The 57,671-nt window shown below is 41.9% G+C and carries 54 protein-coding genes and 1 pseudogene (2 of these 55 running past the window's edge); 25 read left to right on the top strand and 30 right to left on the bottom strand.

Going from position 1 to position 57,671, the window contains the following annotated elements; all coding sequences use genetic code 11:
• Together U3A58_RS01510 and rfbC are read right to left on the bottom strand one after the other, a co-directional pair.
• Positions 1-33, bottom strand: the 5' portion of a protein-coding gene (locus tag U3A58_RS01510) for a tyrosine-protein phosphatase (RefSeq protein WP_323821601.1). It extends 714 nt beyond the left edge of the window; the window shows 33 of its 747 coding nt (coding positions 1-33); it begins with the start codon at positions 31-33; the stop codon falls past the left edge of the window.
• Complete coding sequence (gene rfbC / locus U3A58_RS01505) at positions 33-584, bottom strand: dTDP-4-dehydrorhamnose 3,5-epimerase (RefSeq protein ID WP_323821600.1); 552 nt, start codon at positions 582-584, stop codon at positions 33-35. Before rfbC ends, U3A58_RS01510 begins: the two co-directional genes overlap by 1 nt.
• Before the next feature lie 201 nt (positions 585-785).
• Between rfbC and hflX the strand changes: the two genes are divergently transcribed.
• The 3 genes from hflX (at position 786) to U3A58_RS01490 (ending at position 5,012) form a co-directional block, all read left to right on the top strand.
• Complete coding sequence (gene hflX, locus U3A58_RS01500) at positions 786-2,036, top strand: GTPase HflX (protein WP_323821599.1); 1,251 nt, start codon at positions 786-788, stop codon at positions 2,034-2,036.
• 130 nt (positions 2,037-2,166) lie between these two features.
• A complete protein-coding gene (locus tag U3A58_RS01495) occupies positions 2,167-3,234 on the top strand; it encodes a PAS domain-containing sensor histidine kinase (RefSeq protein ID WP_323821598.1) in 1,068 nt (355 codons plus the stop codon).
• 110 nt (positions 3,235-3,344) lie between these two features.
• Positions 3,345-5,012 (top strand): PQQ-dependent sugar dehydrogenase, encoded by a 1,668-nt coding sequence (locus U3A58_RS01490; RefSeq protein WP_323821597.1) that lies wholly within the window; start codon positions 3,345-3,347, stop codon positions 5,010-5,012.
• Between the two features lie 67 nt (positions 5,013-5,079).
• On the opposite strand, the gene U3A58_RS01485 is transcribed toward U3A58_RS01490, so the two are convergent.
• Entirely contained in the window at positions 5,080-6,735 is a 1,656-nt protein-coding gene (locus U3A58_RS01485) for a M1 family metallopeptidase (RefSeq protein ID WP_416377271.1), read from the bottom strand.
• A 232-nt stretch (positions 6,736-6,967) separates the two neighbouring features.
• Here U3A58_RS01485 and U3A58_RS01480 point away from each other — a divergent pair, with 232 nt between their 5' ends.
• Entirely contained in the window at positions 6,968-7,312 is a 345-nt protein-coding gene (locus tag U3A58_RS01480) for an avidin-fold protein (protein ID WP_323821596.1), read from the top strand.
• 2 nt (positions 7,313-7,314) lie between these two features.
• On the opposite strand, the gene U3A58_RS01475 is transcribed toward U3A58_RS01480, so the two are convergent.
• Complete coding sequence (locus U3A58_RS01475; protein ID WP_323821595.1) at positions 7,315-8,691, bottom strand: methyltransferase RsmF C-terminal domain-like protein; 1,377 nt, start codon at positions 8,689-8,691, stop codon at positions 7,315-7,317.
• 159 nt (positions 8,692-8,850) lie between these two features.
• Between U3A58_RS01475 and U3A58_RS01470 the strand changes: the two genes are divergently transcribed.
• Positions 8,851-9,213, top strand: coding sequence for a DUF1304 domain-containing protein (locus U3A58_RS01470; protein ID WP_323821594.1), 363 nt, complete (start codon positions 8,851-8,853; stop codon positions 9,211-9,213).
• Between the two features lie 35 nt (positions 9,214-9,248).
• On the opposite strand, the gene U3A58_RS01465 is transcribed toward U3A58_RS01470, so the two are convergent.
• The 6 genes from U3A58_RS01465 to U3A58_RS01440 form a co-directional block, all read right to left on the bottom strand.
• A complete protein-coding gene (locus U3A58_RS01465) occupies positions 9,249-9,566 on the bottom strand; it encodes a nucleotidyltransferase domain-containing protein (protein WP_323821593.1) in 318 nt (105 codons plus the stop codon).
• Between the two features lie 97 nt (positions 9,567-9,663).
• Complete coding sequence (locus U3A58_RS01460; protein WP_323821592.1) at positions 9,664-9,927, bottom strand: HEPN domain-containing protein; 264 nt, start codon at positions 9,925-9,927, stop codon at positions 9,664-9,666.
• Positions 9,928-10,292: 365 nt separating this feature from the next.
• Positions 10,293-11,816, bottom strand: a complete 1,524-nt coding sequence (locus U3A58_RS01455) for a P-loop NTPase family protein (RefSeq protein WP_323821591.1) — start codon at positions 11,814-11,816, stop codon at positions 10,293-10,295.
• A gap of 5 nt (positions 11,817-11,821) precedes the next feature.
• Positions 11,822-12,922 carry a vWA domain-containing protein gene (locus U3A58_RS01450; RefSeq protein ID WP_323821590.1) on the bottom strand — a complete coding sequence of 367 codons (1,101 nt, stop codon included), beginning with the start codon at positions 12,920-12,922 and terminating at the stop codon, positions 11,822-11,824.
• A 360-nt stretch (positions 12,923-13,282) separates the two neighbouring features.
• Entirely contained in the window at positions 13,283-13,693 is a 411-nt protein-coding gene (locus tag U3A58_RS01445; protein ID WP_323821589.1) for a type II toxin-antitoxin system VapC family toxin, read from the bottom strand.
• The gene (locus U3A58_RS01440; protein WP_323821588.1) at positions 13,686-13,943 is read right to left on the bottom strand and encodes a DUF6364 family protein; all 258 of its coding nucleotides are present in this window, start codon (positions 13,941-13,943) and stop codon (positions 13,686-13,688) included. The genes U3A58_RS01445 and U3A58_RS01440 overlap by 8 nt, the downstream gene beginning before the upstream one ends.
• Positions 13,944-14,162: 219 nt before the next feature.
• Here U3A58_RS01440 and queG point away from each other — a divergent pair, with 219 nt between their 5' ends.
• Positions 14,163-15,098: a tRNA epoxyqueuosine(34) reductase QueG gene (queG, locus tag U3A58_RS01435; RefSeq protein WP_323821587.1), complete on the top strand. Its 936-nt coding sequence runs from the start codon at positions 14,163-14,165 to the stop codon at positions 15,096-15,098.
• Between the two features lie 17 nt (positions 15,099-15,115).
• Positions 15,116-16,228: a magnesium/cobalt transporter CorA gene (gene corA, locus U3A58_RS01430; RefSeq protein ID WP_323821586.1), complete on the top strand. Its 1,113-nt coding sequence runs from the start codon at positions 15,116-15,118 to the stop codon at positions 16,226-16,228.
• 2 nt (positions 16,229-16,230) lie between these two features.
• Here the strand turns inward: corA and U3A58_RS01425 are convergent, their stop codons facing one another.
• The 3 genes from U3A58_RS01425 to U3A58_RS01415 form a co-directional block, all read right to left on the bottom strand.
• On the bottom strand, positions 16,231-16,635 hold the full coding sequence (locus U3A58_RS01425) for an META domain-containing protein (protein WP_323821585.1): 405 nt from the start codon (positions 16,633-16,635) through the stop codon (positions 16,231-16,233).
• An 87-nt stretch (positions 16,636-16,722) separates the two neighbouring features.
• Positions 16,723-17,583: a carboxylating nicotinate-nucleotide diphosphorylase gene (gene nadC, locus U3A58_RS01420; protein WP_323821584.1), complete on the bottom strand. Its 861-nt coding sequence runs from the start codon at positions 17,581-17,583 to the stop codon at positions 16,723-16,725.
• 191 nt (positions 17,584-17,774) lie between these two features.
• Positions 17,775-18,173: a DUF4783 domain-containing protein gene (locus U3A58_RS01415; RefSeq protein ID WP_323821583.1), complete on the bottom strand. Its 399-nt coding sequence runs from the start codon at positions 18,171-18,173 to the stop codon at positions 17,775-17,777.
• Positions 18,174-18,310: 137 nt separating this feature from the next.
• On the opposite strand from U3A58_RS01415, the gene gpmI reads away from it, so the two are divergent.
• Together gpmI and U3A58_RS01405 are read left to right on the top strand one after the other, a co-directional pair.
• Positions 18,311-19,834, top strand: a complete 1,524-nt coding sequence (gpmI, locus tag U3A58_RS01410) for a 2,3-bisphosphoglycerate-independent phosphoglycerate mutase (protein ID WP_323821582.1) — start codon at positions 18,311-18,313, stop codon at positions 19,832-19,834.
• Positions 19,834-20,406, top strand: a complete 573-nt coding sequence (locus U3A58_RS01405) for a hypothetical protein (protein ID WP_323821581.1) — start codon at positions 19,834-19,836, stop codon at positions 20,404-20,406. Before gpmI ends, U3A58_RS01405 begins: the two co-directional genes overlap by 1 nt.
• A gap of 66 nt (positions 20,407-20,472) precedes the next feature.
• Here U3A58_RS01405 and U3A58_RS01400 read toward each other — a convergent pair whose 3' ends face one another.
• A complete protein-coding gene (locus tag U3A58_RS01400; protein ID WP_323821580.1) occupies positions 20,473-22,152 on the bottom strand; it encodes an amidase in 1,680 nt (559 codons plus the stop codon).
• Positions 22,153-22,221: 69 nt separating this feature from the next.
• Between U3A58_RS01400 and U3A58_RS01395 the strand changes: the two genes are divergently transcribed.
• Positions 22,222-22,659 (top strand): hypothetical protein, encoded by a 438-nt coding sequence (locus tag U3A58_RS01395; protein WP_323821579.1) that lies wholly within the window; start codon positions 22,222-22,224, stop codon positions 22,657-22,659.
• 102 nt (positions 22,660-22,761) lie between these two features.
• Here the strand turns inward: U3A58_RS01395 and U3A58_RS01390 are convergent, their stop codons facing one another.
• Positions 22,762-23,076: a hypothetical protein gene (locus tag U3A58_RS01390; protein ID WP_323821578.1), complete on the bottom strand. Its 315-nt coding sequence runs from the start codon at positions 23,074-23,076 to the stop codon at positions 22,762-22,764.
• A gap of 160 nt (positions 23,077-23,236) precedes the next feature.
• Between U3A58_RS01390 and polA the strand changes: the two genes are divergently transcribed.
• From polA to radA, 4 genes are all read left to right on the top strand, one after another.
• Positions 23,237-26,065: a DNA polymerase I gene (polA, locus tag U3A58_RS01385; protein WP_323821577.1), complete on the top strand. Its 2,829-nt coding sequence runs from the start codon at positions 23,237-23,239 to the stop codon at positions 26,063-26,065.
• 176 nt (positions 26,066-26,241) lie between these two features.
• Positions 26,242-26,766 (top strand): DUF1016 N-terminal domain-containing protein, encoded by a 525-nt coding sequence (locus U3A58_RS01380; protein ID WP_323821576.1) that lies wholly within the window; start codon positions 26,242-26,244, stop codon positions 26,764-26,766.
• Between the two features lie 34 nt (positions 26,767-26,800).
• The gene (locus U3A58_RS21750; RefSeq protein WP_416377270.1) at positions 26,801-26,944 is read left to right on the top strand and encodes a hypothetical protein; all 144 of its coding nucleotides are present in this window, start codon (positions 26,801-26,803) and stop codon (positions 26,942-26,944) included.
• Positions 26,945-26,952: 8 nt separating this feature from the next.
• Positions 26,953-28,326 carry a DNA repair protein RadA gene (radA, locus tag U3A58_RS01375; RefSeq protein ID WP_323821575.1) on the top strand — a complete coding sequence of 458 codons (1,374 nt, stop codon included), beginning with the start codon at positions 26,953-26,955 and terminating at the stop codon, positions 28,324-28,326.
• 170 nt (positions 28,327-28,496) lie between these two features.
• Here radA and U3A58_RS01370 read toward each other — a convergent pair whose 3' ends face one another.
• The 8 genes from U3A58_RS01370 to U3A58_RS01335 form a co-directional block, all read right to left on the bottom strand.
• A complete protein-coding gene (locus tag U3A58_RS01370) occupies positions 28,497-29,357 on the bottom strand; it encodes a phosphoenolpyruvate hydrolase family protein (RefSeq protein ID WP_323821574.1) in 861 nt (286 codons plus the stop codon).
• Positions 29,358-29,456: 99 nt separating this feature from the next.
• On the bottom strand, positions 29,457-30,677 hold the full coding sequence (locus tag U3A58_RS01365; protein WP_323821573.1) for a Tm-1-like ATP-binding domain-containing protein: 1,221 nt from the start codon (positions 30,675-30,677) through the stop codon (positions 29,457-29,459).
• Positions 30,678-30,864: 187 nt separating this feature from the next.
• The gene (locus tag U3A58_RS01360; protein ID WP_323821572.1) at positions 30,865-31,824 is read right to left on the bottom strand and encodes a glycoside hydrolase family 43 protein; all 960 of its coding nucleotides are present in this window, start codon (positions 31,822-31,824) and stop codon (positions 30,865-30,867) included.
• 202 nt (positions 31,825-32,026) lie between these two features.
• On the bottom strand, positions 32,027-32,878 hold the full coding sequence (locus U3A58_RS01355; RefSeq protein WP_323821571.1) for a sugar phosphate isomerase/epimerase family protein: 852 nt from the start codon (positions 32,876-32,878) through the stop codon (positions 32,027-32,029).
• A 6-nt stretch (positions 32,879-32,884) separates the two neighbouring features.
• Complete coding sequence (locus tag U3A58_RS01350) at positions 32,885-34,000, bottom strand: Gfo/Idh/MocA family protein (RefSeq protein WP_323821570.1); 1,116 nt, start codon at positions 33,998-34,000, stop codon at positions 32,885-32,887.
• 50 nt (positions 34,001-34,050) lie between these two features.
• Positions 34,051-34,776 (bottom strand): ThuA domain-containing protein, encoded by a 726-nt coding sequence (locus U3A58_RS01345; RefSeq protein ID WP_323821569.1) that lies wholly within the window; start codon positions 34,774-34,776, stop codon positions 34,051-34,053.
• 130 nt (positions 34,777-34,906) lie between these two features.
• Complete coding sequence (locus U3A58_RS01340; protein WP_323821568.1) at positions 34,907-35,461, bottom strand: plastocyanin/azurin family copper-binding protein; 555 nt, start codon at positions 35,459-35,461, stop codon at positions 34,907-34,909.
• 7 nt (positions 35,462-35,468) lie between these two features.
• Positions 35,469-38,543, bottom strand: coding sequence for a PVC-type heme-binding CxxCH protein (locus U3A58_RS01335; protein WP_416377272.1), 3,075 nt, complete (start codon positions 38,541-38,543; stop codon positions 35,469-35,471).
• Positions 38,544-38,700: 157 nt separating this feature from the next.
• Between U3A58_RS01335 and U3A58_RS21745 the strand changes: the two are divergent.
• The 5 genes and pseudogenes from U3A58_RS21745 to U3A58_RS01315 form a co-directional block, all read left to right on the top strand.
• A pseudogene (locus tag U3A58_RS21745) lies at positions 38,701-38,778 on the top strand (DUF3823 domain-containing protein); the annotation flags it as partial.
• 91 nt (positions 38,779-38,869) lie between these two features.
• A complete protein-coding gene (locus U3A58_RS01330; RefSeq protein WP_323821566.1) occupies positions 38,870-39,916 on the top strand; it encodes a family 43 glycosylhydrolase in 1,047 nt (348 codons plus the stop codon).
• A gap of 257 nt (positions 39,917-40,173) precedes the next feature.
• Positions 40,174-42,324: a beta-L-arabinofuranosidase domain-containing protein gene (locus tag U3A58_RS01325; RefSeq protein WP_323821565.1), complete on the top strand. Its 2,151-nt coding sequence runs from the start codon at positions 40,174-40,176 to the stop codon at positions 42,322-42,324.
• Positions 42,317-43,867, top strand: a complete 1,551-nt coding sequence (locus U3A58_RS01320; RefSeq protein ID WP_323821564.1) for a glycoside hydrolase family 43 protein — start codon at positions 42,317-42,319, stop codon at positions 43,865-43,867. The genes U3A58_RS01325 and U3A58_RS01320 overlap by 8 nt, the downstream gene beginning before the upstream one ends.
• A gap of 146 nt (positions 43,868-44,013) precedes the next feature.
• Entirely contained in the window at positions 44,014-44,553 is a 540-nt protein-coding gene (locus U3A58_RS01315; protein ID WP_323821563.1) for a dihydrofolate reductase family protein, read from the top strand.
• A gap of 122 nt (positions 44,554-44,675) precedes the next feature.
• Here U3A58_RS01315 and U3A58_RS01310 read toward each other — a convergent pair whose 3' ends face one another.
• The gene (locus tag U3A58_RS01310) at positions 44,676-45,149 is read right to left on the bottom strand and encodes a YcxB family protein (RefSeq protein WP_323821562.1); all 474 of its coding nucleotides are present in this window, start codon (positions 45,147-45,149) and stop codon (positions 44,676-44,678) included.
• Positions 45,150-45,300: 151 nt separating this feature from the next.
• Between U3A58_RS01310 and U3A58_RS01305 the strand changes: the two genes are divergently transcribed.
• The gene (locus tag U3A58_RS01305; protein ID WP_323821561.1) at positions 45,301-45,528 is read left to right on the top strand and encodes a hypothetical protein; all 228 of its coding nucleotides are present in this window, start codon (positions 45,301-45,303) and stop codon (positions 45,526-45,528) included.
• Here U3A58_RS01305 and U3A58_RS01300 read toward each other — a convergent pair.
• Both U3A58_RS01300 and U3A58_RS01295 read right to left on the bottom strand, forming a co-directional pair.
• Complete coding sequence (locus U3A58_RS01300; protein WP_323821560.1) at positions 45,525-45,932, bottom strand: Fur family transcriptional regulator; 408 nt, start codon at positions 45,930-45,932, stop codon at positions 45,525-45,527. The two genes, U3A58_RS01305 and U3A58_RS01300, sit on opposite strands and share 4 nt — an antisense overlap.
• Before the next feature lie 235 nt (positions 45,933-46,167).
• Positions 46,168-48,693, bottom strand: coding sequence for a zinc-dependent metalloprotease (locus U3A58_RS01295; protein ID WP_323821559.1), 2,526 nt, complete (start codon positions 48,691-48,693; stop codon positions 46,168-46,170).
• A 107-nt stretch (positions 48,694-48,800) separates the two neighbouring features.
• Here U3A58_RS01295 and U3A58_RS01290 point away from each other — a divergent pair, with 107 nt between their 5' ends.
• Complete coding sequence (locus U3A58_RS01290; RefSeq protein ID WP_323821558.1) at positions 48,801-49,916, top strand: NAD(P)/FAD-dependent oxidoreductase; 1,116 nt, start codon at positions 48,801-48,803, stop codon at positions 49,914-49,916.
• Here U3A58_RS01290 and U3A58_RS01285 read toward each other — a convergent pair.
• Positions 49,913-50,809, bottom strand: coding sequence for a UbiA family prenyltransferase (locus U3A58_RS01285; RefSeq protein ID WP_323821557.1), 897 nt, complete (start codon positions 50,807-50,809; stop codon positions 49,913-49,915). The genes U3A58_RS01290 and U3A58_RS01285 overlap by 4 nt on opposite strands.
• A gap of 201 nt (positions 50,810-51,010) precedes the next feature.
• Between U3A58_RS01285 and U3A58_RS01280 the strand changes: the two genes are divergently transcribed.
• From U3A58_RS01280 to U3A58_RS01265, 4 genes are all read left to right on the top strand, one after another.
• Positions 51,011-52,087, top strand: coding sequence for a type III polyketide synthase (locus U3A58_RS01280; protein WP_323821556.1), 1,077 nt, complete (start codon positions 51,011-51,013; stop codon positions 52,085-52,087).
• Entirely contained in the window at positions 52,087-52,791 is a 705-nt protein-coding gene (locus U3A58_RS01275; protein ID WP_323821555.1) for a methyltransferase domain-containing protein, read from the top strand. The genes U3A58_RS01280 and U3A58_RS01275 overlap by 1 nt, the downstream gene beginning before the upstream one ends.
• Positions 52,792-52,816: 25 nt before the next feature.
• Complete coding sequence (locus U3A58_RS01270; RefSeq protein WP_323821554.1) at positions 52,817-53,671, top strand: mechanosensitive ion channel family protein; 855 nt, start codon at positions 52,817-52,819, stop codon at positions 53,669-53,671.
• 274 nt (positions 53,672-53,945) lie between these two features.
• The gene (locus tag U3A58_RS01265; protein WP_323821553.1) at positions 53,946-55,031 is read left to right on the top strand and encodes a serine hydrolase domain-containing protein; all 1,086 of its coding nucleotides are present in this window, start codon (positions 53,946-53,948) and stop codon (positions 55,029-55,031) included.
• A 45-nt stretch (positions 55,032-55,076) separates the two neighbouring features.
• Here U3A58_RS01265 and U3A58_RS01260 read toward each other — a convergent pair whose 3' ends face one another.
• From U3A58_RS01260 to U3A58_RS01250, 3 genes are all read right to left on the bottom strand, one after another.
• The gene (locus U3A58_RS01260) at positions 55,077-55,598 is read right to left on the bottom strand and encodes an ATP-binding protein (RefSeq protein ID WP_323821552.1); all 522 of its coding nucleotides are present in this window, start codon (positions 55,596-55,598) and stop codon (positions 55,077-55,079) included.
• Between the two features lie 103 nt (positions 55,599-55,701).
• Positions 55,702-56,313: a nicotinamide riboside transporter PnuC gene (pnuC, locus tag U3A58_RS01255; protein WP_323821551.1), complete on the bottom strand. Its 612-nt coding sequence runs from the start codon at positions 56,311-56,313 to the stop codon at positions 55,702-55,704.
• An 85-nt stretch (positions 56,314-56,398) separates the two neighbouring features.
• Positions 56,399-57,671, bottom strand: partial view of a hypothetical protein gene (locus U3A58_RS01250; RefSeq protein ID WP_323821550.1) — the 3' portion only. It continues 290 nt past the right edge of the window; 1,273 of the gene's 1,563 nt are visible here — the last part of the coding sequence; the start codon falls outside the window, past its right edge; the stop codon is at positions 56,399-56,401.

Here is a 57,671-nt window from a genome sequence, read left to right as displayed (position 1 = left end):
TGGATTTCTTTTGAATAAATCTAAAAACCCCATTACAAACCTCCTTCACTAATTTTAAATTCTTCTAAACTGGGCCAAGTAGCATCTTTGTCAGAAGTGATCGGATCTGCTATCTGCCAGTCAATCCCTAAAACCGGGTCATTCCAAAGAATTCCACCTTCACTTTCCTTATTATAATAATTGGAACACTTGTATGCGAAAATCGAATCTTCCAATACGGAAAATCCATGTGCAAAGCCTGCAGGCACGTACATCAGATTATTTCTAGTAGCATCTAGTATAGTAGCATACTTTTCTCCGAATGTAGGAGAGCCTGTTCTCAAATCCACTATTACATCCAGTACTTTCCCCTGTATGACTCTTACCAATTTTGCCTGAGCAAACTCACCTCGCTGAAAATGTAACCCACGAATGGTGCCTTGTTGTGAATAACTCTGATTGTCTTGCACCCATTCGTGTGCTACACCTTCGGATTGTAACCAATCGGCTCGGTAGGATTCAAAGAAATAACCTCTTTGATCTTCAAAAATTCTCGGAAATATCTCTAATACACCTGCTAAAGGTGTTTTTATTACTTGAGCCATCGGGTAAATATTGATTCTGGCATTGAAAGGCAAAATAACCAACAGACAGAACACTATCCTAATCAATTCTAAGGAAATATGTCGAACTTTACGCTATCTCTTACAACAATTCGAAAAAACGAGGTTTCTCCTGACCCCTTTTAACCTAATCAGGAAACTATATTTCACCTTTTCGCATTGTTTTGATATAGCATTTAACTTATGAGTAAACATTCCCGCAAACTTCAAAAACTTCACGAAACAGCCCCTAAAGAAGAAACAGCTATTTTAGTTAGTGTAGTCCGACAGTATCAAATCGAGCAACAAACGGAGGAATACTTGGATGAATTGGCATTTTTGACAGAGACTTTAGGCGCAAAGACTGTGTGTCGCTTTACCCAGAAAATGGAAAAGCCAGACATCAAAACTTTCGTGGGTACAGGTAAACTTGAAGAGATAGCCGCATATATCAAGCATTTTGAAGTGGATATGGTCATCTTCGATGATGATCTTTCTCCTTCTCAGATGAGAAACTTAGAGAATGAACTGAAGGTAACGATATACGATAGATCTTTGCTGATCTTAGACATTTTCCTAAAAAGAGCGCAAACTGCCCAAGCTAAAACGCAGGTTGAACTTGCACGCTTCCAATATTTACTGCCTCGTCTGACCAATCTATGGACTCACTTAGAAAGGCAGCGAGGAGGTACTACCACTCGTGGAGGATCTGGTGAAAAGGAAATTGAAACGGATAAGCGTGATATTCGGAAACGAATCACACTGCTCAAAGAGAAACTTAGGGAAATAGAAAAGCAAGGTGAAACCCAGCGTAAAGGTAGAACTGGAATTGTGCGTGTGGCAGTGGTCGGCTATACCAACGTGGGTAAAAGCACCCTGATGAATTTGATCACCAAAACAAATATTCTGGCTGAGAACAAGCTTTTCGCCACGGTGGATTCCACAGTGCGTAAAATGGTACTTGAAAATGTCCCTTTCCTACTTTCGGATACTGTTGGATTCATCAGAAAACTTCCTACTCACCTAATCGCTGCTTTTAAATCTACCCTGGATGAGATTCGTGAGGCGGATTTACTCGTACATGTAGTAGACATTTCACATCCACATTTCGAAGATCACATTGCTGTAGTGACACAGACATTGAGTGAGATCAAAGCCGGAGATAAGCCTGTTTTACTGGTTTTTAACAAGATTGATCTAGTGGAAACTATGCCGAGCGAGGAAGAAAGTATGAAAATGACGGAAATAGAATTAGAAGATGCCAACTTTCTGGATTTCGGTGCTTTGGCAGAGGCTTACGAAAAGAAAACGGGAATCCCACCAGTATTTATGGCTGCAGCAAGTGGGCAGAATGTGGATGGTTTTCGTCAAGCTTTGATCGCAGAGGTGAAAAAACAGCATCGTAAAATATATCCACATTACTTAGAGGATGAGACCTTCACCATGGAAGGTTGACCTATTTTCATTGGCCATCAATGCCATTGATGGCCAATCTGTATATTGATAAAATATCTTTTTTTGGTTTATATTTTTTTTCTATCCTAGCTTAAGTTTTTAAGCTTAAAGCTCCTCTAATCTTAGTAGAATGTATTCGGAATTTTCACAGTATGACATTTTTTTTGAAGTAACTCCAGACTTAATCTGTATCGCAGGATTTGACGGATATTTCAAAAAAGTAAACCCAGCCGTCAAGGAGCTTTTAGGCTATTCGTATGAGGAGTTGTATGCAAACCCAATTAGTCATTTCATTTATAAAGAAGATAAAGAAACGACAGCAAGTGTAAGAAAATCATTGATAAAATCTGTTCCTCTGGTTGATTTTGAAAACAGGTACCTAACCAAATCTGGAGAGATCGTCTGGCTTTCTTGGACTTCCCAGCCAATTGACAAAGCCAAAGTAGTCTTTGCGATAGCCAAGAATATCACTCAAAAAAAAGAGCTCGAGGCAGATAGAAATGCGCTTTTGTCTAACCTGACAGAGATCAACAAAGATCTGCGGCATATCGGTCATATGACCTCTCATGACCTCAGGTCTCCTGTGAATAATCTACTTTCTATTTATGAATTATTAGATTATTCTAAAATCACTGATAAAGAGACTTTGGATCTTTTGGATGTGTTCAAACTTTGCTGTGTAGATTTACGGGAAAAACTCAACGTCTATTCCAGAGAGCTTCGGGATAAACAATCCCTGTACATTCCGTTTCAAGAAATTGAGCTCAAAAAAGTGACCAAGAAGGTGACCAAATCCATCGGATCTCTTATCAAAAATGCTGACGCAAGTATAGTAGATGACTTTGCAGAAATCCCAATAATAACCTCTAATGTGACCTATCTAGAAAGTATTTTTCTTAATTTAATCACCAATTCCATAAAGTATAAGAAGCCTGAAATAGCTCCTATTATCACCATTTCTACCAAATATATTGAAGATCAAATCCAACTTATCTTTACTGACAATGGCCTTGGTTTTGATCTGGATAAATTCGGAGATAAAATTTTTGGATTCAAGCAAACCTTCCATAAACACAAAGATAGTAGTGGAATCGGCCTTTATTTGGTTTACAATCATGTACAAAGTATAGGGGGAACCATTGAAGTTGAGAGCAAACCTGGAGTAGGCTCCACCTTTCGAATTACCCTGAGTGCCTAGAAGCATCCTCATTTTGAAAAGCAGGCAGCTACCCAAGACATTACAGGACAGCTCGTCGATTTATAATATATTGTTTGGTGTAATTAAGTAAAACCTACAACTTAGCACCAATGAACAAATCGGTATTTATTATTTTTATTGTCACGCTTACCCTTTTTTCCTGCTCGCAGAAAAATGAATTTGGAAGTAATATCAGCACTGAAAAAGAACAAATTCAGGCAGGAAAGGTGCTTTTTGAGAACAATTGCAGCACCTGTCATAGTTTTGATCAAAACGGAATCGGGCCCAATTTAAGTGGCATTACCCGTTCTGTAGAGTCTTCATGGATTAAGAAATTTATTAAAGACGCATCGTCTATAATTGAAGCAAGAGATCCAAGGGCTATAAAACTTTTTGAAAAATATAAATCTTACATGCCTCCTTTTCCAGGATTAGAAGAAAAGGAATTGGATGCGTTATTAGCCTATCTACACACCTACGAGCATCTACCGGACACTTTACCACTATTAGGACTGAAAGATCCTATTCCTGACACTGTTCCCGACTCCGGAATTCGAATTGAACTGGAATTATTCAGCCAGTTACCAGCTTCTGATACAGCTCATTCTCTGGCAAAAATGACCAAAATGCAAGCTGCTCCAAGATCAGAGCGCCTATTTGTCAATGATCAGCGGGTAGGGCTATATGAGCTCGTAGATAAGAAGCCAAACTTATATCTGCCCATTAATAAATTGAAACCTGCTTTAGTGAGTAGCCCAGGTTGGGCTACAGGTATGGCCAGCTTTACTTTTCACCCGGAATTCAGTGACAACGGGTTATTCTATACTGCTCATACAGAACCAGGCGGCACTCAGCAATCTGATTATGGTTATTCAGATAGTATTCGGGTATTTATGCAGTGGATAGTCACAGAGTGGAAAGCTGAAAATCCATCTGCCCCTACTTTTATTGGATCTTCCAGAGAATTAGTTAGAATAGATATTCCATCCCAGGCTCATGGAATGCAAGAGCTAACTTTTAATCCCAATGCCATGCCCGGAGATGAGGATTATGGATTGCTATTTATCGGTTTTGGAGATGGTGGATTGACGGAGCAAAGATTTGCCTATGTATCAGACAATAAGGCTACTCGGGTTTACAGCAGTATTCTGCGCATTGATCCTTTAGGAAATGATAGTCCTAATGGCAATTACGGAATACCCCCTACGAACCCATATGCTGGCGTGCCTGGCAAAGCAGGTGAAGTTTATGCTTATGGTTTCCGCAATCCCAACAGGATTTTTTGGGATACTGATGGAAACATGTTTGCTACTGATATCGGGCAACATAGCATAGAAGAACTTAACAAGATAGAAAAGGGTAAGTTCTACGGATGGCCGATCAGAGAAGGACGATTTATCATCAATCCTTATGGCAAGTTCAATGAAATCTTTGCGTTGCAGGAAAATGATGAAAACTTTGGGGTGACTTATCCAATCATTCAGCTAGATCATGATGAGCTTGCGGCAATATTTGCAGGCTATATAATGCCTTATGGTCCACTTAAAGGAAAATTTGTCTTTGGAGATATACTTTCAGGCAGGCTGTTTTTCGCGGACTTAGATGATTTAGAAAATTCTGGAGTAAAGAGTTGGGGAGTGGTTTTTGAAGGCAAAGAAATAAGCCTGCTTGAGCTTTGCGGAGGACAAAGAGTCGATCTTAAATTTGGCCAAGATGCGGAGGGAAATGTCTATATAATGAGCAAAACAGAAGGGAAAATATATAAGATCAAAGATTAGAAGTTGTTGAAAGAATCTTTTGCTATTCAAAAAATGAGGGGATGCAAGTCTTTACATTCCCCTCATTTTAATAATTCCCCGAGATATTCAATGTGCCCACATAATAGTTTTCATCCACACTGATCTTTGCATTTTTCTGCGAAAGACCTACCTGTTGCCAGCGGTGGTTCGGTTTTAGGTTCATTTCTTTCCCATCCACGTAGATTTTTACTGGCATCTCAAAGCCATCGACCACATTTTCCCATCGGTAAAAAAGCTTTCCTTCAAGGAGATTATAGCTCAAAATCGGAATTCGAATATCTCTCAGGTATTGATCAAAAACCGGCTTTAGATTAATTGCTGCTTTCTGGCTAATATAATTTTCAATCTGTCGGGTGGAAACAGTCTTATGGTAAAACTCAGCATTCAACCCCCTGAGAATTGATCGCCATTTCTCATCGTCATTGACAATTTGCCGAATAGTATGAAGCATATTGGCACCCTTGTAGTACATATCGCCAGAACCTTCAGTGTTTACATTATACCTACCAATGATTGGACTGTCATTGTTGATCGCCATTCTGGTGCCGAGCACGTATTCTTTACTAGCTTCTCTTCCATAAAAATAATCCAGAAAAAGATTCTCTGAATAGGCAGTGAAACTCTCGTGAATCCACATGTCCGCGACATCCCGGTAGGTGATATTATTGGCGAACCACTCATGCCCCGACTCGTGGATAATGATAAAATCAAACTTCAATCCCCAGCCCGTACCACTCAGATCATTGCCTAAATAGCCATTTTCATACTCATTACCATAAGTCACTGAGCTCTGGTGCTCCATACCCAAATAAGGTGCTTCGACAAGTTTGTAGCTATCCTCATAGAATGGATATGGCCCAAACCAATGCTCAAAGGCTTCCATCATTCTCGTGGCATCTTCAAATTGCTTTTTGGCTTTATTCAAATTCTCTCGAAGCACATAATAGTCCATATCCAATTCTCCATTCTCTCCAGCGTATTTTTCACCGAAGTAAACAAAATCACCTACGTTGATATTGATCCCATAATTATTGATTGGATTTTTCACCTCCCAATGATAGGTTTTGGTCTTGGCAACTTTATCATGATCTGTTCCGATCAATCGTCCATTGGAGACATCCATGAGATTTTCCGGGACGGTCACGCTGATCAAAACGCCTTTATCTGGCTCATCATATCCATGATCCTTATTTGGCCACCAGATACTCGCACCAATGCCCTGATTGGAATTCGCTATGAAAGGCAAGCCATTGCTATCTTCACTCCAAGTCAATCCACCATCCCAAGGTGGGCGAATCGCCTCTACTGGAGTCCCAGAGAAAGTCAAAACTACTTCCTTTTCCTCACCTACTTGTTGAGCGGATATTAGTTTAATAAAATGTGCATTTCCATCATGTTCGATTTCCAATTCCACTCCATCTTGCTCCGCTTTTGTTAGCTGCATTGGAGCTTGTAAATCGATTTGCATCCGTTTCAGTGGCTCCAATACTTTGTATTGAACGGTGTTTTTGCCCGAAAGCGACTTGGTTTCCAGGTCAACTTCCACCTCCAAATGATAGTACTGCAAATCCCACCAAGCTCGTTCTGTAGTAATCGAGCCACGAAGGGTATCCTGCCTTGTGAATTCCTCTCCATTAGGAAACATCTGGGCTTGCGCATGCAGGCAAAAGAGAGTGCAAAAACTAAAGAGTATAGATCTCATTGGTCAGTCAAGATTTGGGATTTGAACCTACAAGATACTGGGATGGATCACTTGAAAAGCCATTAATTTCCACGAAAGGACTTAATTTTAGTGAAATAACCAGTGAATCTGTTAATAGAACCACACGCGTCCAAGCCAAACTTGCCAAATCTTTCAAATTCCAAAACCTTCCGATTCCATGATAGTCATGTACGGATGATGCAAAAGCGAAAGAATTGCTTACTTAAATTTTATGAACAAGATCAATTATAATCATCGTGTTTTCCGCGCTGTACAAAACACCGACAACGGAGAGACTTCTGCAGAGACAGTTTTCCAATATCACCAAGAGGGCAATATTCTCACTGCAGAATATGCTGGCGGGCAAATCATCAAAGGACATCTGATCGGTTTGGTGGACGAAGCTGGAAACATCAACATGCGTTATCATCAGGTGAATAACAAAGGCGAATTGATGACGGGCATTTGCTATTCTAAGCCTGAAATCTTGGAAAATGGCAAAATCCTCCTCAACGAAACGTGGGAATGGACATCTGGTGATCGCTCCAAAGGAAAAAGTATTATCGAAGAGTTGTAATGCTACATCCTGATCCTCCACTCCTTCGGATAATAGTTATTCACACGATGTCCTAGATTTTTGATCCAGCCAAGTGGAAGGTTTTTGTAAGTTATCAACACCCATCCTATCGGTAAATCATCGATTTCGAAATTATTTTTTCTAAGAAATTCGATGGCTCTCTTTTCCGAGAGTGCATGTGTCGGAAAATTGTTTTTAGGTAAAACTGAGACTGCCCATTCATGATTGGGAATCCAATCATTCTTCTGCTTTTTGCCCAGCTCCACACCAAAATACTTCAAGCTCAAATGCTGTGAAGCCTTCTGAAAATGCAGATTCCAATCTTTAGAAATCCTGAAATAGGAATCATTCAGCGAGTAGTATTTCCCGCTGCCATCAAATCCTAATTCTTCATCCAGTTCGGAAGATTCCCTGTTCCATACTTCCTTCAAATAAGGGTGCTTGAAATCTTTCACCCGCTTTGGTTCTTGGATATATGCTTCTGCAGATCGCTTCAAAATGGCGATAAAAAACCCTTCCCCTTCCACCAGGTGAGGAAAAAAGCGATAACCATAAAAGGTTTTCCCATCAGAGTCTACTGACGTTTCACATATATTCCAACTAGCATCAAGTGAAATCCTGACAGGTTCATAGGAAAACTCTTCCGTCAAAAAACGAATCATATCCTCATTTTCCCGCTCATTAAAAGTACAGGTACTGTAAACCAAATACCCATCCGCCTTCACTAAAGCCCCAGCTTTGTCCATTATCCTTTTTTGTCGGGCGGAACATAGCTGGACATTATCAATCGACCATTCATCGCGAGCCTGTGGGTCTTTACGAAACATTCCTTCACCAGAACATGGCGCATCCACCAAAACCAAGTCGAAAAAGCCTTCCAAAGCTTCGAAATGCTCCGGATCATTATTGGACACCACTGTATTTCCCAATCCCCATTTGATGATATTTTCCTTCAATATCTGAGCTCTTGGCTGTATGACCTCATTGGCAATCAGCATTCCTTCATTTCCTAAATACGAAGAAAGCAAGGTGGACTTTCCGCCGGGAGCCGCTGCCATATCCAAGTAAATTCCCTTGGGAATATTCAAGGAATGCAGAATATGTTCGATAAACATGGAAGATGCTTCCTGTACGTAATAGGCTCCGGCGTGAATAGCTGGATCAAGTGTAAACGAGGGTCGTTCTGCTAGGAGACACCCATTATGAGACCAGGGAATCGGTGTATTTGCCCAAGAAAATGAAAATGTTTTGGCAGAATTTAATCTGATAGAAGTGCGGGAAGGGTCGTTGATTGCCTTTTTAAATTGCTCAAATTCGGCTTTACCGAGTAGTTCGAGCATCTGAGACTCGAAACCGGCAGGAAGATTGGTTTCTGGCATGAGGCAAAGATAGTGATCAGCTTGCAGTGATCAGTTCCAGTAATAGATTAAACCGGCTGGATTGATTGCTTTTTGATCTCATCTGATTTATTCAAAGTTCTGAAAACTGAGACTGTACACTGAATTCTAATGCTTATCTTTTTTAGAAAATTTGACACTATGGAACTCCTTACTGATATTCTGATTGGTTCGATTGCCGCCCTCCATCTTTACTTTTTATACTTCGAAATATTCGCTTGGGACACGATTGGAAGAAAAACCTTTAAGCAAATCCCAGCTGAAGTGTTCCCTAAAACAAAAGTTCTCGCTGCCAATCAAGGCTTATACAATGGGTTCTTGGTAGCTGGATTAGTGTGGTCACTGTTGATTTCAGATCAGCAATGGTCCACGTATGTTGCTATTTTCTTTTTGGGTTGTGTGCTTGTCGCAGGCATTTTTGGTGCCTTAACGGCGAGTAAAAAGATCTTCTGGATTCAGGGATTGCCGGCGCTGATTGGGTTGATTTTAGTGCATTTTAAATGAAAGGTAACCGTGGCAGTATGGAAATCTTTGAAAACTTAAACAATTTGAATTCCGCTTTCTTTCACTTTCGCTAACAAAGGGGATTTATCCGAATCTTCATACTTTTCAGTTCCCATCAAAATGGGTTCTATCCTTGAGTTAATTTGACGAGTAAGGCGCCATACCTTTCCAGCTAAACGGTCATTTGACTCTTCAAAACCATCAGAGACAAGAAGTACGTCTATATCACTCTGATCAGTTGCTGATTCATTAGAGTAACTACCGTACAAAAAGGCTTTGCTCACTGAAATCCCCTCTGATCTAAGTAATTGAATATAATTTTTCAATAGTTCTATAACTTCTCCTTGAGCCATATTAATTGATTTTTTGTTTGAATTAAATAGCCTTTTACTGTACGTTCTTCTGGTATATAGGGTTGGTAACCTGGATATCTTCCCTCTAGCTGATATTTCATAAGAATTCCAAAAAATCCAATGTTTCCTCGACTAATGGTAGCCCCGATTTTTCCGAAAGATAAATCAAGTTATGAGATCTTGGAGCTAATTGTCCAGTGATCTTAACTACATGTGCTTTAAGAATTTTCTCTAGAACAAGATGACAAAAGAATAAGCCATGCAAGTATCTGCCTTTTTCAATGAGTAGTTCAGCAACTTCCAAGTCTTCTTTTGCCCCACTTTGCCAATGCATTAGCTGTTTTTCGATATTTATCTCCATATATAATGCTTTTGAAAAATATCATTGAGCTTCATTATACTAGACTATTACATAAAACTCAATTTTCTTTGATCCTTTCCTGACTATTTTTTATTTTGAATGATCCGATCCAAAGCTTAGAAAGCTTCCAACCTAGCTAGCCAGAAAATTAAATTCTGTTTAGTTTTAGCAATACTTGTAACCAAATATTTCGTCTAATTTACTAAAAATCAATACACTTAGACAGCGCTATGGGCTAAAATTCAAAATCGGCTTTAATCCGAATGTCCAATTAAGGAGAATCTATTTGTATCGCAGATACTCGCCGAATCCTAAAACTCTGTGAATATCTGCGCCTTTTATCTGCGTAAATCTGCGGGGAATTATTATAAATCTTCCTCCTCAAAATCATCTTCATCGCCCGGCCCCATATCAAACATAGAGCTGAACAAATCCTTAAACTGTAACCCTGTGTCCAATACTTTTTTGCTGAGTTGGGAGAATTCTGCCAAGCCATGCAGGGCAAATTCCATAAAGAACTCCTTCTCATTTTCAGGAAGATTTTTTACCAATTGCGTCACTACTTCTTCCAAACCTGGTACGGAATGAAGAGCAGACTTATATTCTTTGTCTGCCTGAGAGACTAAGATATCCAGCTCATTTCCTTCTCCAAACCAAGCCAAAGGCAATACATAAGGATTCCCCTGCTTCTCTTTTTTCTTCTGCTCTGGTGATGGCAAATAATTTACGAATTGACTACGAATAGCTTTTCCGATCAGATTATAAGCAACCAAACCAGCGCCTTCCTGCTCACCTTCATAAACCAACTCCACTTTTCCGGTGATTGCAGGGATTACTCCGATCAGATCAGCGATACGGATGATGGTATTGCTTTCACCATTTATATACATTCTACGCTCAGCCGCTGAGATCAAATTCTCATATGCCGAGATCGTCAATCTAGCAGAAACCCCACTTTTCTCATCTACATATTCGGATCCTCTAGCCTCGATTGCAATTTGCTCGATCAAGTCCTTCATCAATTCAGGAACATAAATATTGTCCACTGGTCTTCCTTTCAGCTTGGCTTCCTGAGCAGTAATTCTTCTACCTATCTCTATCGATTTTGGATAATGCGTGATGATCTGGCTTTCAATTCGATCTTTCAGCGGAGTAACTATACTACCTCGATTGGTATAGTCTTCAGGGTTTGCAGTAAATACAAACTGTATATCCAGTGGCAATCTCAATTTGAATCCCCTTATCTGAATGTCACCTTCTTGCAAAATATTGAATAGCGCAACTTGAATTCTTGCCTGCAAATCCGGTAATTCATTAATCACAAAAATGGAGCGATGCGACCTCGGCACCAAGCCGTAATGAATCACCCGCTCATCATTATAACTTAACTTCATCGTAGCAGCCTTGATCGGATCTACATCTCCGATCAAATCGGCCACTGATACATCCGGCGTAGCTAACTTCTCAGTGTAGCGATCATTCCGATTCCACCAAATAATTGGTGTATGATCTCCTTTTTCTTCAATCAAATCCTTCGCAAAAGAAGTCAAAGGCTGCAAGGGATCATCATTCAATTCCGAACCAAAGACCACGGGAACGTACTCATCGAGAAGATGAGTCATCATTCTGGCAATTCGCGTTTTTGCCTGACCTCTGAGGCCCAGCAAATTGATGTTGTGACGGGAAAGAATCGCCCGCTCAATGTCTGGAATCACCGTGTCCTCGTATCCCCAAATTCCTTCAAATACATTTTCCTTTCGCTTGATCTTTAAAATCAAGTTGTCACGAAGTTCTTCTTTGATGGATTTTGGCTGGTATCCGGCAGCTTTGAGTTGACCTAGGGTTTTTATCTGCGTGAGTTCGTTTGATGTCAGTATTTGGTAGTCCATATTGCTTAAAAGCGTTTCGTTCTATTTCGTCTATAATCTTCAAAAATCAGGTCGCCAAGCCCCTTCAGGCTACTGTAATAGGTATTCCCGTTATTCACTTTGGTGAATTCCTTTACAAATTCCTTCAGATAAGGATCGGAAGCAATCATGAAAGTAGTCACCGGGATTTTCAGTTTTCGGCATTGGGCAGCGAGTTTCAGTGTCTCGCTAAGGATTTTACTATCAATCCCGAAAGCATTTTTGTAATATTTGATTCCCACCTTCAGGCAAGTTGGCTTGCCATCCGTGATCATGAAAATCTGCTTGTTTGGGTTCTTTCTTCTTCTAAGTAAATCCATTGCCAGTTCCAATCCAGCAACTGTATTGGTATGATATGGTCCAACTTGTAAGTAAGGCAAATCCTTAATCTCAATCTGCCATGCATCATTTCCAAAAACAATGATATCGAGCGTATCTTTTGGATAACGGGTTTTGATCAGCTCTGCCAAAGCCATTGCTACTTTCTTAGCAGGAGTAATTCTATCTTCTCCATAGAGAATCATGGAATGGGAAATATCGATCATCAAAACGGTGGAGGTTTGGGACCGAAATTCATTCTCAACCACTTCCAAATCATCTTCAGTGAGCAGATAATCTCCGGAAAAACCATGGTTGGCCTGCGCATTCCGAAGGGAATCCGTCAATGCAATCTGATCCATATTATCTCCAAATTCATAGGCTCGACGGTCAGTTCCCCGCTCATCACCTTGACCGGAATGCGTGGTTTTATGTTGTCCTGATTTGCCTCGCTTGAGTTTCCCGAAAATCTCTTCCAAAGCGGATTTTCGGATGGTCTGCTCGGCCTTTCCCGTAATCTTAAATTCGCCTTTTTGATTTTCCTCGGTCAGATAACCTTTGCTTTTCAGATCCTCTATAAAGTCCCCGATCCCATAATTGGGATTGGTCATATTGTAGCGATTGTCCAAGTTGGTCAGCCAACTCAAAGCCTCCGCCGCATCCCCGCCAGTCATGGTGACAAGCTGCAAAAATATATTCAGCAGATTCTCAAACGTATTCTTCTCAGGATCCTGAGTGGGCACGAACTGAGTAAATCGAAATCCTTTCATTTAGTTAGATTTTAGATGCTAGAATCAAGATCCAAGACTTTGATTATAGGTCTTCAAAAAGAAAAGTAGATGGGAAAAAGCTCCTATCCAATTAACCAGGACTCTTTTTATTCCAGCCAGGGAGATAACACACAGATGGGTATGGGAGTTTAATAAACGGAGCAAAAACCCAAAAAAGATGAAATCGAGCATGACGCAAGCATCACACAGAGGGATGATTATCTACCATGCGAGATTTCATAGCCTGCCCCGACTATTCGGGGTGACCATTAAAAAACATTTATAAACACATGAAAACCGCAAACCCAATGTTGATTCGATAGGCAGATTAGTGTTACCCTGAGCATCTGAAGGATATTCTCAAGATTTGAAAAATTCTTTTGGAATCATAACAGGAATTTTATCTGCTGATTTGAAATCTTGCTTATCACGAGTTATTAAAAAATCCATTTTGTTGTCGACGGCAGTAAAATATTGAATCCCATCCTCTTTGTCCTTGAAATCTGAATTCATAGAATTTAAAAATGCTTCTTTTCCTCCTGAAATCACCCCGCAAAACTCCATAAACTGAATCAATTTTACTTTAGCATCTACTAGCTTGTACCGATCAAAGGACATGTAAATCAGCAGACCTAAAGAAACCTCAGAAATAAAAAGTTGAGCTTCTCCTTCAGCTACCAGAGAAAGAAATGGCTTAGAATCCTCAATAAATGGCTCCCGATTTGCCACTAAATCGAGTGCAACATTTGTATCCAAAAATATCCTATACATATTTTTTATTCCGGTGTTCGCGTATTAAATCTTTATCGGACTTCTCAAGGGCTTTGATAGGAGTCTCCCTTTTTAATCTTTCCAAAAACCGAGCTGCTGCAAGCTGTTCCGGAGTTTTTTCTACATCTGGACTTTCCTTAGAAAATACCTCTTCAAACATCCTTGAAAGCGAAATACCCCTGCTGGCAGCTTTAAGTTTGGCTTTCTCTACAATTTCTTTTTCTACAGTTAAAGTGAGTTTGGTTTTCATGTGTTTATATTTTGTTTTTTAATGGTCATAACTTGTCCCGTGACGAAGGAAGCGGGATGGAATCTCGCAAGGATGATAATCATTTCTCCGTGTGAAGCTTGGAATCATGCTCTATTTCATGATTACACGTGTTTAAAATAAATATACGTGTATTTTGTGTGAAATAGTTCCTAAAGTGCATGATTCTTCCTTAAAACTTAACTCCCCTATCTTTGCCCCGTGACTACCACTGAGAAAAATGCTTCCCTTATCAAATCCACCGCCAAGCGGCTGGGGTTTGACTTTTGTGGGATAGCGAAAGCGGGTTTTCTGGAGGAGGAAGCACCTAGACTGGAAGACTGGCTAAACCGTAATTATCAGGGCCAAATGGGCTATCTGGCGAATCATTTTGACAAACGACTCGATCCTACCAAACTCGTGGAAGGTGCCAAAACGGTGGTTTCACTTGTTTATAATTACTATCCTAAGGAAAAGTTGCCGGAAGGAAACTCGGATATAAAGCTTGCCAAATACGCCTACGGAGAGGATTATCATTTTGTAATCCGGGATAAACTCACTGAATTTCTAGAAATTCTCAGAGACGAAATCGGTGAAATCAACGGTCGTGGATTTGTAGATTCTGCTCCCGTCATGGAGCGTCAATGGGCACTAAAAGCCGGTTTGGGTTGGCTGGGGAAGAACAGTCTGCTACTTAATAGAGAGATGGGCAGTTTCTTTTTTCTCGCCGAACTCATCATCGATCTGGAAGTAGCGCCGGATACTCCTCTTGCCAAAGATTACTGCGGTACCTGTACTGCCTGTATTGATGCCTGCCCCACGGATGCCATAGTGGACAACGGCGTAGTTGACGGTTCCCGATGCATCTCTTACCTGACCATTGAACTGAAAGATGCTATTCCCGTCGAATTTAAAGAAAAAATGGAAAACTGGGCTTTTGGCTGTGATATATGCCAGGATGTATGTCCCTGGAATCGATTTTCCAAACCTCACCATGAACCACTATTCACACCGAACGAGGAACTTAAGCATTTATCAAAATCAGATTGGCAGGAAATCACGGAGGAAACTTTTAGTAAGGTTTTCAAGAAATCAGCAGTAAAGCGAACCAAACTTGCTGGATTAAAAAGAAATGTCGACTTTCTGACATCAAAATAACTTCAACAGAGATTCTTATGAGCCCTCAAACCCCCAATCTTAAATCTGTACAGAAGCTTTTCAAACCCAAAAAAAAGAAGAAGAAAAAGACTCATAAAATAGGCATAGCTCCCGGAACGTTGGTTTTTACCGGAGACAAAAAGCTCGATAAAGTATTAATCAACATTATCACCTATGATGAGGAAGATTTCCATGAGGAGTCTATTCTACTCGATCAGCTGGAAGAACATTTAAAGCTGAAGAAAAAAGTACTCTGGATAGATATAATAGGTTTGCATGATGTAGATATATATGAGAAAATAGGCCTGCTTTTCGGCATACACAAGCTGACAATGGAGGATATATTGAATGTGGATCAGCGTCCGAAAATGGAAGCTTTTGATGACTATCTTTTTGCTGCACTGAAAATGATCCAATGTCCTACGCCTGAATCTCCCATAGACGATGAGCAGATCAGTTTTATACTGAAAGATGGGATTCTGCTGACTTTTCAAGAGAAAAAAGGCGATGTATTTGAGTTTGTACGTAGTCGACTAACAGACCCGAAGCGTACCATACGTCAACGAAAGGCAGATTATTTACTTTATGCACTTCTCGATGCTGTGATCGATAACTACTTTATCGTCATGGAAAATGTGGGTGAGCGAATAGAGAATCTAGAATCTCAGGCCATGACTTCTCCTGGTACTGAAACACTTAATGCCCTTTACATTCAGAGACGTGAAATGATGGATCTACGCAGAACTGTCTATCCTCTACGTGAAGTAATCGGCTCGTTCGACAAATACGCTGATGATAAGATAAGTCCAGAGACTAGGCCTTTTATCCGGGATCTCTACGAAAACACCATTCAGGTCATCGAAACCATGGAAGTATTCCGGGACATGTCTTCAGGTGTGCTGGATCTGTATATGAATAGTCTCTCCAATCGCATGAATAACATCATGAAGGTGTTGACGATCATCTCCACGATCTTCATACCCATGAGTTTTGTGGCGGGAGTCTATGGAATGAACTTTGACAATATGCCTGAGCTTCACTGGAAATATGGGTACTTCTATGTGATAGGAGGTATGGGCTTAGCTGTATTGGGGATGCTGATTGTATTCCGAAGGAAAGACTGGTTATAACCTTATTGAAGCTTAAGGAGCACGTCTTTTTTACCGTTTTTCAAAAGCATCAAATCACCTTCTGTATCGTAATACCGAACTTGGTCTAGCAATTCCAAAAGTCGGTCTTCAAAAGTCTGGTTTTGGCAAGTCATTCGGGTAGCTCCAATATCTGAAAATCTCAAAGATTTTCTTTTCTCCAAGGAGAAATCCCCATAGATCCTGTTACAGCCCCCACTCCCATTGATGAGTCCATTTTCTAAATTGAATATTAAATGGGCATCGATTGGGGATCCGGACGTCTGCACCGGAGTGCCCATCATCTCTATTACAGTTAGGGGTTTGCCGTACCAATTTTTGGCAGGGAATGAATGGGAACTACATGCTGCTAGCATGAAAATGAAAGAAATGTAGATTAGCTTTTTCAAAGTTGGTTAATTTTAGGTTCAACTGATAGTTCAAAATCCTTATCAGCGATAATCAATGCCTACACAACAAATATCCTGCACGAAAGTTTAGTCAAAAGCTTTCAGGCTGATGTCCAGGCTCTTCACAGAATGTGTAAGTGCGCCCATGGAAATGTAATCAACTCCGCATTCTGCTACTGCCACCAGTGTTTCTTCCGTGATACCTCCAGAGGCTTCAGTTTTATAGTTATCACCCACCATTTCCACAGCTTTTCGCATCATATCATAGTCCATATTATCCAGCATGATAAAGTCAATTCCGCCCACTTCAATCACTTCAGCTACTTCAGCTAATGTTCTGGTCTCCACCTCGATTTTGAGATCTAGGTTGTTTGCTGCCAAATAAGCCTTAGTCCGATCAATCGCCTGACGTATGCCTCCGGCAAAATCCACGTGATTGTCCTTCAGCATCACCATATCATACAGCGCGAAGCGATGATTGACTCCTCCCCCGATATGAACAGCCCATTTTTCCATCAATCGGAAATTTGGCGTCGTCTTCCTTGTGTCCATCAAGCGAGCCTTGGTATGAAGAATCTTCTCAGTCAGGCTGTGCGTCAATGTAGCAATACCGCTCATGCGCTGCATGCAATTCAGCACCAGTCTTTCTGAAGAGAGAATTGAGGCAGAAGGTCCTTTTACTACCAAACCGATATCTCCCTGCTTTACTTCATCACCGTCTGTAACAAGCAATTCTACTTGGAGATCTGAGTCAAAAGTCTTAAAAATCTTCTCTGCCAGTTCCACACCAGCAATGATTCCATCGTCCTTGATCAGTAATTTTGCTTGACCGGCTTTTCCGTCAGGAATCGAGGAAAGTGTGGAGTAATCGCCAGGACCGATATCTTCGGCAAAAGCAGATGTAATGAAAGCTGAAATGGCTTCTTCAGTGAGATAGGAAAGATTCATGCTCAAAAATAGACATTAGGATCTCCCGCGAAGGCGTCAAAGCGCAATTTAATTTTAGCAGCAGATTCCTTTTGTGTCAATTTTCTGACTTGCGGTTGAATAACTTTCAAAGTTCAAAATCAATGAGAAATAGCTGCACACTTTGTGCTCTCTTCGTGTTCTTTTGGCCAAAAAACTATAAGGAAAATCCTTTAGCCTTTAACAAATTCAAGGCTGTAGATTTTGAAATCGGTGGCTTGTTGAGAAACTTTGATAAACACCTTATATAGCCCCTTACCTGTCTGATAATCACCTATAAACGAGCTCAGGCTAGGGTTGTTTTCACTTCGGAAAACCAAGCTGAATCCCAAAGAAGGGTTTTTCTTAAAAAAATCTTTTAATACAAGTTCTGCTTGATTTTTAGAATAATCTCCTTGTAATCCGTTAACATTTAAGGAAATGCTGGAATCGAAATATTTGGCTAAGTCGCTGCTAGAACCATTTTCAATGGCAGAAATAATTGTTTCTATGGAATTCGAGGAATCAATGTCCTTTTCAGGAGCTTGAGCAAACAATAAAATTGAAACGATTAAACTTAATACTGAGGTCATTGCCCACAGTAGGCAAATACTAAGCCAAAAAAGGAATCATGTCCTGCATTTTTAAGTTTGTAAAGTGCAAGCTTCTGAAGTTTTGTCTAATCGGGATTTCGGGACTACTTTGCCTTGAAATATAATATATTTGCGGTATGGATAAGAAAGTACTTTTAATGATTTTGGATGGCTGGGGAATCGCCACCAATCCTTCGGTTTCTGCTATTGATAAGGCAAAAACTCCTTTTGTCGATAGCCTTTACACCAACTATCCACATGCTAAGTTGGAAGCTTCCGGTCTTGCAGTAGGCTTGCCTGAGGGTCAAATGGGCAATTCTGAAGTTGGTCACATGAACATTGGCGCGGGTCGTGTAGTCTATCAGGATTTGGTGAAGATCAATCTTGCCGTGAAAAATAAAGAGCTGAATTCGAATCCGATTTTGGCTGCTGCTTTTGCTAAAAATAAGGCTGCAAAAAAGAAAGTCCACTTGATGGGCTTACTTTCAGATGGTGGCGTTCACGCGCATATCATCCATCTGAAGGGGCTATGTGATGCAGCAAAATTCCATGGTATGGAAGATGTATTTATTCATGCCTTCACGGATGGTAGAGATACAGATCCAAAAGGAGGCATAGGGTATTTGGAACATCTTCAGGCACATTTAATGCATTCTACAGGCAAGATAGCCTCAGTAGTCGGAAGGTATTACGCCATGGACAGAGACAATCGCTGGGAGCGGGTGAAGCTAGCTTACGATGCAATGGTGAAAGGCGAGGGAGAAAAGTCCAAAGACATCATAGCCGCCATGCGCAAATCCTATGAAAATGGTGTAAGCGATGAATTTATACGCCCAATCATCCATGTTGGTGCAGATAATAAGCCGTTGGCGACAATTGAAGACGGTGATCTGCTGATCTGCTTCAACTTCAGAACAGATCGTGGTAGAGAAATCTCTCAAGCACTTACGCAGCGTGATTATGAAGATTTCCACATGAAAAAACTGAATGTAGAATACATCACATTTACTAATTATGATGCTACATTCAAAGGAGTAGATGTTCTTTTCGAGAAAGACAACCTGAACAATACACTCGGTGAAGTTCTGGAAAGAGCGCATAAAAAACAGATCCGAATAGCTGAGACTGAGAAATATCCTCACGTAACTTTCTTCTTTTCCGGCGGTAGAGAAAATGAATTCATAGGAGAAAGTAGATTACTTTGTCCATCTCCAAAAGTGGCAACCTATGATCTCAAGCCTGAGATGAGTGCTTTTGAAATCGCTTCTAAAATAAATGGAGAACTCAACAAGAAAAGTGCTGATTTCATCTGTCTTAACTTCGCAAATGCAGATATGGTGGGTCACACCGGAGATTTCGATGCAGCCGTCAAGGCTTGTGAAGTTGTAGATGCTTGTGCTCATCGTGTGATCACTACTGCTTTGGCTAATGACTACACCATCATCGTCATCGCCGATCATGGCAATAGCGATATGATGATCAATGAAGATGGCACTCCAAATACAGCACATACTACTAATCTCGTGCCTTGCATCATGGTAGACAAAAATGAAACCCTCACCATTAAAGATGGAAAATTAGGTGATTTGGCTCCTACTATTCTTCAGTTGATGGGCATACCAAAGCCAGATGATATGACTGGAAATATTCTATTAACTTAATGAAGCATCACCAAAGGTTTTCCTACGGGATTCTCTTGCTAGCTGTATTCGGTCAGTTTTCCTGTGTGGATGAATCAACAAACACTCCCGAAAAAGAGCCTTATTTTGATCTCAAAGGATTTATAGAAGAGAAAATCCAAGAAATTGATAGCCTGGAGGTAACCAAAGTATCCGAAATTCAGGGTGAAAAAAAACAGGTAACTGTGACGTATTCAATCAAGGATTGGGAAGAAGAATTTGCCATATTCAAAGAAGCAGATATCAATAATGCCTCTCAGCTTCAATCCTACCAGACTACCTCTACAGATGACCTACTTGCTCACGAGCTTTTGCCAAAGACTAAAGGAAAAGTGAAATACATCAAAGTCACTTATAAGGAAGAGGATGTAAGTAGCGTGGCCATCAAAATAGCTGATGACAACCTGTTCTACTCCTCTACAACCTTGGCAGATATTTATATCAACAATGCTACGAATTTGATAGACCATTATTCCATTGAGACGACACAGAAGATATGGTTTCTAGATGCTAATGATATGAAAATCCAAGGAACCATAGTACCAAAACGCTAAGGACTCATTAATTAAAAAAAAGGCAAGAACGGGAGAAGATCTTCAGTCTTTGCCTTTTTTTGTTGATTATCTGTCAAACATAGGAGGCCGCTTCGCTTGCCAATCACTAGTGGCCTGGATTAAATTACCTAGCATCACCAATTTCTCTTCTTCAAAAAGATTTGCCAATAGCGTTATTGATGTTGGCCCGCCATCTTCGTTGAAGCCATTGGGAAGACAAAGAGCTGGATGTCCGGTAAGATTGGTGATCTGAAGCTGGGAACCCCCATAACTAGGGGTAACGATCACGTCGTAATCCTTCATGATTTCATGCATTTCCTGGATCAGGATAGTCCTTTGTCTGGCTGCCTGCACATATTCCACCGCCGGGATAAACCTCGCTGAGCGAAAAGCATTGGGCCAGGCATTTTTATGTTGCGCTACGAGCTGATCATCCCAACCCAACCTTGTAAGTTCATCAAATGCAGCGGCTGCTTCTACAGAAAGCATGATTTGTATTGCTCTGGGATTTACTGAGGTTTTCAGATCCACTGGATAAAGCTCAAAGCCCTGATTTCTCAATAAGTCAAGCACATCCTTATTATTTTTCATGTTGGGATTATCCCCTTCGAAATAGTCATTGAAGTAGCCTATTTTTAGCTTTTTCACATCAGTTTTGGCGGAGAAATTAAATGCTGATTTAATCGTACTGGCATCTAGGAGGTCTGTTCCGTTTATTACCGACAAGATGATTCCATCGTCCAAAGCGGATCTTGATATTGGCCCGATTTTATCCATGGACCAACTCAAAGCCATTGCTCCATTCTTGCTCACTCGACCATAAGTTGGCCTAAGACCAGTCACGCCATTTCTAGTGGAAGGAGATACAATTGACCCCAACGTTTCGGTACCAATAGCAAAAGGAACCAGTCCAGCGCTTACAGCTGATGCTGATCCAGCAGAAGAGCCACTAGATCCCTGCGCTAGATTCCATGGATTTTTGGTTACACCTCCATACCAGACATCTCCCATAGCCAAGGCTCCCAGCGTAAACTTGCCTACCAAAACACCCCCGGCATCATTCAATTTATTCACGACGGTGGCAGTCATATCGATCTTCTGATCTCTGTATGGCTTCGCTCCCCAAGTAGTCTTGGTGCCTTTTACAGCCAAAAGATCCTTAATTCCATAAGGAATGCCGTGAAGAGGGCCTCGGTACTTTCCGGCAGCCAACTCAGCATCCATTGCTTTTGCTTTTTCCAAAGCAGAAGCCTCTAGCAAAGTAATCAGGCATTGCAATGTGTCAGAATAAGTCTTTATGCGATCCACATAGATTTTAGTCAATCGCTCACTGGATAGTTTCTTTGTCTTGATCAAAACTGCAAGCTCGTGTACGGGCATATAGGCAATATCAGATTCCTTGTCTGGGAGTGACATCTCGGTAGCCAAACCCCAGTCTAGTTCTTTCTGATTTTGATCCGGTAGAAATCCTGCTGGAAGTGGATTGAAGACCAAGGAGGGAGAGACGGAATTGTCCAGCTTTATTTCCCGAAGTGACTCATACCTATTACGCTGATTCTCTAATGAGCCGATCATGCTATCTTTTTCTGCTCTAGTAAATGACAAGCCAAAGATCTCAGAAGCTCCCTCAATGGACAGAGGTGTGATTTCTCCTGTTTTTCTACCTAGGGTAAAACCAAGTAATAGGCATACAGCTGCACCGAGAAGTATAAAAGCAGAGGAAGAAACTGTGTTTTTTGATTCCATTGAATAGTTTTGTTAGTATGAAATACCAGAATGCCAATCGCATCTCCAATTACCCAAGTTAATCAACCCATGAATCAAAATCCTTCCTTTCCTGTATTCCCGATGTACTTTCGTGGAATTCTCCTTCTAGCAGGGATGTACACAATTGCTTGGTCTGCCATTTTCAGACTGATGGGAGGACCATTTTTAGACTGGCTTGCTGATGGAAATCTCAGCAACGCTACTTTACCTGCGACATACTATGGAGGGTTTGGGGTTTTGGTAGGATTACTGATTTTTTTTAGTGCTTTTTATCCTGTCAGTTGGGTTTATCTGATTATCGCGGGCATTACCGGAAAAATAATTCTAGCTAGCTGGTTTGCCTTGGGGTTTATCCCTGCACTAGGATGGAATAAGCGTACGGCATTCCAACTCATTTTTAATGAAATAGTATGGCTAATACCTTTAATCCTAGTTTTCTTACGAGGACTCCAAGTAAAAAACTACCTGGCCGAAAAGCCTGGGTAATTTCATAAAAAAAAACCACCGCTACCAATGGATGAAATTATAGCAAAAAAAGGCTGACAATTCATAGTCAGCCCTTTTTGGGTACTCAGAGGATAGTTTTGCTTAGGTAAGCAAAATCAAAAGCAGAAGAATAATAATGATAGCTCCTACTGAGATGAAAACTCCACCATTAGCGCGCTTGGCTTCTTCTTTCATGTCCTTCAACTCCATACGCACGTCCTTTTTTTCTTCTTTGCTCATGGAACTGAAGTCCATGGCTTTGATTTCATCTACTCTAAACTGAATCTCAGCCAGACGCTCTTTTTGTGCTTCCGTCAACTCAGTTTTTTCTTTGTTAGAGTTTTCGTCATTTGCTGGCGCAGCGATTAGCATATTGGCGGAGAAAACCAATGCGAGAATTGCGAATAATTTTTTCATAGGTTGTTTGTTTATGGTCAGGTTAGGAAGATAATCAAAATTATCGCCAAACTCTGTCGGAGGGCAGGGCATATCGCCAGATTTTGAACTGCTCCTTGCCGAAAATTTGTAACTTACAGGGCTTTTATATGAATCCCTTTTTACCAATAATTATCCTCAAATGTCCCTAAAACAGCCCTTCAAGCTTTTTTTACTAGATGCCATGGCGCTTATCTATCGAGCGCATTTTGCCTTCAGCAAAAACCCTAGAATAAACTCCAAAGGATTGAATACCGGAGTGATGTTGGGATTTACCAATACCTTGCTGGAAATAATAGATAGGGAAAAACCTACCCATATTGGGGTAGCTTTCGATACTCACGCTCCAACATTCAGACATATTCAGTATGCGCCATACAAAGCAAACCGTCAGGAACAGCCAGAAGATATTGGGATTGCAATCCCTTGGGTAAAGGAAATTGTAAAGGCATTCAATATTCCGATTTTGGAACTGGATGGTTTTGAAGCAGATGACGTGATTGGTACTTTGGCCAAGCAAGCCGAGAAGGAGAACTTTACGGTATATATGATGACTCCCGACAAGGATTATGGTCAGCTAGTGGATGAGCATATATTTCTCTACAAACCAGCCTTTATGGGCAATGGAGTGGATATCATGGGGCCAAAAGAAATATGTGCCAAATGGGATATTGAGCATGTAGATCAAGTTCGGGATATATTGGGACTGATGGGAGATGCGGTGGATAATATTCCGGGGATTCCCGGGATCGGACAAAAAACAGCCGTGAAACTGCTAAAAATCTATGGTACAGTAGAAGAATTGGTGAAAAACACTGCTGATCTGAAGGGCAAGCAAAAGGAGAATGTGGAAAACTTTGCTGCACAGGGTATTCTCTCCAAAGAGCTCGCGACCATCAAATGTGATGTGCCAATTACCTATGTAAAAGATGACCTGAAATACGAGGGAATAGCTGAAGAAAAGGTACGGGCGATTTTTATAGAACTTGAGTTTCGCACGCTAGCATCCCGTGTTTTCAAGGGCTCTGATAAGAAAGTAGCGATACAGAAAAATGATCAGCTGGGTCTTTTTAGCGAAGCTCCTGCTGCTACAAGTACTATTTCCCCGGAAATAGAATTTGAAGAGGAATCGGTAAATATGGCTGAGCAAAAAGCTCCGGATACCATTCATAGCAATATCCAGAATTACCATAAAGTCAAAGGCGAAGCGGAAATCCTTGAACTAGTCGAGTTTTTGGAGATTCAGAGAGAGCTATGCTTTGATACCGAAACTACCTCAGTGAATCCAATGGAAGCTGAATTGGTTGGAATTTCCTTCTCCTATATCACTGGAGAGGCCTATTATATACCTTGTCCTGAAGATAGAAGTGAGACACTGGCAATCCTCGCATTGCTCAAGCCCGTCTTTGAAAACGAATCAATCCTGAAAATCGGCCAGAATATCAAGTACGATATTCTCATACTGAAAAATTACGAAATAGAAGTTAAAGGGATTCTTTATGATACCATGCTCGCGCACTACCTGATAGACGCGGACGGTAAGCATTCTATGGACTGGCTTGCAAAGCAATACCTGAATTACGAGCCGGTTTCGATTACAGAATTGATCGGTAAAAAAGGTAAGAATCAAGGAAATATGCGAGATGTAGATGAGGACGAAGTGACTGCCTATGCTTCTGAAGATGCAGATATCACCTTGCGATTAAAAGCAAAATTTGATCCATTGCTGAAAGAAAATAATCTAGAAAAACTTTTTGATGAGGTAGAAAACCCGCTGATCAATGTGCTCGCAGACATGGAATTTGAAGGCATTCGGATCGATACCGCAAGTCTTGCTGAAATGTCCATTTTGCTGGAAAAAGAAAGTAAGGAAATCGAAAACAAAGTCTATGAAATGGCTGGAGTTCGCTTCAACCTAGCCTCTCCCAAGCAACTTGGAGAGGTGCTTTTCGATAAATTGAAGTTGGACCCAAAAGCTAAAAAGACAAAAACCGGGCAATATGCGACTGGCGAGGAAGTCCTCAGCAAACTTGCCCATGAACATGAAATCATCCAGAATATCTTGGACTTTCGTCAGATGGTGAAGCTGAAATCTACCTATGTGGATGCCCTACCGACGATGATCAATTCCAAAACAGGGAGAATCCACACAACATACAATCAATTTGTGGCAGCAACTGGCCGTCTTTCTTCCATCAATCCGAACCTGCAAAATATTCCGATCCGAACCGACCGTGGACGTGAAATCCGCAAGGCTTTCGTGCCGAGAGATGAAAATCATATCCTTTTGGCCGCAGATTACTCCCAGATTGAGCTTCGGATTATGGCCTCATTCTCTGGGGACGAATCCATGATAGAAGCTTTCCGCTCCGGTCGAGATATCCACGCTACTACCGCAGCAAAGATTTTTCAGGTTCCATTGGAGGAAGTGACTTCAGATATGCGAAGAAAAGCCAAAACAGCCAATTTTGGGATTATTTATGGTATTTCCGCATTTGGACTTTCTCAGCGTTTATCCATTCCAAGAGGAGAAGCCAAGGAGATAATCGATTCATATTTCAAGGAATTTCCAGCCGTGAAAGAGTACATGGATGGAGCCATCGAAAAAGCCAAAACACAAGAATACGTGGAAACTATCCTGGGTCGCCGCAGATATCTCCGGGATATCAATAGTCGGAATGCTACCATGCGTGGCTTTGCCGAGCGAAATGCAATCAACGCACCCATTCAAGGTTCTGCCGCCGATCTGATCAAAGTAGCCATGATCGATGTGCACAAATGGATGAAAAAGGAAATGCTGAAGTCCAAAATGATCCTCCAGGTTCATGATGAATTGGTTTTTGATGCGCACAAAGATGAAGTGGAAATTCTAAAAGCCAATGTTCCCAGCCTCATGTCAAATGCCATCAAAATGGCTGTACCTGTAGAAGTAGAAGTTGGAATAGGTACAGATTGGCTGCAGGCGCATTGATTAGTCGCTAGATTTAAGACACAAGTATCAAGTACTTTGATATTCAGCATTCTTTGTTCGATGTTCATTATTCAAAATTATAAGATTTCAAGATTGAAAAATTTGAAAATTAGTAATCGGTCAGATTGACAAGCCAAGCCTTTTTACCTAATTTATTCTTTTGATTTTTATTGCCCATGAAAGATTTTGAAAATCTGCTGACACAAATAGGTAAGATTCATTTGAAGATGCAGGCTTATTCCTCTAATGCAGTGAACCAAGCCTTAACCGTGCGGAATTGGTTAATTGGGTTCTATATAGTCGAGTTTGAGTTGGAGGGTAAAGACCGTGCGGTTTATGGCGAAGGACTTATCGATCAAATAGCTCAAAGACTTTCTACAATCAAAGGATTGGATAGAAGGTCTTTATTTAGATTTCGCACTTTTTACCTTTATTATCCCCAAATCGGTTACTTTCTGAAGGAGAAAGTCAATCCCTTTTTGCCGATTGTTCAGGAAATAGGAGGATTAGAAAAAGTGGGGACGCTGACCCCACAATTCCGAACAGAGCTAATGGTTCCAGGAGAGAAACTGCTTTCGCAGCTATCTTATTCACATCTAGAACTTCTTTTACAAATAGCAGATCAAATGAAGAGAACTTTCTATGAATTAGAAACTATAAAAGGCATATGGAGTGTAAGAGAGCTGAAAAGAAATAAGTGAATCTAGCGACAACCCTCCTATTGGAATTTTATTGGTGGCAGAAAAAGATCATGCATTAGTGAAATATGCTACGGGAGGAATGAACCAAAACCTTTTTATCCAGCAATACTTGATTAAACTTCCAACAAAAGAAAAATTTGAGAATTACTTAGTAAACGAATTAAACAAACTTTCATAGCATCCCACATGGCTAAAATAAAAACCACTTTCTTCTGTCAAAATTGCGGAGCTCAAAGTCCTAAATGGCTGGGTAAATGCTCTACCTGCGGGGAATGGAATACCTATGTGGAAGAAGTAGTCCAAAAGGAAGAATCCGGCAAGGGAACGTGGAAGACCCCAACTTCGGGCACCAAAAAAGCCAGTGTTCCTAAGAAAATCCAAGAGGTCAATTACGAAGATTCGCCAAGATATGTAACGGGAGATGATGAACTTGATAGAGTTTTGGGCGGAGGGATTGTACCCGGCTCACTTGTTCTGATCGGTGGAGAACCTGGAATAGGTAAGTCCACCCTAATGCTCCAGATTGCCTTGATTTTAACCGGGAAGAAGATTCTTTACGTCTCAGGAGAGGAAAGTGAAGCGCAAATCAAGATGAGGGCAGATCGCATGACAGCAAAAAACCCCGAATGCTATGTGCTTTCCGAGACAAATACCCAGCAGATTTTCCAGCAGATTGAAGTCCTAAAACCGGATTTGTTGATTATAGATTCCATTCAGACACTGACTTCCCAGTATGTAGAGTCATCCGCGGGCTCAGTTTCCCAAGTGCGGGAATGCACCGCCGAACTCATGAAATATGCCAAGGAAACAGGCACCCCTGTTTTCTTGATCGGACATATTACCAAAGACGGTTCCATAGCTGGTCCGAAAGTGCTGGAGCACATGGTGGATACGGTTTTGCAGTTTGAAGGGGATAGACATATGAGCTATAGGATTCTGCGAACTTCCAAGAACCGCTTTGGATCCACTCACGAACTTGGTATCTACGAGATGCGTGTAGAAGGACTCCGCCCAGTCGCCAATCCATCCGAAATTCTGCTGACTCAAAGAGAAGAAGTCTTGAACGGAGTTGCCATCGGCGCAATGATGGAAGGGAATCGACCGCTTCTAATCGAAATTCAATCTCTGGTGAGTCCAGCAACTTACGGTACGCCACAGCGAAGTAGTACAGGTCACGATGCCAAGCGATTAAATATGCTTTTGGCTGTATTAGAAAAGCGGGGCGGAATGAGATTAGGTCAGCAAGATGTATTTTTGAACGTAGCTGGAGGAATTCGAGTGGATGATCCAGCTCTGGATCTGGCAGTTTGCGCCTCTTTGATTTCTAGCTATGAAGACACTCCCGTTTCAGAGCAGATTTGCTTTGCAGCTGAGGTGGGCTTGGGCGGAGAAATACGTGCTGTTCATCGGATTGAAAACCGTATTGCTGAAGCTGAGAAATTGGGTTTTAAGAAAATCATCGTCTCCAAATATGCTGTCAAAGGACTAGACCTTGACAAGTATAAAATTGAAGTGATGCCGGTTAGTAAGTTAGAGGAGGTTTATCAGAAGATATTTTAGTGGGTTTAAAAAAAGTTGTCTGTGTCCGCACAGGCCACAGACAACTTATCATATCTAGCGCAAGTCTCATGACTTGTGCTGCCCTAATTGCAGTCTCGGACTGCATTTCTCAGAAGACTTGAACGACTATCAAAATGGTCTGTGCGGACACAGACCATGGTGAGCAATTCCTACTTTATCGTCAGCTTCTTAAACTCCCTAGTCAGATTTGTCAATGATTCTTCCACACCCATTCTTTCCAGTGAAGAAGCGCCCACGAATCCATGCACATCTGCCTTTTCCAAAATTATCCTAACATCATCAGGTGTATTGATTGGGCCTCCATGTGCCAGAAAGAATAACTCAGGATTTACCGCTTTGGCTGCAGCTACAATTTCATTTGTGCGATCAATGGCTTCATCCATACTGCAACTGGCTCCAGAGACACCCACGGATCCTCCCACTGTGGTTCCTACATGGGAGATAATTGCATCCGCTCCTGCTTCTGCCATTTGCCTTGCTTCCTCGGGTGATGCCACATAGACGATAGAGAATAAATCCATTTTATCGGCGATTCTCACCATTTCCACTTCTTTGTCGAAGCCCATTCCTGTTTCTTCCAAAACCTGACGGAAATGCCCATCTACAATGGAATGTGTCGGGAAGTTATTGATCCCAGAGAATCCCATTTCCTTCACTTTCAGCAAATGATGCCAAATCCGTCTGCGCGGATCGGAACCGTGAACTCCACAAATCACTGGAATTTCTTCTACCACCGGCAGCACTTCAAACTCTCCGATTTCCATCGCTACCGCATTGGCATCGCCATAGGCCATCAATCCGGCTGTGGAGCCATGGCCTGACATTCTAAATCTCCCTGAGTTGTAAATGATCAATAAATCTGCTCCTCCTTTTTCTATAAATTTAGCAGAGATGCCCGTCCCTGCACCAGCAGCAATAATGGCTTTCTTTTGGGCTAAGGTATTTTTAAGTCGATCTCTTACTTCCTGTCTTGTGTATGGATTTCCTTTTCCAGTCCATGGATTTGGCATAGTTTCTACTTTTTATGGTTTATATATATTTTAACCGCAGAGGTCGCAGAGAGCACTGTTATTGACATTTATTCTCTTAATCTCCCAATCTCTTTTTCTCTAAGTAATCATCATCCCCATTAATCTTTCCACCGCTTCGGCTGCAAACGCCGGATCGTTGATATGTAAAGGCAAGTTGACAAAAGGTATTTCCGATTTCAAGTTTTCATGAATGGATTTTGAAAGAGCTTGATTGGATTCAGGATTATAAAATACATTTCCTTCTGAATCAATTTGCGACAGGCCTTTTTCAGGAAAAAGAACAACGGTGAGTCCTTCAGACTGATTTAGCTTGTTGGCTAAAATTTTTCCGAGCTCTTTATTCTCTTCCTTATTTGTTCTCATCAATGTCACGGTCGGCACCCAACTGTATAATTGGCGGTTGCGGTATTTCGCCGGCACTGATTCTTTGGTTCCAAAGTTTACCATATCCATGCAGCCGGGCACGACTACTTGGGGGATTTTCATCTTTGCAGACGCTTCCAATCTATTCGGCCCTGCACTGCAAATTCCACCGCAAAGTTCATCTGCCACTTCGGTCGTTGTAATATCCAAAATACCCGTAAAACATCCTTCCAACGTCAAACTTTCCATCGCTTTGCCACCTACACCATTTGCATGGAACGTCATTACTTCAAAACCTTTCGCCTCCAGTAAATGTGTACAATAATCCACGCAGGCGCTGGTATTTCCAAACATACTGATTGCTATCCGCTTCGTATTGAATGTTGTTGGTGGAATTTGCACTCTGCTCATGGCAACAAGCGCAGCGGCGGCTTGCTGTATGATTGGTTTGATGATGCTATTCAGTGCTGCCACATCTACGACCGATGGCATCAATAAAATATCCTTGACACCAATCAAATCTGAGAGGTCTTTGCTTGCCAGCGTAGAGATGCAGATTTTGGGCAAGCCCAAAGGCAAAAATTGCATGGATTTAAGTGTAACGTAAGTTCCGCTGCCTCCACCCATTCCTATCACAGCATCAAATTTCTTTTGATTGCTTAACTCCTCCAAGACTTTTGCCGCGCCTAGCCCCATGATTTCCATCGCATAGCCTCGGTCATTTTTCCCTCGGAGTGAAGTCAAGTTTTCACCGGCAGCCTCACAGATTTCCTCTGATTCAATAGTTACTGGAAAAAGCTCCGTCGTACCCAAAACTCCTACATTCACTGTCAGTACTTCAGCTCCCTGCGCCTGAAGACAGTCTCGCAGGAAAGCAAAGATTTCGCCTTTCGTGTCAAAACAGCCAAGTATCAAGATTTGAGGTTTTGGGGTCATGGTCTTTTATAATATCTATTTTCTTCGCCTTTGTCTGTGCCCTCACAGACCGAGACTACATACCTAGCTATAATATGATTTCTTAGTTCCCGAAAAATCGGGACAGGCAATTCACCCTTCGAAACGACTTCGTTTTTTGAGCTTTATGATTTTGCCTTCCGTCTTCTGACTCCTGTCTTCCGTCCTTTCAATCCACTTCAAGAAATTTAAAACTCCCTTTCTTCACTTCCAAAACATCAACGTCATTTCCGTTTGATTTAAATTCCAGGTCAATCAGGGCAGTTTTTCTCGGCGAAACTCCCTCGTCAGAGTTGTGTGTATGAAGTACATATCGAAGCTTACCTTTAGCATCCACAAAGAAATCTCCGTGACCGGAACCGTTGATTCCAGCATCAATCTTGTCGAAAATCGGGTTAGTTGGACTCTTCTTCCATGGCCCCATCGGGCTTTCACTTACCGCATAGCCAACTGCATAGTCAGGATTTCGGAAATCATTTGCCGAGTAGATAAAGTAATACAACCCCTCGTGCTTGATAATAGTAGGTCCCTCAGATACCGTCCAGTCCACGTTTTGAGTGTTTTCCCAAGGCTCTTCTGCATGAAAGCAATAAGTCAAAGTCTCCTCTTTAATTCCCGAGAAATCATCTTTCAGTTCCGCTACAAACAAGCGATTCCCTTCTGTAAGTCGCACATGATACAAGTACTTTTTTCCACCCGTATCTATAAAAATATAGGGGTCGATCTGCTTTACCGGAGCCTCTAGGTCTTTTATTACGGTCTGGGTGAAGGGCCCTAAAGGACTGTCCGAAGTTGCGATGGCGATGTGTTCATTGGCTGTGTAAGCCATGTAGAATTTGCCTTCAACCTCAAAGACCTGCGGTGCCCAGAAACCTTTGTCACCATAGGATTCTCCTTTTTTCAGGGCGTATCCATCATTTTTATCTGACTTTTTCCAGGATTTTAGATTCTTGGAAATATAAACCTCAAAGCCTTGATTGCTGTCTTTCCCATTTGTGCCATATAAATAGTAGATATTATCATGAAAGAAAATCGTTGGATCGGCAAGGAGGATTGGTTCTTTTTCAGGAGCTGACAAGAAGCTTAGGCTAAGCCAAAATGTTGTGATAAGGATGTGGGTTAAGTTCATCTTTTAGTGGATAATGATGTATTTATAAGCTTTTCCAAAGTTTCGAACTTTGGAAAAGCTAGTGACGTCCCGTCTCCAAAAGGCCGAGATATTGATGGTCTGTCAGTCACAGACCAAGGCTAAAGAACTTCATTCCAGGAACCAGATAAATTAAGGGCTATCCTAACTGACTAGCTTTCTGATAAAGAGAATATCTGCTAATTTATTTCCCAAATTGCTGCTTATAAAAAGCCAATCCTTCACTCGCCAATTCATTGGCGCTATTAGCCAAGGGCCTCCAGATGCAGGTTGCTTTTGCCATTTCCTTAGATACCGCACCGAACGTTTCGATTACAATCGCCCCTTCGTAGCCAATTTCCTCCAAAGCCTCTTTGATCTCATCCCAAGCTAGATTTCCAGTTCCCGGCGTACCTCGGTCACTTTCATTCCCCTGCACATGACAAAGCAAATCCTTACCTACTTTTCGAATTGAAGCAGCGATATTTTTCTCCTCAATATTATTGTGAAAGGTATCGAGCTGGATTTTCAGAAAAGGTGAATTCACTGCCTTTACAATCTCCAAGGCTTGATCCACGGTATTGACCATATCACTTTCGAAGCGGTTGAGTGGTTCCAATCCTAAAATAACCCGATATTCCTCCGCTGTTTGACAAGCTTTTTTTAAGTTATCCACACACCAGTCAAATTCCTTCTTCTTTTGCTCAGCAGAAACTGATCGAAGCTTTCCCACAGCCGAATACATTGGTCCTCCAAATAAAGAGCTTCCCATTTTGGCAGCGATCTTAATGGAATCCTCAATGTATTGCAGCCCATTTGCACGGATTGCAGGATCCTCGCTGGAAATATCCCGATCTGCTCCAAATGCACCGCTGATGCTGACTTTCAACCCCAGTTCGTCAGTGAGTTTTTTCAGCGCGTCCCAATCCACCAAATCTTTATCCTCCACAGGTACTTCGATGATATCAAATCCCATCTCCTTCACCTTATGCACAAGGTCAAAAGAATGGGTATCGAAAGGCGATACCCATAAAAATGTACTTACTCCAAATTGCATTGTTGATTAATCAAAAGTTGGAACCTGAATTCTCTCTCCGCCTTTCATGGCTGACTCATGTGCACAAATTCCCGCACAGGTATAATTGGCAGCGACAGCAGCATCCACTGCGGAATCACGACCTTCTACGATAGCAGCGAGAAATTCCTGCACCAAATGTGGATGAGAACCTCCGTGTCCAGCTCCCTGAAGGAAAGAAACATGGTTTGGATCGTCGATTGTTTGTCTTTTGGTGAAATGCTTGATTGGCTCAATCAACAGTTCGTCAGTATCCGGCACATCGATTCTCCGAGCATTTTCACCTCCGTCAAAAATCACATGGCTTTCATCTTCCAATTGTTCCCATTCAAAGGACATTTTGGTTCCATACACATCGTAAGACTCACGATACTGGCGCACTACGTCGAAAAGTGAGCGTGTCGCTTCGGCGATTACATCTGAGTTTTTCAAGGTGAAAGTAGCAGTTTCCATCGCAAATGGAGAACTATAGCGGCTAGCCAAGTCTTCGCTCAAGCGTCCTGAGCCATGACAAACTACTGTTTCAGCTTTGGTATTGTTGATTCTCAAAAGAGGAGAAATCGCGTGTGTCCCATTCAACATAGGCGGGAAACCTTTCCAGTATTCATCCCAGCCCGGCATACTCATATCCTGAATATGAGAACCTCTCACCATCTGGATTCTACCCAGTTGGCCAGTCTCTGCCAAATTCAATCCGTATAAGAATTCGCGCGTGTAAAGTGCCGTTTCCATCATCATGTAAACTTTCCCAGACTTTCTCTTCGCATCTACTATAGCCGCGCAGTCTTCCTTTGCCATGGCCATCGGAATTGTGCAGGCCGTATGCTTATTGGCATTTAGGGAGGCCAAAGTCATTCTGGCATGATCTGGTACCGGTGTTACGATATGAATCGCATCTACATCCTCTCGCTTTGGCACATCTTCGAAATTGGTAAAGCAAAGATTTCTGTCCAAGTTGAATTTAGTAGCCAGCTCCTCAATAGTTTTGGGATTTCTGGTACAGATTCCCACACTTTTGATATTTGGATGCGCTTGATAGATTGGAATAAACTCCTTGCCGAAACCCAGTCCGACTATAACTACGGTGATTTGTTTTTGACTCATTAATGTATGCTTTAGGTTTACTTGTTGATTTTATGGAAATGTCGAGAAGCTTATTTAGCCGCCCACTTTACAGCATTTCGGATAAGGGTTTGATAAGCTTCCAAGTCATGAGAAGCTGCATCATGTCCCAATGCGATACCCACGATTTTGGCTTTTGGATGTTTTACGATGAATATTGAAGGAAAAGGATCCGTCTCGGAATTGCTTGCCTGTGCAAGGATCTCTATCCCGGGACCGGAAGCATCTACTTTAAAATAATAAAGTTCATCATCCAGAGAGAAATAGGATGGAAGTCCCTTGGTCACTGGGTGCTTATCGGTCAAATCCACATTGAAGTTCCCATAGGCATTATGGCCTCTAGATCCTCCACTAACCATGGTTTTGTTATATTCTGGCCAGTCGTTCCAGTTGTACCAAATTGCTGGGTGAGCTAGTACTATTCCCTTTCCTGCATCAGCAAAAGCAAATATTGCTTTGCGCGTAGCGTCGTCTGGAATCGGCTGATTATTTGCCAAGAAGAGCACATCTGTCTGATCCAAATACTGCAAAATGGCGGACGGATCGTCTGTGTAAGTCACTTCGGCCAGACCGTCTTTTTCCAAAGTAGCTACGTCAGCTCCTTTGTACCATTTGTCAAAATCATGGTATGATCCACCGCCTACCATAAGGACTTTAATAGGCTTTTTGAAAGGATTTTCATTAGCCAGTAGACTCGTTTCTATTCCGAAAACTAGCATCAGGCTAAGTAGGGGGATAATTATTTTTTTAAGGTTCATATTTTGGGTTGTGTTTATTTAGAATTTATGAAATGAAAATAACTATTTCAAAGTTGCTTCGACTCCGCTCAGCCTGATAGGATTGCGATATCAAACATCCGACATCGGGCATCCTACATCCCACACTTTCTCACCCTTCTACCTCCATAATCCCATTCATCATTCGCCAGTGACCTGGGAAAGTACAGACAAATGGATAATTGCCAGGCTCAGTGGGTGCTGTGAAAGTCAAGGTGTACAACTCCTGTGGCCCGATCATTTTTGTAGAAAAAAGAACCTCAGGGATTTCTGGAACATAGAATTTCTCGGAAGCTTTCGGGTCACGTAGCATCGCATCAGCGGCAGCACCGACTTCATCCAGAGTTCCTGGCTTTGCAATCAACAGGTTATGCTGCATACCATCAAGATTGTCAATCTCTAAGATGATTTTGTCCCCGGCTTTCACTTTGAATGAATCCAAATCAAACTTCATCATTTCCGGTACAATCTCAATCAAGATGGTCGTTACCCGTTCGCCCTCATTCCGCTCTATTCGGATGTAGTTCCCTGGTTGGTTTACGTTTTGGATACTTGGTTGTGCTTCGCAAAGTGCAATCACTTCAGAAGATATCATCTCTTTGGGAGCATCGTACCAGTTCCCAAACAGCAACATGGCTGCCACGGGAAATAAGGTTGCTTTTATCATGGTATCCTTATTTTAACTCTACTACTACGTTTCTCAGGTTCCCTTCAAAGCTAAATTCGTCTTTGTAGGAACCTACATTTCTATCTCCGCCAAAGTCACGGCCAGATCTTAAGCTAGGTGCAAGACTGTCTGTGAAAGCTCCATCTACCTTAGCTGTGGCCACAGACTTGCCATCAACCAAAATTTCCATTTTACCATCTTGAGCAAGAATTGCCTGCACTTCATAGCTTTCTGGCAAGGCTGCGCTGGTCACAGCTTCGAAAATTTCTCCATTTTGCTTTACTACCCAGTGCAATTTGCCTTCTTCTAGATAGAAAGTATAGCCATTGTTGGAATCTCCATGTGCGGTAATCACACCAAATGGTTCTTCATCTCCTCTTTGGGATATCTCTGTGGAAATGGAAATAGCTTTGCCTTTCACATCTGGAGAATACTGAAGCGTGCTCCTTCTTCCCAGTTCATATTTTTCATTGGCAACAGCGGTCACTAGTCTATTAGTCAAATCAGTTTGGTCTGTGCCAATAGCATCGGTAAAGAATTCTCCCTGCTCGGCAGCTGCCGCAAAAATCGCCTTTAGCAACCAATCATCTTTCGCATTTTGCTCTTCCAAACTTGCCTGATAGAGCATTGCGCCAGCTTCAGCATTTCCAGGTACTTCGGCTAATTTTAGGATGGCATGCATTCTTACATTCAGATTCTGATCCTGTGTCAGTCCAACAGACTTGATCGCTTGGGTTGTTGTCTGATCATTAGGCAAAACTGCTACAGCTGCTTTTCTTACGCCTGATGCAGGATGAGTCAAAGCCTCAGTTGCTACTTTGATAGCTTCCCTATTATTTCCTTCGAAAGCATCCAAACCATGCAGAGTCCATAAGGCATGCACAGCAGGGCTATTCAGGCCGATTTCATCTACTGATTTATCATTGACGATTTTGTAGAGATCGGATAATACTTTCTGATTTCCAGATTCTACCAGCAATCTCTGAGCTGTCATTCTCCAGAACATATTGTCGTTTTTTAAAGCAGCGATCAGTCCTTTCGAATCATCCTTGGACAGGCTCATAGGCTTGTCGTTGCTTCCGTCTTTGTAAACCACACGATAGATTCTTCCATGATTGGTATCTCGAAGTTTACTTTGAAAGGCATTTCCCTGACCGTGTGGCTGATCTTCAAATGGCAAAACCATTCTCGAAGGAGCCTGACGCTCCACAAATACATTGTGCTGAATGATGAAATTGTACCAGTCAGCTATCCAAACAGCACCATCAGGCCCAACTTCTGCCTGAACAGGTCCGAACCACTCGTCCGAACTTGCCAGCAAATTCCAACCGTCTTTTTCCACAAATCCAGCTCCATTCGGCTCGATGATCGCATTATGTGTCAGACGAATAGTGGGCTCACTAACGAAGGCGATTCTGTTCCAATATTCCTTCGGAAAATCTCTTGCAGTATATAATTTAAAACCGGCGGCTGAAGTGAATCCACCGACTACATCCACTTGTCGCAGATTTGGGGTCATAGCATGCGCATCGTAGTGTCCGTCAATTTTCTGGATTGGCTGAATCTCAAATTCTGGAAAGACTTCACCTTCTGCGGCTTTGGGGAAAGTGCGTTGCAAATATTTCGAAGGAATGGAATAATATCCTGCGTGAGTATTATTTGCAGTGGACATGAAGACATTATTGTCTTCAGAGAATCCCAAACCCCAAGTATTATTGCTGGATCCGGCTAGGTATTCGAAGTCTTTTCCGTCAGGATCAAATCGGTAGATCCCCTGTGGAAAACTCATCTGTTTGCCATCGATCGTTCCGTTGAATCCAGAATAACCGGTTACTCCCCAGATCTTATTGTCAAAACCATATTGAAGATTTGATGGCCCGGCATGCGTATCGTTTTTGCCCCAGCCCGTTATGATGACTTCTTTCACATCTGCCACGTCGTCGCCATCAGTGTCCTTCATAAAAACAAAATCTGGAGCCATGGAGACTACAATTCCACCATTTGCGAATACCATACTAGTAGGAATATTCAATCCGTCTGCGAAGACGGTAAATTTATCTGCTTTGCCATCTCCATCTGTATCCTCACAGATTTTGATGCGGTCATTGGTTTGGCCGTCAGTCTCTTTAAACGTATTCGGATAATCCACTGATTCCACGATCCACAATCTCCCTCTCTCATCCCATGCCATGGCGATAGGATTCTGAATGTCCGGTTCCGAAGCAAAAAGTTCTATGGAAAAATCAACAGGCTTCTGAATTAGTTTCATGGACTCCTCGGGAGCCAAAGCTTCTTGCATCTTTGGCACTTCATATCTTTTTGTAAAATCAGAAATCGTCTCCTCATAAATAGAAACATCAGGAATATTCAATGCGGTGACATTGGCTTTGACATCGTCACCCATAGCCCAGAAAATACCGTTTTTCACCAAAGCCAAAAAACCTTCATTTTTCCAAGTTCTCTCATCGTGACCATAAGCAGTATAAAAAACACGGCCTTTGCCCACATTTCTCACCCAAGTGTAAGGCTCATGTTTTTCCCCTTCTACACGCTCTGTGAGTACCGTCATATCAGGATTAATCCGCTGATGAACGTAAGTTTCATCCCAGGTGGTAACTGGCTTCAGACCTTGCATGATCATATGATCAGGCGCAACGATCTCAGCAGTGAATTCCCCTTCTCCATGGGAAGCAAACTGCCCTCCGATAGTCTCAATGTACCAATCGGAATTTTTGAAGCAACCTGTAGCAGAATGTAAAGGAATGAGCCCTTTACCACTTTCCACAAAGTTTTTCAAAGCTGCTTCCTGCTCTTTGGAAAGCACATCGTGGTTGGCATAGATCACCAAGCCGTCATATTTAGCTAGATTATCCTTGTTCAGATCTTCCAGTTTCTCTGTATAAATAATGTTGATACCTCTTTCGAAGAGGGCTGTAGCAAGCCATGGTGCATACAATCGGGAATTGTGATGCTCGCTGGCATGTCCAAGGAAAAGTACCTCTGCCCGTCTCGGCTCTGGCAGGACCCTAAAATCGGAAGCTAGGGAGAAGGAATTGTGACTAAGAAAAATAGTCGCAATCAGCAGGAAGAGAACATTGATGTTTCTACTTAATCGCATGATTAATTCGGTTTATCAGGGTTTATCAGTAATACGTCGAATCAAAATACAAACTTTGATTCAACTTAGGCTGTAAAACTAGCTATTGATATAATTTTTGATGTTCTAAACCCAAAACTATGGCTACGCCAGAATAGGGGTAAGAATCCAAGGCGTGGAGGATATGATTTTCTCAGAAATTGTTAAAGTAGATCTATAAAAGTTTTTTTAGATAAAGTTGGGAAGCTCAGACCTTGAGATGGGTCTGGGTGACCCGACTTTTTTATAGTATGTTTAGAAAAAACTACCATATGCATCTTCTAGTCTGTATTTTCCTGGCATTAGGGTCTTGCTCAGAGTCGCATCAGAGCCAAACAATTAGTCCTTCTATTCCGAAAATAGGCGACACGCTGACCTATACCAATCCTGTTTTTGAGCCTGTATTGGCAGATCCGACGGTGGTGAAAGTAGGTGATGAATTCTATGCTTTCGGCACGGAAGACAACTGGGGTGAAGAAGGAGGCTATCACCTAGTACCAGTGATCAAGTCCAAAGATCTGGTAAACTGGGAAATGGCAGGAAATGCTATGACCAAAAAGCCAAGTTGGAAAGAACAAGGAGGTATTTGGGCACCGGATGTAACGCAGGTTGGAGATCAGTTTTTTATGTATTATTCCTTTTCTACTTGGGGAGACCCTAATCCAGGAATCGGACTGGCAATTGCCAACAAGCCTGAAGGGCCATTTGTAGATCAGGGAAAAGTATTTGACTCTGAAGAAATCTGCGTCGCCAATTCCATTGATCCATTTTTCATGGAAAAGGAAGGGACAAAATTTCTGATCTGGGGAAGTTTTCATGGCTTATACCTTACCGAGCTGACAGATGATGGTAAGAAACCAACTGGGGAGAAAATCCAAATTGCGGGACATCACCTGGAAGCTGCTTACGTCTATGAAAAAGACGGGTATTATTATCTTTTTGGATCTGCGGGAACCTGCTGCGAAGGAGCTAATAGCACCTATAAAGTTTTGGTAGGTAGATCAGAGAATTTGGATGGGCCTTATATAGACAAAGATGGTAAGAGCATGCTGGATTCAGACTCAGGCACATTAGTCGTAGGGAAGAACATAAGCGGAAATGGCTATGCAGGTCCAGGACATAATGCAGAGATCGTAACAGACAAAGAGGGTCAAGAATGGCTGCTTTATCATGGCATGTCCATGCAAAAGCCCAAACTTGCTAATGGTACAAATCGCAGAGTATTGCTTTTGGACAAGATAATCTGGACTGATGGCTGGCCGAGTATTGCCGGTCGAGTGCCTAGCATTAGTTCGCAGGCATCCCCCGTTTTTTACTAGATTCATTTAGGAATCTGAAAAAGAGGAAAGTAAATAGCCAGGTGAGGGATGAGAGACATTGAATTATTGCCATAGAAAATCAGAGCCATTTTAGATTTTCATTATTACCTTGGCATTTAAACTCAATTTATTTCACTAACAAAAACCCAAACCTATTATGAAAAAGACCTACACTAGAAACACTACTAAAATTAAGCCTAGTCTGAAACAAGGCGTAGCGATATCAGGGAAATTCACTATCCCAAAACCTGCTAAAAATGTTAAAAACCCGCTTTAAAGTAACACTGGCACCGATAATTTGTGCCGCGCTGGTTTCTTGTAATACAGGGAATGATCTCAATAATCAGGTTACATTCCTAGATCGAATACCCACAGAAAATACAAATGAATTTTACGTCAGCAATCGGGCGCCGTTGGTGCCCAGTGCGCTGATTAAGCTTCCCGTAGGCGCGGTGACACCTGAGGGATTTTTGAAAGAATATCTTATCCGCCAAAAAAATGGCTTGACCGGGAATCTTGGCGAGATCTCAGCCTGGCTTCAGAAGGACAATAATGCCTGGCTTTCAAAGGATGGCACCGGAGAATGGGGCTGGGAGGAGGTGCCTTATTGGCTAAAAGGCTATGCTAATATCGGCTACATTTTGGAAGATCAGGCCATGATCGATGAGGCTGCGATCTGGCTGGAATCTGTGCTCACTAGCCAGCGGGAAAATGGAGATTTTGGCCCAAAATTGATGGATGGGGATCATCCCGATTTCTGGGCAAAGATGATCATGCTTTACTGTTTGCAGTCATACTACGAATATTCACAGGATCAGCGGGTCATCGATTTGATGACCAATTATTTCAAATATGAGTTGACGGTTCCCGATGAGGAATTTTTGGAAGGATACTGGCAACGCCTTCGTGGGGGAGACAACCTTCACAGTGTTTTTTGGCTGTACAACCGTACAGGAGATGAGTTTTTACTTGAATTGGCAGAGAAAATCCATCAGAATACCTCGGATTGGGGAGGGAGAGATTTGCCGATTGATCAGGTGCGAAATCACTATGAAGTCCGTGATGGAGCTGAGGTTCCAGACTGGTATCGTGATCAGGTTGACTGGCACAATGTGAATCATGCCCAAGCTTTTCGTGAGCCCGCTCAGTATTACTTGTTGAGCAAGGATGAAAAAGACCTAGAAGCTACTTATGAAAATTTCAACATTATCCGTGAGCACTTTGGTCAGGTTCCCGGCGGCATGTTTGGTTCGGATGAGAACGCACGTCCCGGCTATGCAGATCCGCGTCAAGGCGTAGAAACCTGCGGGATGGTGGAGCAGATGAATTCTGATGAACATCTATTGAGAATTACCGGCGATCCCTTCTGGGCAGACCATGCCGAGGAAGTTGCCTTCAACACCTACCCAGCTGCAGTAATGCCGGATTTCAAAGCGCTTCATTACATTACTTCGCCAAATATGGTGTTGCTGGATGCCGAAAACCATTCTCCCGGAATAGCCAATTCTGGCCCATTTCTGATGATGAACCCATTTTCCTCGCGCTGTTGCCAGCATAATCACTCGCAGGGCTGGCCTTATTTCATAGAAAACCTCTGGATGGCAACGCCAGACAACGGCGTGGTGGCAGCTATGTATGGAGCAAGCAAAGTGACTGTAAAAGTCGGTGATGGCACTCAAGTGACCCTAGAAGAAACCACGCATTATCCATTTGAAGAGGAAATCAAATTTGCTATGAGCACAGAAAAAGCAGTTAAATTCCCACTTTATCTTAGAATTCCCGCTTGGGCAAAAGGAGCTTCTGTGACTATAAATGGAGATATACTCAAAGAAAAGATAGATGGAATCGGCTATGTGAAAATCTCCAGGACTTGGGCAAATGGAGATCAGGTTGCTTTGACCCTTCCGATGGAAATCCAGACCAAAACTTGGGAGAAAAATAGCAACAGCCTAAGCGTAAGCCGCGGCCCCTTGACCTATTCACTCAAGATCAGAGAGAAGTATTTCAAAAAAGACAGCAACGAGACGGCACAATGGGACTCCAAATGGCAGCAAAGTGCTGACACCAAAAAATGGCCTTCTTGGGAGATTCATCCAGTGACCGATTGGAACTACAGTTTGGTTGTGGATGAAAATGATCCAGCTTCTTCATTTGAAGTAATGAAGGGACATTGGCCAAAATCTGACTTTCCCTTCACTCTTGAGGAAGTTCCGATTAAAATCGTAGCCAAAGCGCGCCAGATTCCGGAATGGCAATTGGATCAGCATGGTTTGGTGGGTGAATTGAAGGACCTTCCCAAAACCTCCGATCAACCCGTAGTGGACGTGACTTTGGTGCCTATGGGTGCTGCGAGATTACGGATCACCGCATTCCCTCAGTTAGAAAATAACCCTAAAATCAATGAATAAGCTACTTGGCTTACCGAGAATAATTATAATCCTTCTCCTGTTTGTTGGCTTTTCCAGCCTAGGATTTGCTCAAAACAGGACTTTTGATAATCCTGTGTTAGCTGGAGATCGCCCCGATCCTACCGTGGTAAAAATCGGAAAGTACTATTACGCTTCCGCCACTTCCAATGAGTGGGCACCGCTTTTTCCCATTTTCAAATCTACCGATTTGGTGAATTGGGATTTGGTAAATTATATATTTCCGGAGGGGGCACCTTCTTGGGCAAAGAATAACTTCTGGGCACCCGAGCTATCTTACGATGAGAAGCAGAAGAAAATCTACGCTTACTATACTGCAAGAGACAAAGACAGCAATCGTCTGAGTGTGGCAGTGGCAAGCGCGGACTCACCAGAAAGTAACTTTACCGATCACGGGCCTCTTGTAGCACAAGAATACGGTTCTATCGATGCTTTTGAAACACGTGACGAAAATGGAAAACTTTACGTCCTCTGGAAAGAAGACGGAAACAGCAAAGGGCAAAAAACTCCGATTTGGGCACAGGAAGTCAATGAAACCCGAACAGCACTGATCGGTGAGAAACATGAGCTTTTCCGAAATGACCAACCATGGGAAGGCGGATTAGTGGAGGGGGTCGCAATTTTTCAAAAAAACGGCTATTTCTATGCTACTTATTCTGCCCGAGGCTGTTGCGAAATCACCTGCGATTATGTCAGCGGAGTAGCGCGAAGCAAGGCTCTTTTGGGTCCTTGGGAAAAATATGAGTTGAACCCGGTACTAAAGGACAATGAGAATTGGAAATGCGCGGGACACGGCACTGTAGTGGAAAAAGACGGGGATTTCTGGATGCTCTATCATGCATACAACACCGAAGGAAGTGTGTATGTGGGCCGCCAGGGAGTCTTGGAGAAAATCCAATGGACTGATGATAATTGGCCTATTATGGCAAACAATGCGGGCTATGAGCGCAGTAAAGCTTCTTTAGAATTCACTGACAATTTCAGAAAGCGATTGGATCCGATCTGGCAATGGAGAGTGACGCAAGATATCCAATACGAAACAGGAAAAGAAGGACTAAAACTTCAAGCCTCTGAGAAAAATGAAACCTTGGGAACGTTGCTAGTGCAAGGCACCAAATCTCTGGATTACCAATACGAAGCGACAATTATTCCTGATGGAAGTGCCGCGACCGGATTGGCGGTGATTGGCGGAGCAAATAATGGTTTCGGTGCTCCACCTGCAGGAATGGGGATTTCCGTGAAAGGAAATCAGCTGATACTTTGGGAAACTATCAACCAAAAGACAAGGGAAATTGCCACGCAGAAGATACCTGACAGCAAAGAAGTGAAGCTAATATTACGTGTCAAGAATGGCTACAAAATGACCACATCAGCCATCGTAGCTGGGACAACAATCCAAGTAGGCGAAGAGCAAGACGTGAAGCATTTAGTGCCTTGGGGTATGGGATTTAGACTTGGGATGGTGGCAAAAGGAGCTACAGATTCATATGCTCATTTCAAGGAAGTGAAGATTTCATATTTGTAGAAAATGTCGTAAAAAGTATCAAGTCCATAGTAATCGGACTTCATTTTTGATCCAACACACTGGGATGATTATCTACCTGCGAGATTCCATCCCGTTTCCTTCGTCACGGGACAGGTTATGACCATTGAGAAACAAAAACTAAACAGATGAAAAAGGTGATTTATTATGTAGCAAGTTCCCTTGACGGATTTATAGCAGGAGAGAATGACGATATAAGCAAGTTCATTCCTAGAGGGGATGCGGTGGAAAAGTACCTGGCTGATTTACAAGATTTCGAAACGGTAATAATGGGGCGTAAGACTTATGAATTTGGCTATCAATTTGGACTTAAACCAGGACAGCCAGCTTATCCAAATATGGATCATTATATATTCTCTAAAACACTTAGAATAGACCAACTAGCCGATAGAGTCCATATTGAGGAGAAATCAATCAAGCGGGTAAAAGAAATCATAGAAAAATCTAGAAGTAATGTTTACTTGTGTGGAGGGGGACAATTTGCAGGTTGGCTCCTGGACAATGGCTTAATTGACCAATTGAAACTAAAATTGAATCCTATTATACTAGGAGGCGGAATCCCTCTGTTCGGCGATTCAAAATCATCGTTGAGCGGAGAATTAGTAGAAAAAGAATCATTTGATGGCGGACTTCAAATCCTTACCTACGATCTAAAAAAAGAGCAATGACTAGACTAAAAGTTTAACAAGATCATTAGCAAGAAACTAGAAAAAGGATTATTTCTCTTTATCCCTTAGATGCAAAAAGCCTCCCCGAAATGGGAGGCTCTTGGTATAGAATGGGGAGGTGCCTATTTGAGTAGCTCCTTCCGCTTTAAAATTGTTTCCATAAATTTCCGTTCATTTTCTGAGTTGAAAATTCGGAAAGGAAGATGGATAAATTGTGCCTTTGACATGTAAAGTACATAGGCATCTTTTCTCACCTCGGCATTTTTGATCATATTCCACTGCACCGGCATTCCTTGCTTGGTGTTGATTTTCATCAATATCTGTCGGCTGTCGATCTCGTAAGCCATCTTGTCAAATATCACTTTGTTTTGCTCCATCTGTGTCACACCGGTAAACTGAATCGCCCAAAACAATACATAAAGGCCATATGCTATCAATGCACCTATTATCCACCAAATCGAAGGAATCCAAAAATAACCGCACATGATCACCAATGCGATTGGAATTACCCACCATTGTTCCTTCAGAACATTGACCAAAGCCATTTTGATATAGGTGCCAGTAGGGAGTTGATATTTTTTTGTTTTTACTATCATCACTTATCTTTTTCAGAGCGCAAATATCCACCTATCCGACGGAATTAGCAAGTCTGGCTAAATCATAAAAAAACATCTTTATTGGAAAACAAATCGGCATTACCATTGATTTAAATCTTCTATTCAATTATATTATCTCAAACTTTTGGCGATGAGCAGTCTTGTAATCGATTTGATTCTATGTGGTTTGGCTTATGTCATCCTAATTTATGTCATGGCTACCATGACCAAACGTTCCTTGAAAAAAGGGGATAGCAGTGAAGATGAAGGAGACGGAGGAGTAGAAGATTTCACACCACCCAAAATTGACTTGCCTCCCGGCGTACAATGGCCGACCGATTCCCCAAAATCAAGAATCCCTGAACCAATTGAGTTTTAGTGGCACTTATTGCAGATTCCCTGCACGAGTAAGCTCATTTCTTTCTTTTTGAAACCCTTAGGAAGTTTGATACTTGGAAGGGTGGTAGATTCCACGCAGGTGGTTTCCCCGCAGATTTCACATTTGAAATGGACATGTTCATGGTTATGCTCCTCCGCTTCATGGGAGCAAAGGGCGTATTTGGTAGCCCCACTATCATCGAGTACTTTATGCACCACGTCTTTATCCACAAAAGTCTTTAGCGTACGGTAGATCGTCACTCGATCAAATTGACTGTCTAAGAATTCTTCTAAATCTGAATGTGCCAAAGCTACTTGCTTATCCAGAAACTCGCGGATAATCTCTTGACGACAAGCTGTGATCCGCAGCTTATGACTTTGAAGTATGGAAAGTGGTGATGACATATTTATGAAGTTCAAACAAAACTAATCAAAAATTGATTTCAAGTATTTTAATATCCCGCAAAGGCGCTGAGGCGCAAAGGTTTTTTATGCTGATGATAGCCAATTTTTATTAGCGGGAAGAAGATCAATAAAATATCCTAAAAGTCAATTTAAAAAAATGTTGAGCCATGAGGACCGTAGAAAAAATGGGTGCCGATTCGACACCCATTTAACTTACTCTTTTACGCTATGCTCCTTATTTAGGATCAAGAATAGCATTGACTCTTTCAAGTGCATCTTCTAAGTGAAGCTTAGACATTCTGTCTGAAGTCTTAGAGATCGCAGACCTAAGATCTCTTTGAAGAATTTTCAACTCACCTCTAGCCATCGGTCTGATGTCAGATTGAGATGCATTGATCTGAGTGCCATAATATCTTCTCGCTCCTGCAGGGATATTCGGTCCATCAGACGTCATGAGGTATTCCATACGCTCGATATAGGCTCTCTGCAAAGCTCTTCTGTGCACGTCAATGGTTTTGCCCGAAGGAAGCTCAGACCAGATTCCCTTTCTCAAATCATCGAATAACTCAGTGATTTTGTATGCATCGTCACCATTAAGCGCTTCGTTTTCTATCACTCGACCAAGTCTACCTAAGTCCAACACTGAATTCAACGTGCCTGCTTGTACGCCACGGATTCTCTCCAAAGCTCCAAAATCTTCTGTTCTAGCAAAGATATCATCTTGCATCATCCATGCTGGTGTAGTGAAAAGCTCTTTGTTCAAGAAAGCTACAGCCAACTTCTGGATGTCTTTCGAAGTATGCGTATAGACCGGTAGATCCTGTCCAACAGCTCTGTACACTTCAGCGACACCACCAACATTGGTTTTCACATGACCCATATATCTGTTGAATTGCGTGATCACCTGACCGTACATTTCCTCCAAATCATCGAAATCTTTATACGGCTTATTTGGCTCTGCTGTCCATTCCATCAGGTTTGGCATGATACGCTTCAAGTTTGCGATACCATATTCAGATGCTTTCACAGAATTGTCACCTAAATCTTCGCTTTGTGTCGTTGGGTCATAGCTATTTCCTTGGCGGCCATATCTGTAAACAGGATCACCTTGCTTTTCCAAGATCCACTTATCCAATGTCAATAATTCATCTTCTGGTGTGGCAGCATCAGGAATTGGTCTGTAACCCCAAGCGACGGCATACTTGTCATACGGGCCGACATTAGGCATTAAGCTTACTCCTTCATCACCAGGCTGAGCAATGTAATTGAATCGGGCGTAATCCATGATTGATGGAGCTGTTCCCATTTCTTTGGTGAAGGCCGCATCTCTCAATTTCTCTACTGGGTAAGCATGTGAAGAAGCGAAGTTGTGTGGAAGTCCAAGTGTGTGCCCTACTTCGTGAGAAGAAACAAATTGAACCAATCTACCCATCACTTCATCTTTGAATTGTACGCTTTGCGCATCTGGGTTAATGGCTGCTGTTTGGATGAAGAACCAGTTTCTTAGCAAATTCATCACATTATGATACCAGCCGATATCAGATTCCAGGATTTCACCTGATCTAGGATCAGAAACATGAGGGCCGTATGCATTCTGTATATCTGAAGCAAAATATCGGATCACAGAATATCTGGCATCTTCAGGACTCCAGTCAGGATCCTCCTCTTTAGTTGGCGCTAGTTTGGCAACAATAGCATTTTTGAAACCGGCAGCTTCAAATGCAACCTGCCAATCTTCCACACCGGCGATCAAGTAAGGGATCCACTGCTTAGGAGTTGCAGGATCGATGTAAAAGACTATTTGCTTCTTCGGCTCTACTAATTCGCCTGCCTTGAATTTCGCCATGTCCTCATCCTTTACTTCCAGTCTCCATCGGTCAAGGAAAGTCCGATTCTGGGCTTTTTGGGCATCAGCTCCGTAATCAACTATTGATCTGCTAAACCAACCTACGCGCTGATCTCCCAAACGCTGCATCATCGGCTCCTTTGGGAGAAGTAACATGGAAGAGTTCAACTCCAGGGTGATTGACCCTGTTGAGCTGTTTGAAGGAGGTTCGTTAGCAATGTAAGTCATCACATACCTCGCTTCGATATTGATCGGATAGGTATGAACATGCTCGATATAAGATCTATCTGTATCTAGACGTGTTACTTTGTATTGAGTACGCCGTCCTTTAGGAAGACCTACTGCCTGTACATCCTTAGCCCATAAGTCGGTCACCTCAATAACGATTCCGGTAGAATCTGTAGCGAGAGACTTGATAGAGAATTTCTGTAGTATTGGCTCCAAATTGGAATTCTTTACCGCCAAAGCTATAGGTAGCGAATCAGCTGCATAGTTATTCACAGAGACTACTTTTAAGTGGATGTCATTGTTGTTCTTTTCCCAGCGCAAAATTTGCGTGTTGGTACGCTCACCACCATAGCCTAGACCGTCAGCTGTTTTAGCGATAGTAGTGACCATCAGCATGTCTCTGCCAAGCAGAGAGTCAGGAATCTCGTAATAATATTTGTCCTCAATCTGATGCACCTTGAAAAGTCCATCTTTTGATTTTGCTTTTGCCGTGATTACTTCATTGTAAGGTTTTGGTTCTGAATCATTACCTTTTGGTTTGGCAGGTGTAGCTGGTGTAGTTCTTTCTTTCTTGGAATCCTTTTTCTTCTTTTTCTGAGCAAAAGTATCCGTAGAATACAGCATTACACCCATTACACTTATTAATAGAGTTAATCTCTTAAGTAATTTGGGTATGGTATTTCTCATAGTTAATATTTGGTTAAGTATATTCTAAACCGTGAATTTCCTGAAACCATCTGTAAGGATTACCCATTTTTGATAGGCGGTATATTTATAAAGTTAAAGGTAGTTCAGTGAAAGATAAGCGCAAAATCGTAGTGATCGGAGGAGGTCTGGCAGGCTTGATAGCTACTTATATACTGGTCAAAAGCGGACAGGAAGTTATTTTAATAGAAAAGAAGAGGTATCCCTTTCATCGGGTTTGTGGCGAATATCTATCCAATGAAGTACTTGATTTTTTGACCAGGGAAAACCTCCTGCCTGAGCAGCCTGAATTCCCGCGTATTAATACCTTCCTGTTTTCTGACACTTCAGGGAAAAGCGTCTCTACACCCCTGGATTTGGGTGGTTTTGGTATTAGTCGCTATGTGCTGGATGAGCACCTTTGTCAGAAAGTAATAGAACGGGGCGGTAATGTACTGACTGGAGTGCAGGTAGAGTCTGTATTTTTTGATGACTTCGAAAATCAGTTTCGAGTCGAAATGGCTGACGGTGAGTTTTTGACAGCGGATTTTGTGATTGGTGCCTTTGGCAAAAGATCAAAGCTGGACAAAGCCTTGAAGCGCAGGTTTGTCGAAAAGCGAAGCTCCTATATTGGCGTTAAATATCATATAAAGACTGATTTTAATCGGGAGGCAGTTGCGCTGTACAATTTCGAAGGGGGGTATTGTGGGGTGAATGCGATAGAAGAGGGCAAATCAAATTTATGCTATTTGGGAAATCGTGAACATCTCAGAAAGTATGGTTCCATTGAAGCTATGGAACAAGAAATTCTGTGGGAAAATCCGATCCTGAAGCGCTTATTTACCGATAGCGATTTTCTCTTTGAAAAGCCAGAAGTGATCAATGAGATCAATTTTGAGAGAAAGAATCCTGTGGAAAATCATATCCTCATGGCGGGGGATTCGGCAGGATTGATTACCCCACTTTGTGGAAATGGGATGGCTATGGCAATCCAGTCTGGTAAGTTGGCAGCTGAGGCAATTTTAGCTGGAAAATCGAGGCGAGAAATCGAAATCAACTATGAGACTTCCTGGAAATCACATTTTGAGCGAAGGCTTTGGTTTGGTCGAAAAGTCCAGCGACTTTTTGGTGCCAGACAAGCTTCAGTATTTGTAAAAAACCTAATTCAGCATGTACCATTTGTTGCAAAGCAAATTATAAAAAACACGCACGGAAAACCATTCTAATAACCCAAAGCCTGTAAGATTTGTGTGTTCTCTAGGAAGTAGTAAATGAAAAATGCATTAAGTGCGAGTGCAGAGAAATAATTCATCCCCATCGCCCAATTGTAATTTGCATACTTCGATGGATTTAGTCGGATAAAGCTAAACCAAGTCAAAAAGTACAACATTATCGGTGTCATCGCGGCCAAGTAAATCCAAAGAATTTGGCTTTGATTTCGATCAAAGAAAAACCACGCGAAAGCAGCTCCGGTGAGCATAAAAGCCAAAGCCGAAAAAAGGAAAGTACCCTTGATGCCTAAGACCAAGCTTAATGTACGGTCACCTCTTCGGCTATCCTCGCCGTGCTGATAAACTTGTGTTAAAGGATAGTTTCCCCACAGCATCAAACTCGTCAAAAGCCCCGGAATCGCCACATGAGCCTTGAATAACACATTCCAACTCAAATCACTTAGCCCAGCATGAGCCATAGCGAATGTGAAATATCCTTGGAACAAACCTGCAATAAACCAACTCAGCCAGGGGTACTTTTTGATGCGGATCGAAGGATGTGAATAAGCCATGCTTACCAAACCATAGATCACAAGCATAAGCGCAAAACTAAAGTTGATGACTGACCCTATACTTATAGCAATCAGAAAAAAGACCAAGGAAAGCCAGTACAGATCCTTAGTCACTTTTGGAGGGTGCTTCAGCCCACCTATACTTTCTTCATCCTTGTCAAAGTAACTGTTGTAACCGTTGCTTGATGGGTATAAAAACAGGTGCATTGCAATAAAAACCCATACTATCCTAGACTCATTATGGTTGGGGGTAAGTGCTAGCGCAAAGAAAAATACGGGCATCAAAAAGAGCGAAAATGGAATTCGAAGATGCTTAAGGCTGGAAAGGGAAATCATAGCGTAAATCAGGTTCGGATTATAACTTTTCGGAGTTGAGATGGTTACAATGCATTCACCCAATTTAGATATATTCGAGTAACTTGATGTAGTGAAATATGTATGGGATGAAACATTTCGGCATCGTTTTGGAAAAAACAATAGAGGATCCAACTAAACACTAAGCAAGATGATAGATTTCCAGAACTCAAATTTCTTCCTATGACTATTGGAATAGTAAGCATTGGCTTGGCAAATCCAGGAAAACCGATCGATCAGTCTTCCATTGCCAGCTTTATGCAAAAAGCACATCAGCTGGATGAGGTGGAAGCTAGGAAGCTTAATTTTTTGTATAGGAAATCTGGGATTTCAAGTCGATACAGTGTGCTGAGTGATTTTGAGCAATCCGACCCAAATGACTATACTTTTTTCCCTAAGTCAAAAGATTTTGAGCCCATACCTGGAACCAAGGCAAGAATGGAAGTTTTTCGTCAAACTGCTCCTCTTCTTTGTGAGGAAGCTGTCACAAATTGCCTTTCCAAAACTGAGGTAAAAGCTTCAGAAATTACACATTTGATCTTGGTGTCTTGTACAGGAATGATAGCACCGGGTGTGGAATTGGACTTAATGAAACGGTTGTCACTAGATGATTCTGTGGAGCGATATTGCCTGCATTTTATGGGTTGCTATGCTGCTTTTACCGGATTGAAATTGGCGGATAAAATTATAAGAGCAGAATCGACAGCCAAAGTCATGCTGGTGTCCGTGGAGCTTTGCACACTTCATTTTCAAAAGGACTACGTGGAAGATAACATCCTCGCCAATTCACTTTTTGGGGATGGAGCAGCTGCAGCCTTGGTAATGAAGGGTGATTCAGGACTGAGAATCAAATCCTACCTAAGCCAGGTGCTTCGGGAAGGAGAGGGAGATATGGCTTGGGGAATTGGAGATTTTGGCTTTGAAATGCGCCTGAGCAAATATATACCTACGCTTTTGGATCAGGGAATCCATCAATTAAAAGAGAGATTTGAAGAAAAATTTAAGTTATCCACAGTGGATAACTTTGCTATTCATCCAGGTGGAAAACAGATTCTTCAGAAAGTTCAAGAGGCATTTGGCTTGGACGAATCCGTAAATACCCATGCCATGAATGTCCTGAATCAGTTTGGGAATATGTCATCAGTGACTATATTATTTGTGTTGGAGCGTATGATGCGTGATGATCAAATTCAGGGAGAAATTCTAGCAATGGGATTTGGGCCTGGCATTACATTGGAGACCTTACTTCTGGAAAAGTGATGAGCAAGTTTGCGCAGAGAAGTGAAGAAAAAGAGTTGATGGATGACCTGAATTGCTCAGGTGAAGAGCTAAATCAAACATTGCGAGAGCTAAAAACTATCAACCGCTGGCTGGGAGGAAACTATGTAACCACCTCTGGGTTGGCGAAGATTTTTAAGAGTTATCCACAAAACTCCTATTCCATAGCAGATATCGGCTGTGGTGGTGGGGATATGATCCGAGTGATGGGTAGCTGGGCAAAAAGGCGAAAAAAGCAGGTGTATTTTACGGGAATCGATGCCAACAGGAACATTATTGGTCTTGCGGCAGTTAGGTTAGCTGACTTATCAGAAGTCAGCTGGAGAGTTCAGAATGTTTTTGAACCAGAATTCTCCGAAGAAAAAGTAGATATTTCTACCTGTACGCTCTTTACACATCATTTTACAGACAGCGAATTAGTCGGACTTTTGAAGTCGCTCCAAGCTAAATCTCACTTGGGAATTGTGATTAATGATCTTCATAGACATTGGTTCGCATACACTAGCATTAAATTTCTGACTCGCCTTTTTAGTAAATCGAAAATGGTACGTCATGATGCGTCATTATCGGTTTTAAGGAGTTTTTCAAGAAATGATTGGGAAAGAATCCTGAACAAAGCAGGAATAGCTGATTTTACAATTTCTTGGAATTGGGCTTTTCGCTGGCAAGTGAACATTATATTTTAGTAATTCTCAACCAAAATAAATTAACATGGAAATTTCTCAGGAAACGGTAAATGCATTTTATGAACGTGCAATTGACTTGGCGTACTTAATTGTTCCAAGACTTATATTTGCTGTAATTTTTTACCTAATAGGTAAATTTATTGTAAAGAGTCTTTTGAAGGGGATGAGAAACCTATTGGAAAAAAGGGACAATAATCCTTCTTTAAATGAATTTCTTTTTGGCTTTGTTAAAATCATATTATACATCACCTTATTCATGGGGGTGGCCAGTATTCTGGGTGCGCCTTTAGGATCCACAGTAGCCATATTTGGTGCAGCCGGTTTGGCTATAGGCCTGGCTTTGCAAGGCTCTCTTTCAAATTTTGCCGGAGGTATTCTGATTTTAGGTTTTAAACCCTTTGAAGTAGGTAATGTAATAGTTGCGCAGGGACATACCGGGACAGTTGCCAAAATACAGATATTGTACACCCACTTACTGACTTTTGATAATTTGGAGGTCGTTATCCCAAATGGTAGTCTGGCCAATTCAGATATCATTAATATGAGTACTCAAGCGACCAGAAGAACTGAATTCAAAGTGGGAGTGGCATACGGCACCAATATCAAGCAAGCAAAAGAGATTTTGCTGAATATCTTTGAGAACGAGCCTCGTGCTCTCAAGGATCCTGCACCTTTTGTAGCATTGTCAAATTTCGGGGATAGCTCCTTGGATATGGTGGTCAGAGTTTGGGCAAAATCAGGCGACTTGTGGCCCATGCACTTCGACGGAATGGAAGCTATTAACACGGAGTTTGAGAAAAATGGAATTGAAATTCCTTTCCCTCAGCGAGTTGTTCATCAGATCAAAGAAAAAGCAGCCGAAGAAGATTCAAATTCCTAGGAATCCCCTCATTTACAACAAAGGCGATCAAATTGATCGCCTTTGTTGTTTAAGCATCTTTAGCCTCAACAGTCCACCAATAGGATTCAATATGTGTAGTAGCAAGGAAGACTCTGATGTGGAAAAAGCAATTGTAAAGGCGGATAATCGTCCCTAGACCACCGTCGATAGCAGTCTCTAATTCTCCATTCCCCGCTTTTCGATACTAAATGCCTATGGATCTCATTAGCGCAATAGCAAAAGGTTTTGTAAATTCCTGTCAAATCTCTTTGTCATGTACAAATATCTCGCACTCTTCCTTGTGGTCATTGTTTCTCTTCAGCTAGAAGGCTTTGCCCAGCAAAAAATCCTGAGCGATGCTGTAGAAAGAGCAGAAAAAGAGGGATTTTCCGGGGTTATTTTAGTTGCAGAAAAAGGAGAGATACTTTTCGAAAAAGCCATGGGAATGAGAACCTATGAAAATCGAATCTTGCTTCATGAGGATGACCTATTCGAGCTAGCCTCCCTATCCAAGCAATTCACAGCTATGATGGTGATGATGTGCAAGGAAAAAGGGCTGTTGAGTTTTGATGATCAGCTCTCAAAATACATAGAAACACCATATCCAAAAATTACAATTCGAAATCTCCTCACGCATACTAGTGGTTTACCTGATTATCAGACGATCATGGATGAGCACTGGGACAAAAGCAAAGTGGCAGGTAATTCCGACATTCTCGAATATCTAAGAAAATATTCCCCTCCAAAATCCTTCACCCCAGGAGAAAAGTATGAATACAGCAATACTGGCTATGTTTTACTTGCAAGTGTGGTGGAGAAAGTAACCGGTGAAGATTTTGTAGAACTTACCAAAGCATGGATTTTTGATCCGCTGAAAATGAAGAGTACTGGCATTAGAGCTATGGAGGAAAAAGCACAGGTTCAGACCTTTGCTGCTGGCCACCAAAAGGATGAAAATGGCAATTATGTCAACGCTAATACTTTTCACTCTTCTGATTACACCGTATGGCTCGGCAATAGAAAAGGACCAGGAAGAGTCAGTAGCAATGTGGAAGACTTATACAAATGGGATCAGGCGCTTTATACTGAAAAACTGGTCTCAACAACTACCTTGGAAGCTGCTTATACTCCTTTCAAATTAGACGAAGGTTTTTTGAGTTATTACGGCTTTGGTTGGGAGATAAAACCTCAAAGCCCCTTCGGCAAAATGGTCATGCATGTGGGAGACAATCCCGGCTACAAAACTATAATCGTCCGATACATAGACGAAAACAAAACCATTATCATTCTGAACAACAATGCCCATCCGGACATGATGAGACTAGTAGAGGCCGCAACTCTTTCCCTTGGAAAGTGGTGAAGTAATTCAAAATTGGAAGATTTGAAAATTAAAAGGAATCTAATTCTAAAGTTGATTGATAGCCGATACAGCTGTCTTTAGCCTTTTCTTCCGGTCACCGGAAATAATCAAATACGGAAATCCACTGCTCTTGGCTAATTGCAGGTACTTTTTGAAAAAATACTGCCGCATTTCCAGTTCGGGATATTCTCTCAACGGATCCGGTGCCCAAGGTAAATCTGTGTCAGTAAGCAAGATTAAATCGTATTTCCTTTCCTTAATTTGATCCATTACCCAAGGATCAGTCTTTCCAAATTTATGTTCCGACCAAATGTGGATAACTCTCAAATCAGTGTCACAAAACAGATATTTTTTAGCCTTCTCGGCCATCTCATTTTCTAGAGCAACCTGACCTTCGCCTATTCCCAGCATGTCCTCATAGCGATATTCTCTACCTAAATCCTCTAAGTATTCTCGGGCAAATTCTGGGACCCAAGGCTCTCCACAATATTCAGCTAAGCCTTCCGCCAACGTACTTTTCCCAGTAGATTCCGGACCGAGGATTAAAATTCGTTTTAGGCTAGACATTTTTTCATGTGTTTATAATTTGTTTTTTTAAGGGCACACCTGACTGCCGTCAGGCAGGTGGAATCTCGCATGGTAATAATCTTACCTCTATATGTCGCTTGTGTCATGCTCGATTTCGTGCTGATTTGATCCAGGCAATTAAGCCCATAACTGCTAAAATGGTGAAGAAAAGGTATTGAAAAGAAGTTAAGATTAAGCCTTTATAGAAATACAAGGGCACGGCTACCAAATCCGTCAAAATCCAAAATATCCAGTTTTCTACTTTCTTTTTGGCCATCAGCCACATCCCTACAAAAGCCGAAGCCGTAGTGAATGAATCCCAATAAGGCACATCACTATCGGTGAAATTCAAAAGCACATAAACTAAAATGAGGTAGGAGACTAAGAAAATCCCAAGTGAGATTGCCCAGCCGCTCATTTTCAGCCAAGTCACTGGCAGCTCGGCCTTTCCTTCCTTGGGATGAGTCCATACATACCAGCCATAAATAGACATGCTGAAATAATAGGCATTAATGCCCATGTCTGCATACAGCCTGTACTGCAAGCAAATCCAGACATATATCAGCGTAGAAATAATTCCTGTGGGATACACCCAGATATGCTCCTTCATGGAATACATCACCGAGGCAATTCCAAAAAATACTGCAAATGCCTCCAGCCAGGTCATATTCTGTAGGCCTGCAGCCAACCCGTCAAGCAGGTAGTGTAATTCCATGGCTCGAAATAACGAATTTTTGTGCTATTAAGAAGGGTTTAAACACAAAGAAGCCTGCTCAGTTCAAAACTAAGCAGGCTTCAATTTAGTGAGGTAATCTAGTCAGCGGAGCGCCATTTCTGGCTTTTATGGCAAAACTAGCTGGAATAGCTCCTGAAGGTAAATTGGTCACATAGACCGCAAAAACTGAGTTGGAAACCCAGGTTCCTTCATTTGGAATGCTTGGGAATGGATACTGAGCCTCGATTCCACCATAGATATAACCAGCCAAAATCTTCTCTCCAGAAGGTACGTTGCTCAATCTAATCACTCCATTATCAAAAGCCATTAGCTCAGCTTCTAGAATTCTATTTTCTATAAAAGTAATACTTGAGCCTAAAAGTCGATTTCCAGGAATTGGGTTTGGCTGAATAAATTCCTGATAAGTGCCAGAGCTGGATTTCTGAAAGGTGCTGATATCAGCAATAAACGGCAGTCCATCATTTCTGCCTTGAGCCGTCACGGTATCAAATGCCGCTCGCTGATCGGGTGTCTGCGAATAATAATACATACTTATTCCCCCAAACATGGTGTGATAAACCGAGGTATCCTGGGCAGTTTCATTATATACTGTAATCACAGGACATTCATACTGACTGAATCTCTGGTGAACAGCTGAGTCCATAGCCACACCCGATGAGCCTGAGATAAAAATCGGATAATCATAGCCGCCAATAATTCCTGGCCGGAACACACCCCCCAAAGCGGTAATATTCTCCATTCCCGTCGTTGGATCTATGCTTTCTAGGATATTTCCATCTCTACGGTGAAAAGGTTGATCTGCACCTGAATTTGGAGTAGCTCCGTATGCGGTAACTTTGAGCGTTTGAGGGTCCAGCCTAAAAACCCTGAATTGATTAGAATATTCCTGAGTGAAATCTGTTCCACCAAAGGCTCGGTATTGCCCGTCAAACTTTTGTCCAAAAACCAAGTAGAAGCTGCCATTCAGCATAAACAATTCTCCTCCGGTGATAGCCAGTCTATCGTCTTTTCCGATCTGCATCATAGACTTAATACTACTTGCCGAGGCACCTGATTTGATTGCCGCAGATACATCTTCGAGTTTAAATCGAATCACTGTCCCAAATGTCACCATGTTTGAGCCATCGGCTTTCCAACCATAACCACCCACGATATACATATAGTCCGAAGCCTCATCATGATAAGACTGTAGATTGGTAGCTTGAAGCGGCGCTGATAGTTCATCTCCCAGCTGATTCACATCAAAAGACCATTGATCACCTGCAACAGGATCTATGATAAACAAGAAGTTATTGGCGCTGTCTTTTACAAAATTATTGGCTGGCGCAGGGTTAAAG

Source organism: Algoriphagus persicinus, from assembly GCF_035156415.1.
In the GTDB taxonomy this organism is placed as follows: Bacteria; Bacteroidota; Bacteroidia; order Cytophagales; family Cyclobacteriaceae; genus Algoriphagus; species Algoriphagus persicinus.
This window is presented reverse-complemented; position numbering and strand designations above follow the sequence as displayed.

Coding starts and splice junctions, on each gene's coding strand:
- U3A58_RS01305 (WP_323821561.1), top strand. CDS start 45,301: ATGAGCAGTCTTGTAATCGATTTGATTCTATGTGGTTTGGCTTATGTC.
- nadC (WP_323821584.1), bottom strand. CDS start 17,583: ATGAATCTTTCCTATCTCACTGAAGAAGCCATTTCAGCTTTCATTACA.
- pnuC (WP_323821551.1), bottom strand. CDS start 56,313: ATGGAATTACACTACCTGCTTGACGGGTTGGCTGCAGGCCTACAGAAT.
- U3A58_RS01390 (WP_323821578.1), bottom strand. CDS start 23,076: ATGAAAAAATTATTCGCAATTCTCGCATTGGTTTTCTCCGCCAATATG.
- U3A58_RS01470 (WP_323821594.1), top strand. CDS start 8,851: ATGGAACTCCTTACTGATATTCTGATTGGTTCGATTGCCGCCCTCCAT.
- U3A58_RS01275 (WP_323821555.1), top strand. CDS start 52,087: ATGAGCAAGTTTGCGCAGAGAAGTGAAGAAAAAGAGTTGATGGATGAC.
- U3A58_RS01380 (WP_323821576.1), top strand. CDS start 26,242: ATGAAAGATTTTGAAAATCTGCTGACACAAATAGGTAAGATTCATTTG.
- radA (WP_323821575.1), top strand. CDS start 26,953: ATGGCTAAAATAAAAACCACTTTCTTCTGTCAAAATTGCGGAGCTCAA.
- U3A58_RS01485 (WP_416377271.1), bottom strand. CDS start 6,735: ATGAGATCTATACTCTTTAGTTTTTGCACTCTCTTTTGCCTGCATGCG.
- U3A58_RS01405 (WP_323821581.1), top strand. CDS start 19,834: ATGAAGCATCACCAAAGGTTTTCCTACGGGATTCTCTTGCTAGCTGTA.
- rfbC (WP_323821600.1), bottom strand. CDS start 584: ATGGCTCAAGTAATAAAAACACCTTTAGCAGGTGTATTAGAGATATTT.
- U3A58_RS01395 (WP_323821579.1), top strand. CDS start 22,222: ATGAATCAAAATCCTTCCTTTCCTGTATTCCCGATGTACTTTCGTGGA.
- U3A58_RS01445 (WP_323821589.1), bottom strand. CDS start 13,693: ATGTATAGGATATTTTTGGATACAAATGTTGCACTCGATTTAGTGGCA.
- U3A58_RS01480 (WP_323821596.1), top strand. CDS start 6,968: ATGAACAAGATCAATTATAATCATCGTGTTTTCCGCGCTGTACAAAAC.
- hflX (WP_323821599.1), top strand. CDS start 786: ATGAGTAAACATTCCCGCAAACTTCAAAAACTTCACGAAACAGCCCCT.
- U3A58_RS01465 (WP_323821593.1), bottom strand. CDS start 9,566: ATGGCTCAAGGAGAAGTTATAGAACTATTGAAAAATTATATTCAATTA.
- U3A58_RS01450 (WP_323821590.1), bottom strand. CDS start 12,922: ATGAAAGGATTTCGATTTACTCAGTTCGTGCCCACTCAGGATCCTGAG.
- U3A58_RS01355 (WP_323821571.1), bottom strand. CDS start 32,878: ATGCAATTTGGAGTAAGTACATTTTTATGGGTATCGCCTTTCGATACC.
- U3A58_RS01495 (WP_323821598.1), top strand. CDS start 2,167: ATGTATTCGGAATTTTCACAGTATGACATTTTTTTTGAAGTAACTCCA.
- U3A58_RS01325 (WP_323821565.1), top strand. CDS start 40,174: ATGTTAAAAACCCGCTTTAAAGTAACACTGGCACCGATAATTTGTGCC.
- U3A58_RS01340 (WP_323821568.1), bottom strand. CDS start 35,461: ATGATAAAAGCAACCTTATTTCCCGTGGCAGCCATGTTGCTGTTTGGG.
- gpmI (WP_323821582.1), top strand. CDS start 18,311: ATGGATAAGAAAGTACTTTTAATGATTTTGGATGGCTGGGGAATCGCC.
- U3A58_RS01280 (WP_323821556.1), top strand. CDS start 51,011: ATGACTATTGGAATAGTAAGCATTGGCTTGGCAAATCCAGGAAAACCG.
- U3A58_RS01460 (WP_323821592.1), bottom strand. CDS start 9,927: ATGGAGATAAATATCGAAAAACAGCTAATGCATTGGCAAAGTGGGGCA.
- U3A58_RS01415 (WP_323821583.1), bottom strand. CDS start 18,173: ATGACCTCAGTATTAAGTTTAATCGTTTCAATTTTATTGTTTGCTCAA.
- U3A58_RS01320 (WP_323821564.1), top strand. CDS start 42,317: ATGAATAAGCTACTTGGCTTACCGAGAATAATTATAATCCTTCTCCTG.
- U3A58_RS01345 (WP_323821569.1), bottom strand. CDS start 34,776: ATGAACCTTAAAAAAATAATTATCCCCCTACTTAGCCTGATGCTAGTT.
- U3A58_RS01455 (WP_323821591.1), bottom strand. CDS start 11,816: ATGGACTACCAAATACTGACATCAAACGAACTCACGCAGATAAAAACC.
- U3A58_RS01400 (WP_323821580.1), bottom strand. CDS start 22,152: ATGGAATCAAAAAACACAGTTTCTTCCTCTGCTTTTATACTTCTCGGT.
- U3A58_RS01370 (WP_323821574.1), bottom strand. CDS start 29,357: ATGCCAAATCCATGGACTGGAAAAGGAAATCCATACACAAGACAGGAA.
- U3A58_RS01365 (WP_323821573.1), bottom strand. CDS start 30,677: ATGACCCCAAAACCTCAAATCTTGATACTTGGCTGTTTTGACACGAAA.
- U3A58_RS01310 (WP_323821562.1), bottom strand. CDS start 45,149: ATGATAGTAAAAACAAAAAAATATCAACTCCCTACTGGCACCTATATC.
- U3A58_RS01265 (WP_323821553.1), top strand. CDS start 53,946: ATGTACAAATATCTCGCACTCTTCCTTGTGGTCATTGTTTCTCTTCAG.
- U3A58_RS01440 (WP_323821588.1), bottom strand. CDS start 13,943: ATGAAAACCAAACTCACTTTAACTGTAGAAAAAGAAATTGTAGAGAAA.
- U3A58_RS01360 (WP_323821572.1), bottom strand. CDS start 31,824: ATGAACTTAACCCACATCCTTATCACAACATTTTGGCTTAGCCTAAGC.
- U3A58_RS01350 (WP_323821570.1), bottom strand. CDS start 34,000: ATGAGTCAAAAACAAATCACCGTAGTTATAGTCGGACTGGGTTTCGGC.
- U3A58_RS01330 (WP_323821566.1), top strand. CDS start 38,870: ATGCATCTTCTAGTCTGTATTTTCCTGGCATTAGGGTCTTGCTCAGAG.
- polA (WP_323821577.1), top strand. CDS start 23,237: ATGTCCCTAAAACAGCCCTTCAAGCTTTTTTTACTAGATGCCATGGCG.
- U3A58_RS01300 (WP_323821560.1), bottom strand. CDS start 45,932: ATGTCATCACCACTTTCCATACTTCAAAGTCATAAGCTGCGGATCACA.
- U3A58_RS01475 (WP_323821595.1), bottom strand. CDS start 8,691: ATGCCAGAAACCAATCTTCCTGCCGGTTTCGAGTCTCAGATGCTCGAA.
- U3A58_RS01270 (WP_323821554.1), top strand. CDS start 52,817: ATGGAAATTTCTCAGGAAACGGTAAATGCATTTTATGAACGTGCAATT.
- U3A58_RS01295 (WP_323821559.1), bottom strand. CDS start 48,693: ATGAGAAATACCATACCCAAATTACTTAAGAGATTAACTCTATTAATA.
- corA (WP_323821586.1), top strand. CDS start 15,116: ATGAGCCCTCAAACCCCCAATCTTAAATCTGTACAGAAGCTTTTCAAA.
- U3A58_RS01490 (WP_323821597.1), top strand. CDS start 3,345: ATGAACAAATCGGTATTTATTATTTTTATTGTCACGCTTACCCTTTTT.
- U3A58_RS01315 (WP_323821563.1), top strand. CDS start 44,014: ATGAAAAAGGTGATTTATTATGTAGCAAGTTCCCTTGACGGATTTATA.
- U3A58_RS01260 (WP_323821552.1), bottom strand. CDS start 55,598: ATGTCTAGCCTAAAACGAATTTTAATCCTCGGTCCGGAATCTACTGGG.
- U3A58_RS01285 (WP_323821557.1), bottom strand. CDS start 50,809: ATGATTTCCCTTTCCAGCCTTAAGCATCTTCGAATTCCATTTTCGCTC.